Below are 56,978 nucleotides of genomic sequence, written 5' to 3'. Positions count from 1 at the left end.
CCGCGTCCTCGGCGCTGTCGGCCGCCTCGTCCGCTTCCTTCGCCGCCTTGCGTACGCCGTCGAGGTCGCCCGCCTCCGCCGCCTGCCGGGCCCGCCGGGCGGCCGCGCTCGCGTCGCCCGCCGCGTCCGCGACCTCGGAGGCCACCTTGCCGACCTTGCCGAGCTTTCCGGCCTTGCCGACCACCTTGGCCACGTTGTAGCCGGGGATGAAGAGCGAGCCGACGTTCCAGATCACATCGGTGACGGCCCGGGTCTTCTCGCCGTTGTTCCAGCGCTCGCGGACCTCGTCACCGACGAAGACGTCGTCCCCGACCGTGACCACGGTGTTGACGGAGGCCTTGCCCCAGTCCCAGATGGCGCCCAGGTAGTCGCCGTCGCTCCACTTGTCCCCCGCGCCCTGCGAGTCCTTCATCCACTGGTCGCCGAGCTGGCGGCCGTAGTCGGCGAGACCGGCCCATGTCTCGGGCTTGAACAGGTCGATGATCCCGGAGATGTCGCCCCAGATGCCGTCGACCACCAGGCCCTTGAAGACCTGCGTCGTACGGTCCCAGGCGCAGCCGAAGAAGCCCCAGCCGCCGCAGTCCTCCTGTTCGCCGGCCTCCTCGCCGCCGTCGCCGTTCTCGCCGTCCCCTTCTGCGGAGACCGGCAGGTCGTAGGCGGCCTCGGGCTCCTCGTCGTCCTCGGGGAAGGTGTCCTCGCCGGTACCGGGACGGCCGTCGTCGTCGGGGCCTCCGGTGCCGCCGCTGGAGGTGGAGCCGGTGGTGCCTGAAGAACCGGTGGAGCCTGAAGAACCGGTGGAGCCTGAAGAACCGGTGGAGCCTGTGGAACCTGTGGAGGCGGACGTCTCGCCGCCGGTGGTGGTACCGCCGGCCCCGTCCGTACCGCCGGCTCCGTCCGTACCGCCGGTCCCGTCCGTACCGCTGGCTCCGTCCGTACCACCTGTGCCGCCAGGCCCACCCGTACCGCCCGTCGCGTCGCCGCCGGACGCTCCCGTACCGCCCGTGACCGTAGAACCGCCGTCCGTTCCCCCATCGGCACCTTGGGACGAGCCCCCGTCCGCCCCCGCCCCGCCCGACGAATCCCCCGCCTCCACCTCGCCGCTGCCGCCCGAGACCGGGCACGAGCTGCCCGTCAGTGAGCAGATCGCCGACTGGAGCCCCTCCGTGATCCGGCCGCCGAGGCCCCCCACCGTCAGCGCCGCGATCAGCGCGACGACGATCAGGACCAGGCCCAGGTACTCCAGCGCGGACTGCCCCCGGTCCCGGCGCCAGGTGATCAGGTGCGGGAGCGAGAACTTCGGCGGCTCCCCGCGCTCCCGGGGCGGCAGCAGGAACCACGCCCGGCTCTGCGGCCGGCTCAGCAGCACCAGGATCACCACGGGCAGCACCAGCTGCGTGAACCCGTCCGGTGACCCGTCCGCCAGGTTGCCGAGGCCCCCGATGATCAGCCAGACCTGGACGGCGACGATCCCCCACCGGACGAGCCTGCCGCCCGTCCGCAGATGCCAGGCCAGCAGCGCGCAGAGCACGCCGGGCGCGGAGGCGTACAGCAGGATGCCGAGCACCTGCGCGCCCATGGCGTCGGCGGCGATCGCGGAGCCGGAGAGGCCGATCGCGCCGAGGGCCGTCGCGCCGAGCAGGACGAGGAGCAGCACCCGTACCACGACGAGCGGGCCCGGGAGGTCACGGCGCGGGGCGGCGGCCGGAGCCGGGCCTCCCGCTACGGGTATGCCACCGACAGCAGACATACGTGATCCGACCCCCGGCGCCCATGAGTGACGTGACAACCGGTCACCCTAGGGTCGGGCGGCCTCACCGTCGTGGGCCCCAGGACCCAACCCGGGGCCCATAGAGGCGGGTTGGTCCGCGTACGCAAAAAGCTGCCGGGCGCCCCTCGGTGAGGAGGCGCCCGGCAGCCGGGTGCGGAGCGGGACGGGTCAGTCGGTGAGGTTCACCGAGCGGGCCGAGGAGGCGCCGATCTCGTCGGCGATCTCACCGATCACCGTCTGCGGGACGGTCTCGTCGACGGTGAGGACGACCAGCGCCTCGCCGCCCTCCGCCGCCCGCGAGACCTGCATGCCCGCGATGTTCAGGCCGGCCTCGCCGAGGATCTTGCCGACCGCGCCGACCACACCGGGACGGTCCTGGTAGCGCAGGACGACCATGTGGTCGGCGAGGGCCAGGTCCACGTCGTGCTCGCCGATGGCCACGATCTTCTGGAGGTGCTTCGGGCCCGCCAGCGTGCCGGAGACCGCGACCTCCTCGCCGCTGGAGAGCGTGCCGCGCACGGTGACCACGTTGCGGTGGTCGGGCGACTCGGAGCTGGTGGTGAGGCGGACCTCGACCCCGCGCTCCTGGGCGAAGAGCGGGGCGTTGACGTACGACACGGTCTCGTCGACGACGTCCTCGAAGACGCCCTTGAGCGCGGAGAGCTCCAGCACCTTGACGTCGTGCTGGGTGATCTCGCCGTACACCTCGACGTCGAGCCGGGCCGCGACCTCGCCCGCGAGCGCGGTGAAGATCCGGCCGAGCTTCTCGGCGAGCGGCAGGCCGGGGCGTACGTCCTCGGCGATCACGCCACCCTGGACGTTGACCGCGTCCGGGACCAGCTCACCGGCGAGCGCGAGGCGGACCGACTTGGCGACCGCGATGCCCGCCTTCTCCTGCGCCTCGTCGGTGGAGGCGCCGAGGTGCGGGGTGCAGACGACCTGGTCGAACTGGAAGAGCGGGGAGTCCGTGCAGGGCTCCTTCGCGTACACGTCCAGGCCGGCGCCGGCGACGCGGCCCTCCTTGAGTGCGGAGTACAGCGCCTCCTCGTCGACGATCCCGCCGCGCGCGGCGTTGACGATGCGGACCGAGGGCTTCACCTTGTGCAGCGCCTCGTCCCCGATGAGACCGAGGGTCTCGGGGGTCTTCGGCAGGTGCACGGTGATGAAGTCGGCGATCTCCAGGAGCTCGTCCAGGCTGAGGAGCTTGACGCCCATCTGCGCGGCGCGGGCCGGCTGGACGTAGGGGTCGTAGGCGACGATCTTCATGCCGAAGGCCGACATGCGCTGCGCGACCAGGACACCGATGCGGCCGAGGCCGACGACGCCGAGGACCTTCTCGCTGAGCTCGACCCCGGTGTACTTGGAGCGCTTCCACTCGCCGTTCTTGAGGGCGGTGTTGGCCTGCGGGATGTTGCGCGCGGTGGCGACCAGCAGACCGCAGGCCAGCTCGGCGGCGGTGACGATGTTGGAGGTCGGGGCGTTGACGACCATCACGCCGGCCTTGGTGGCCGAGGAGACGTCGACGTTGTCCAGACCGACACCCGCGCGGGCCACCACGCGGAGCTTCTTCGCGGCGGCGATCGCCTCGGCGTCGACCTTGGTGGCGGAACGCACCAGGATGGCGTCGACGTCGGCGATCGCCGGGAGGAGTTCGGTGCGGTCAGCGCCGTTGCAGTGCCGGATCTCGAAATCCGGACCCAGAGCGTCCACCGTGGCGGGCGACAGCTCTTCAGCGATGAGTACGACAGGTTTCGAGCTCACGTGAGTCCTCACAAGTCCAGTGCCGGACGGCCGTCCCGACGGCCGCAGGCGGTGGAGGGGCTAGCCGCGTGGTAGACGCACGACACTGTGGGCCCTGACGCGTGTTTGTGTTGAGAAGTGTAGTGGTGCGGAGGGCTTTCGGCTGCGCCCCGGTGGAAGGATCACCCGCACGAGGGTGGACGCGGTGTGCACCCGTACGGAACGACCCGATCCGGTGGCCCTTCCGGTGGTACGGAGCGGGGCGGGCCACCCGGACCCGCCCCGCTCCCCCGAGACTTACGCCTCTTCGTCGTTCACCCAGCTCATGAGCTTGCGCAGTTCACGGCCCGTGGTCTCCAGCAGGTGGTCGCCGTCGGCCTTCTTGTACTCGTTGTACTTGGGCAGGCCGTTGTGGTACTCGGCCATCCAGTTCTTGGCGAAGGTGCCGTCCTGGATCTCGGTGAGGACCTTCTTCATCTCGGCCTTGGTGGCGTCGGTGATGATCCGCGGGCCGGTGACGTAGTCGCCCCACTCGGCGGTCTCCGAGATGGACCAGCGCATCTTCTCCAGGCCGCCCTCGTACATGAGGTCGACGATGAGCTTCAGCTCGTGCAGGCACTCGAAGTACGCGATCTCGGGCTGGTAGCCCGCCTCGGTCAGCGTCTCGAAACCGGCCTTCACCAGGGCGGCGGTGCCACCGCAGAGGACGGCCTGCTCACCGAAGAGGTCGGTCTCGGTCTCCTCGGTGAAGGTGGTCTTGATGACGCCGGCGCGCGTGCCGCCGATGCCCTTGGCGTACGACAGGGCCAGCTCCAGGCCCTTGCCCGAGGCGTCCTGCTCGACGGCCACGATGCACGGGACGCCGCGGCCCTCCTCGTACTGGCGGCGGACCAGGTGGCCGGGGCCCTTCGGGGCGACCATGCACACGTCGACGTTGGCCGGCGGCTTGATGAAGCCGAAGCGGATGTTCAGGCCGTGGCCGAAGAACAGCGCGTCGCCGTCCTTGAGGTTGTCCTTGACGGACTCCTCGTAGACCTGGGCCTGGATCGGGTCCGGGACGAGGATCATGATGACGTCGGCCTCGGCTGCGGCCTCGGACGGGGTCACCACGCGCAGGCCCTGCTCCTCGGCCTTGGCCTTGGACTTCGAGCCCTCGTGCAGACCGACGCGGACGTCGACGCCGGAGTCGCGGAGCGACAGCGCGTGGGCGTGGCCCTGGCTGCCGTAACCGAGAACCGCGACCTTGCGGCCCTGGATGATGGACAGGTCGGCATCGTCGTCGTAGAACAGCTCGGCCACTGGGTCTTCTCCTTGGTGTGCAGGTGTTGCGTCCCACCGTACGGCGGGGGCGTCGTGTACGTGATCGGGTCTCGCCATACGAGCGGTGCGGGCCGCTCGCGCCGCCGGTCAGGCGGAGCGGTCGAGGGCGCGCAGGGAGCGGTCGGTGATCGAGCGCGCGCCACGCCCTATGGCGATGGTGCCGGACTGGACGAGCTCCTTGATGCCGTACTGCTCCAGCATCTTGAGCATCGCCTCCAGCTTGTCGGCCCCTCCGGTCGCCTCGATCGTGACGGCCTCCGGGGAGACGTCGACGGTCTTGGCGCGGAACAGCTGGACGATCTCGACGATCTGGGAGCGGGTCTCGCTGTCGGCGCGGACCTTCACCAGGACGAGCTCGCGCTGGATCGCGGCGGCGGGCTCGAGTTCGACGATCTTCAGGACGTTGACCAGCTTGTTGAGCTGCTTGGTCACCTGCTCCAGCGGCAGGCCCTCGACATTCACGACGATGGTGATGCGGGAGATGTCGGGGTGTTCGGTGGTACCGACCGCGAGCGAGTCGATGTTGAAGCCGCGTCGGGAGAACAGGGCGGTGATCCGGGCGAGGACACCGGGCTTGTTCTCGACCAGGACGGAGAGCGTGTGCTTTTCGGACATGGGAGTCGTTCTCTCTCTGTCTCTCAGTCGTCTTCGTTGTCGCCGAAGTCGGGGCGGACGCCGCGTGCGGCCTGGACCTCGTCGTTGGAGGTGCCGGCGGCGACCATCGGCCAGACCATGGCGTCCTCGTGGACGATGAAGTCGATCACGACGGGGCGGTCGTTGATGGAGTTGGCCTCTTCGATGACCTTGTCCAGGTCGGCCGGGTCCTCGCAGCGGATGGCGTGGCAGCCCATGGCCTCGGACAGCTTGACGAAGTCCGGGATACGGGTGCCCTTGGCCGGGGCGCCGTCGGTGTCCGCGCCGGAGTGCAGCACGGTGTTGGAGTAGCGCTGGTTGTAGAAGAGGGTCTGCCACTGGCGGACCATCCCGAGGGCGCCGTTGTTGATGACGGCGACCTTGATCGGGATGTTGTTGAGCGCGCAGGTGGCCAGTTCCTGGTTGGTCATCTGGAAGCAGCCGTCGCCGTCGATGGCCCAGACCGTGCGGTCGGGTGCGCCGGCCTTGGCGCCCATCGCGGCCGGGACCGCGTAGCCCATCGTCCCGGCGCCGCCGCTGTTGAGCCAGGTGGCGGGCTGGTCGTAGTCGATGTAGTGGGCGGCCCACATCTGGTGCTGGCCGACGCCGGCGGTGAAGATCGTGCCTTCGGGGGCGAGCTTGCCGATGCGCTGGATGACCTGCTGCGGGGAGAGGCTGCCGTCGTCGGGCAGGTCGTAGCCGAGCGGATAGGTGTCGCGCCAGCGGTTGAGGTCCTTCCACCAGGCGGCGTAGTCGCCGGTGTTGCCGTCGGTGTGCTCGGCCTGGACGGCCTGGACCAGGTCGGCCAGGACCTCGCGGGCGTCGCCCACGATCGGCACGTCGGCGGTGCGGTTCTTGCCGATCTCGGCCGGGTCGATGTCGGCGTGGACGATCTTGGCGTACGGGGCGAAGCTGTCCAGCTTGCCGGTGACGCGGTCGTCGAAGCGGGCGCCGAGGGCGACGATCAGGTCGGCCTTCTGCAGCGCGGTGACGGCGGTGACCGCCCCGTGCATGCCCGGCATGCCCACGTGCAGCGGGTGGGTGTCGGGGAAGGCTCCGAGCGCCATCAGGGTGGTGGTGACGGGCGCTCCGGTCAGCTCCGCGAGGACCTTCAGCTCGGCGGTGGCCCCGGCCTTGATGACGCCGCCGCCGACGTAGAGCACGGGGCGCTTGGCCTGGGTGATCAGCTTGGCTGCTTCGCGGATCTGCTTGGCGTGCGGCTTGGTGACGGGCCGGTAGCCGGGCAGGTCCTGGGCGGGCGGCCAGCTGAAGGTGGTCTGCGCCTGGAGGGCGTCCTTGGCGATGTCGACGAGGACGGGGCCCGGGCGGCCGGTGGAGGCGATGTGGAAGGCCTCGGCGATGGTGTGCGCGATGTCGTCGGCGCGGGTGACCAGGAAGTTGTGCTTGGTGATCGGCATCGTGATGCCGCAGATGTCGGCTTCCTGGAAGGCGTCGGTGCCGATGGCCTTGGAGGCGACCTGGCCGGTGATCGCGACGAGCGGCACGGAGTCCATGTGCGCGTCGGCGATCGGGGTGACCAGGTTGGTGGCGCCGGGGCCCGAGGTGGCCATGCAGACGCCGACCTTGCCCGTGGCCTGCGCGTATCCGGTGGCGGCGTGGCCCGCGCCCTGCTCGTGGCGGACCAGGACGTGACGGACCTTGGTGGAGTCCATCATCGGGTCGTAGGCGGGGAGGATGCAGCCGCCGGGGATGCCGAACACGGTGTCGGCGCCGACTTCCTCGAGAGAGCGGATGAGGGACTGCGCGCCCGTGACGTGCTCAACGGTGACGGACGGCTGTCCGCCGGTACGGGCGCGCGGCTGCGGGTGGTGGGCCCCGGTGGCCTGCTCGGTCATCGGCATTCTCTTCTCGAAGCTGAGGGTTTTCGCGGGTGTTTTGCAGCGTTTTGAGAGGTGTCAGTGCAACAAAAAACCCCTCGTGCCGTGAGGCAAGCGAGGGGAGCGCGCCGGGTGCGGTCCGCAGAGTGTCGTGGAGTGACTCTGCTTCAGCCGACGCGCTTTCCAAGTACGAGAATTCGGGTGCGCATGGCATTGACCCTCTCTCCGGCACGCATGACGTGTCAAGTGGGTGGGACGGGCGTCTCAGCATGTGATCCGGTGAGCAGCGGGATCGAGCCTCCCGCCATCACCGTACGGGGGCCGGGGACGCCCGGCACGGGGAACTGGCCGCGCACCAGGGCGCGGCGCAGCCGGTACTCGTCGAGCGGGCCGGAGAAGGCCATCCCCTGGCCGTGGGTGCAGCCCATGGCGCGCAGCGCGAGGACCTGCTCGGGGACGTCGACGCCGTCGGCGACGGACTGGAGACCGAGGTCACAGGCGATCCGGAGCAGCCCGCTGGTGATCTTGTGCAGCCTGGCCGATTCCACCACGCCCTCGACCAGGTTCCGGTCGAGTTTCAGTACGTCGATGGGGAGGCGGCGGAGCGCGTTGATGGCGGCGAAGCCGCTGCCGAAGCCGTCCAGCGCGATCCGGACGCCGAGGCGGCGCAGGGCCACGAGGCGCTGCTCCAGCTCGTCGAAGGAGATCCGGGGGTCGCTGTCGGCGACCTCGATCATCAGGGCGCCCGAGGGCAGCCCGTGACGGGTCAGCAGCGCTTCGATGGAGCCGAAGGGCAGCGCCTTGTCCAGCAGCCGGGTGGCGGTCAGGCGCACGGAGACGGCGACGGGGTGTCCGGCCCTCGCCCGGTCGGCGGCCTGCTTGACGGCCTCCTCCAGGAGCCAGCGGCCGAGCTCGGCGGTGCGGTCGTCGTCGCCGGTGACCCGGAGGAACTCGGCCGGGGTGAAGAGGATGCCCTGGGCAGAGCGCCAGCGGGCCTGGGCGGCGACGGCGGCCACCGAACCGCTGGCGAGGTGGACGACCGGCTGGTGCAGCAGGGCGAACTCGCCTTCGCGCAGGGCGGTGCGCAGCCGGGTGGCCAGCTCGGAGCGGCGTACGACGTCGGCCTGCATCTGGGGGGCGTACAGCTCGACCCGGTCCTTGCCGCCGGCCTTGGCGCGGTACATCGCGAGGTCCGCGTTGCGCATGAGGTCGGTGGGGGTGATGCCGGGCTCGGCGAAGGCGACGCCGATGGAGGCTGCCACCCGGACCTCGCTGGGCCCGATCCGGTACGGCTGGGAGAGGGTGAGGCGGAGCCGGTCGGCGATCTCGTGGACCTGGTACTCCCGGGCGCCCTGGTCGCGGGTGCCGTCGCCCATGATGAGCGCGGCGAACTCGTCACCGCCGAGGCGGGCCGCGGTGTCGCCGGCCCGGACGGACTCCTGGAGGCGGCGGGCGGCCTGGATGAGCAGCTCGTCGCCGGCCTGGTGGCCGATGGTGTCGTTGACCGCCTTGAAGCCGTCCAGGTCGATGAAGAGCACGGCGGTGCCGGCGTCTCCGGCGCGGCGGCCGGTGAGCGCCTGGCGGACCCGGGAGGTGAACAGCGCCCGGTTGGGCAGGTCGGTGAGCGGGTCGTGCTCGGCGTTGTGCTGCAACTGGGCCTGGAGCCTGACCCGTTCGGTGACGTCCCGGCTGTTGAGCAGCAGCCCGCCCTGGTGCCGGTTGACGGTGGACTCGGCGTGGAGCCAGTCGCCGGTGCCGGAGCGGAAGCGGCACTCGATGCGGGTGGTGGGCTCCTCGTGCGGTGGGGCGGCGAGGAAGCGCCGCACCTCGTGGACGACCCGGCCGAGGTCGTCGGGGTGGATGATCGAGGAGAGCTCGGCGCCGACGAGGTCCTCCGCGTCGCGCCCGTAGACGCCGGCGGCGGCGGGGCTGACGTAGCGCAGGGTGCCGCTGGGGGCGGCGATCATGATGACGTCGCTGGAGCCCTGGACCAGGGAGCGGAAGTGGTTCTCCTTCTGGGCCAGTTCCTGGGTGAGGGAGATGTTGTCCAGCAGCATGATCCCCTGGCGGACGACCAGCGCGAGGACGACCGTGCAGCCGGTGAAGATGACCACCCGGTCCACCCGGCGGCCCTCGACCACGTTGTACAGGATGCCCAACGTGCAGACGGCCGCGGCGAGATACGGGGTCAGCGCGGCCAGCGACCCGGCGATCGGGCGGCTCATGGCGCGCGGCGGGCCCGGACGGTCGGTGCCGGGCACCCGGCTCCGTACGCCCCAGGGCGCGTAGGCGAGGAGCAGCGAGCCGGCGAACCAGCCGGCGTCCAGCAACTGGCCCGAGTGGTAGGTGGAGCGCAGCAGCGGCGAGGTGAACACCGCGTCGCACAGGACGGTCAGCGCCAGAGCGGCGATCGCGGTGTTGACCGCGGAGCGGTTGGCGCCGGAGCGGCGGAAGTGCAGCGCGAGCACCATGGAGACGAGGACGATGTCCAGCAGCGGATAGGCCAGCGAGAGCGCCGCCGGGCCCACGCTGGCCTCCTCCACGCCCGCCATGTGCGCGGCGTGCGCGAGGGCGAGGCTCCAGGCGAGGGTCAGCAGGGATCCGCCGATCAGCCAGGCGTCCAGGGCCAGACAGACCCAGCCGGCCCGGGTGACCGGGCGTTTGGCGAGGACGAGCAGGCCGACGATGGCGGGCGGCGCGAAGCAGAGGAAGAAGGCGTCGGCCGCCGACGGCGTGGGCACGGGGACGCCGAGCACCACCTCGTACCACCCCCAGACGGCGTTGCCGCAGGCCGCCATGAGGGAGGAGAGCGAGAAGAGCAGCCAGGCGGGCCGCAGCCGCCCGGCGCTCACCCGGGCGTAGAGGAAGCAGGAGACGGCGGCGATCAGCGCCGCCGCGGCGAGGCCGAAGTCGCCCATGAAGCGGGCCAGTTCCGGTGAGCCCCAGCCGAAGGCCGCTCCGATCGAGTATCCGGCGCAGACCGTGCCGAGCAGGATCCGGGCCCGGAGCCCCGTGGAGCCGGCGGCGGTCCGTGGCGAGAGCCAGGTCCCCAGCACGCTCACCGGAGGGCTCCCCGCCCCGGCCCCGGCCGCCGGCCCGGGGTGGAATCCGGCCACCTGCGGGCGCCGCGTCCGGGCAGCGGCGATGGCCGCCGCACTCCGCTCCACGGCCTCGGGTCGTCTCTCCATGCCCAGCACATCGCCCGTCGCCCCCTCGCGTTCCGATGCTCCCCCCACGCCGCCCCTGCCACGGCGCAGCCCTCCGGTGCGGACGATACACCAGGTTCGTCACTCAGGGCCATAGCCTCTCTACGCTCCGTGACGAAATGCGAGGTGGGCGGCACTGTGTGCATGCGGAACGCGCCTCGGCGTGACCGCTCCGGGCCGTCCGGGGCGCCTCAGCCGGTGGTGCTGACGACGTTCACCACCGGCTCTCCGGCGGCGAACCGGGTGAGCTGTGCGGCCAGCAGCCGCTTGGCGCGCGGTTCGAACGCCGAGGTGCTGCCGCCGACATGAGGCGTGATCAAGACATTCGGAGCATGCCAGAGAGGATGGCCGGAGGGCAGCGGTTCCGGATCGGTGACATCGAGCGCGGCGCGCAGCCGTCCGGATTCCAGTTCGGTCAACAGGGCCTTGGTGTCCACGACTCCACCGCGGGCCACGTTGACCAGGAGGGCGCCGTCCGGCATCGCCGCGAGGAACTCGGCGTCCACCAGCCCCTGGGTGGAGGGGTTCAGCGGGGTGGAGAGCACGACGACATCGGCGGCGGGCAGCAGGGCCGGGAGGTCGTCGAGTGTGTGTACGGGACCGCGCTCGGTGGTCCGCGCGGAGCGCGCGACGCGTGCGACCCGCGCGCACTCGAAGGGTGCGAGCCGGTCCTCGATGGCCGCGCCGATGGAGCCGTACCCGACGATGAGGACGGACTTGTCGGCGAGCGACGGGTAGAACCCGGACCGCCACACCTCGTTGTCCTGGCCGTGGACGAAACCGGGGATGTCACGCAGGGAGGCCAGGATCAGGGCGAGCGTCAACTCCGCCGTGGACGCCTCATGGACCCCTTTGGCGTTGCAGAGGCGTACGCCGGCGCGCAGGAGGCCGAGACCCGGCTCCACGTGGTCGATGCCCGCCGAGAGCGTCTGCACCACCTGGACGGCGCTCATCGCGCCCATGGGCCGTACGGCGATCTCGGAGCCCTTCATGTAGGGGACCACGTAGTACACACAGTGCGCGGGGTCGCCGGGGTACTCCGGGCCGCCGTCCCAGAAGAGGTAGTTGAGGCCTTCGGGGAGCCCGTCGATCTCGTCGGCCGGGAAGGGCAGCCATACGTCGGCGGTCGTCGCGCCGGCAGTCGTCACAGTCATGGTCAGGAGGCTATGCGACGGGTGTGCGAGTGCTCCAGGACGGCTGATCGAAGTCGTGGCCGGGTCAGAGGTTAGGGTCTCTCGTTTGGATCAGGCCGGATCAGGGAGCGAGGTCCGGTGCGTGCAGCTGCAAGGCGGAGAATTGAGGCAACGCAATGGGGTCTCCCCTGCTCGAGCGAAGCCGAGAGCTTGGGGAAGTTGGTGATTGACGACAACGCCGCAGATGCGCGCACCGGACCCCGCGAGCCCGGCATGATCCAAACGAGAGGCCCTAGTTTGGGGTGCGGTACGGCCCCGTGACCGCGGGAACGAGGGAGGGTTCGGGGAGTTGGAGCGCAGGACTATCGGGGCGTCGGGGCTCGCCGTGGGCGCGGTCGGTCTGGGCTGTATGCCGATGAGCTGGGGGTACAGCGCTTCGCAGCAGCTCGGTGACCGCTCGGTGCGTACGGTGCACGCGGCGCTCGACGCGGGGGTCCGGCTGCTCGACACCGCGGACATGTACGGGCCGTTCACCAACGAGCTGCTGGTGGGCCGGGCGCTGAAGGGGCGGCGGTCGGAGGCGTTCCTCTCCACCAAGTGCGGGCTCCTGGTGGGTGATCAGCACATCGTCGCCAACGGCCGCCCCGGTTACGTACGCCGGGCCTGCGACGCCTCGCTGCGGCGCCTCCAGACCGATGTGATCGACCTCTACCAGCTGCACCGGGCCGATCCGGAGGTGCCGGTGGAGGAGACCTGGGGTGCGATGGCGGAGCTGGTGACGGCGGGCAAGGTCCGTTCGCTGGGGTTGTGCGCGGTCGGGGCGCGCGCGCCGCGCAGGTCGGGCGCCGGGCCGCATGCGGGAACGATCCGGCAGTTGGAGCGGATCCAGCAGGTCTTCCCGGTCAGCGCGGTCGAGGCGGAGCTGTCGGTGTGGTCGCCGGAGGCGCTGGAGGAGCTGCTGCCGTGGTGTGCGGCGCGCGGGGTCGGGGTACTCGCCGCGATGCCGCTCGGCAGCGGCTATCTGACCGGGACGCTCAAGCCGGGCCAGGGTTTCGAGCCCGAGGACCTACGGGCCCGGCATCCCCGGTTCACCGCCGAGATGATGGCGGCGAACCAGCCGGTGGTGGCCGGGCTGCGGCGGATCGCGGAGCGGCGCGGCGCGAGCGTGGCCCAGGTGGCGCTGGCGTGGGTGCTGCGGCAGGGCCCGCACGTGGTGGCGGTGCCGGGGACGAAGCGGGAGCGGTGGGCGGTGGAGAACGCCGAGGCCACGGAGGTGGAGCTGGACGCGGCGGACCTGGCGGAGATCGCCGGGCTGCCCCGGGCGCGCGGGTCCTGGGACTGAGCGGGGCGCCGGGCGGGAGATAGCGGGACAGCGGGAGATAGCGGGACAATGGACCGCACCGGGAACTCCTGGCGCGGTCGCGGTGTAGGAACAGGTAGCAGGCAGTACGGGCAGAGAGTTCAGGCAGCCGTCGAGAGGATCGGTTCAGTGCGCGGTGCTGTGTTCGGGTCAGGTCGGTCCCCCGCAGTGCGCAGGGGGGTGGTGGCCGCGCTGGCGACGGCCTCGCTGGTCCTGTCCGCCGCGTGCTCCACGGGCGGGGAGGAGGGCTCGTCCGGTACGGGGGCGGCCTCGCCGACCGCCGCCTCTCCGGGCTCCGGCTCGCCGTCGCCGGGTCGGTCGGCCGATCTGCCGCCCGCCAAGGGCTCGGCGAAGGTCGTCTCGACCCTGACCGAGGAGCTGAAGTCACCCTGGGGGCTGACCGCGCTGCCGGGCGGTGACCTGCTGGTCGCCTCGCGCGACGAGGGCACGATCCACCGGATCGACGGCGAGAACGGGAAGCAGACCCTGCTCGGCTCGGTGCCCGGGGTCTCTCCGGCGGGCGAGGGCGGCCTGCTGGGCCTCGCGGTTTCCTCGACGTTCGCGGCGGACGGATGGGTGTACGCCTACTTCACCACCACCTCCGACAACCGCATCGTCCGCATGAGTTACGACGAGAAGCGCCCGGCCGGGCAGCAGCTCGGCGCCCCGGACACGATCCTGCGCGGCATCCCCAAGGGGAACATCCACAACGGCGGCCGGATCGCGTTCGGCCCGGACAAGATGCTGTACGCGGGCACCGGCGAGATCGGGGACACCGGGCTCGCGCAGGACAAGGAGTCGCTGGCGGGCAAGATCCTGCGGATGACTCCGGACGGGGAGCCGGTGCACGGCAATCCGGAGGCGGACTCGGTGGTGTATTCGTACGGGCACCGCAATGTGCAGGGGCTCGCCTGGGACGCGCAGAAGCGGCTGTGGGCGGCCGAGTTCGGCCAGAACACCTGGGACGAGCTGAACCTGATCGAGCCCGGCGGCAACTACGGGTGGCCCGAGGTGGAGGGGCAGGAGGGCGAGGACGGGTTCATCGACCCGGTGGCCCAGTGGAAGACCTCCGAGGCCTCGCCGAGCGGTATCGCGTACGCGGAGGGCTCGATCTGGATGGCCGGGCTGCGCGGCGAGCGGCTCTGGCGGATCCCGCTCTCCGGTGACCGGGCGAAGGAACCTTTGGCGGATCCCCAGGCGTTCCTGGAGGAGAAGCACGGCCGGCTGCGCACCGTGGTGAGCGCGGGCGGCGACCGGCTCTGGCTGGTCACCAGCAATACGGACGGCCGGGGAGAGCCGAAGCCGGGAGACGACAGGATCCTGCTGGTCGAAGTGGAGTAGGCGGACACCCGTATTTGCCACCCGCGCACCATGCCGGAGGGAGCACGACCGTGTTCAATTTCTTCGAGGAGCTCTTCGCCCCGGGCCGCAAGCACACGAACGACGAGCGGAAGCGGCTGGAGCTGAGCCGGGTGGACGTGGCCGCCGGCGACCCGGCCCGCGGCCCGATAGACCTCACCTCCGGCAAGGTGACGGTCCGCGCCCCGGAGGCGGAGCCGGCCCCGGACGGGCCGCCCGGGCGCTGACGGTCCGGGCGGCCGCCGCTGCGGGCCCGGACCGCACACGAGGCGCTCCACGGGCTCAGCCCGCCGGTGTGCCCGCGACCGGCAGCGAGAGGAACAGGTCGAAGTACATGCCCGCCGAGATCAGTACGCCGAGGGTGCCGAGCGCGACTCCGGCCAGCGCGACCGCCCGGATCCAGGCGGGTTGCGGCCGTGTGGCGGGGGTGCCGAAGGCCGGGCGGGCCAGGACAAAGGCCCCGACGAGCAGGGCCAGCACCGCGAAGACGCCGTTGACCAGGGCCGTGGCGTGCCAGGCGTCGCCGTAGATCTCGGAGATCTGCTGGGCCGCGTTGGAGCCGCCCGCGGTCTGGATCTGGCCCAGCAAGGTCTCGCGCTCGGCGGCGACCCGGCCGGACCAGGCGCCGGTCAGCGCGACGATGCCGAGTGCGGCGGAGACCACGGCCGTGGCGCCCGCGCCGACGCCGTGGCGGGCCCCGGTGAAGGCGTCGGGCTCCAGGTCGTCGCCCTCGGCTCCGTCGAGAGCCTCGGCCTCGTCGAAGGGGTCCGAGGCCACCGGAGTCCCGTCCGGCCCGGTGGTCGCGGTGGTGTCCTCCGTGACGGCGTCGGCGGTGCTCTTCTCGGGGTCGTCGGCCGGTGCGGCCGTCTTGGAGAGGTCGGTCGTCTTGGAGGGGGTGGTGTTCATGTGCCGCACGCTAGGGGCCCCGGATGAGAGCCCCCTTAACGCCGCCGCTCGGCGACCCGGGTGATCAGGCCACGGCCCTGGGCGGCGGGCCCCAGCCGCATACCGCGGAGCCGTCCCGCTCGTCACGCCGGTCGCCGGCCAGGTCCTCGCCCATCTCCTCACCCATTTCCTGGCCCAGGTCCTCACCCAGGGATACGGCGACCATCGTGCTCCTCCTCCGCCGGCGCGACGCCCTCCCCCGTGACGCGCGCCTCCGGGATCCGCGCATGATCCACCACGGTGTCGGGCGGCTCGATGCTGATCCGGGGCAGCCGGCGGTCCAGCCAGCCCGGCAGCCACCAGTTGGCGCCGCCGAGCATGTGCATCAGGGCGGGCACCAGCAGGGTGCGCAGGACGAAGGCGTCCAGGGCGACGGCGGTGGCCAGCGCGATGCCGAACATCGCGATCACCCGGTCGCCGCTGAGCACGAAGGCGAGGAAGACGGAGATCATGATCACGGCGGCGGAGTTGATCACCCGGCTGGTCTCGGCGAGGCCGACCCGGACCGAGCGCCGGTTGTCGCCGGTCTCCAGCCACTCCTCGTACATCCGGCCGACCAGGAAGACCTGGTAGTCCATGGAGAGGCCGAAGAGGACCGAGACCATGATCACCGGTAGGAACGGTTCGATGGGCCCGGCGCTGCCGAGGCCGAGCAGCTCGCTCCCCCAGCCCCACTGGAAGACGGCGACGACGACCCCGAAGGAGGAGGCGACGGCGGCCACGTTCATGACGGCGGCCTTGACCGGGATGCCGATGGACCGGAAGGCGAGCAGCAGGAGCAGGCAGCCGAGACCGATGACGACCCCGACGAAGAGCGGCAGCTTGCCGACGATGATCTCGGCGAAGTCGTCGTAGCTCGCGGTCACGCCACCGACGTACGTCTCCAGCGAGCTGGTGTCCGTGACCGGCGGCAGCACGTCCTCCCGGATGCGGTCGACCAGCTCGCTGGTCTCCTGCGACTGGGGCGCGGAGTCGGGGACGACGGTGAGGAAGGCGGTGTCGCCGCTGCTGTTGTACGTGACCGGGCTGACCGAGGCGACGCCTTCGGTGGTACGGAGCGTCTCGGGCAGCGAGTCCAGCGCGAGCCGGTCGTCGGCGCCGTCGAGCTGGGCGGCGATGGTGAGCGGGCCGTTGACGCCGGGGCCGAAGCCGTCGGCGATCAGGTCGTACGCCTGGCGGGTGGTGGTCGTGGCCGGGTTGTTGCCCTGGTCGGAGGTGCCGAGGTGGAGGCCGAGGGCCGGCAGGGCGAGGACGGTCATGACGACGGCCGCGATCCCGCCGAGCAGCTTGGGGTGGCGCTCGACGAAGGCGGACCAGCGGGCGGCGAAGCCGGTGGGCAGGTCGGGGCGGGGGCCGTGTTCGGCGAGCCGGCGGCGTTCGCGGCGGCTGAGAGCTCGCATCCCGATGCGGGAGAGGAGGGCCGGCAGCAGGGTGACGGAGGCGGCCACGGTCAGGACGACGGTGAGGGAGGCGGCGATGGCGACGCCGTTGAGGAAGCTGAGCCGCAGGATCAGCATGCCGAGCAGGGCGATGCAGACGGTGGCCCCGGCGAAGACGACAGCGCGTCCGGTGGTCGTGACGGCGTTCTGCGCCGCCTCGTCGACGGACATGCCGCGCCGGAGCCCTCTGCGGTGCCGGGTGACGATGAAGAGCGCGTAGTCGATGCCGACGCCGAGCCCGATGAGCATGCCGAGCATCGGTGCGAAGTCCGCCACGGTCATCACATGGCCGAGCAGGACGATGCCCGCGTAGGCGGTGCCGACGGAGACCAGGGCGGTGGCGATGGGCAGCAGGCTGGCGGCGAGCGAGCCGAAGGCGAGGAAGAGGACCACGGCCGCGACAGCGACGCCGACCGCCTCGGCGATGTGGGCGGAGGGCGCCTCGGTGAGGGCGACGGCGGTGCCGCCGAGCTCCACCTGGAGCCCGTCCGCCTCGGCTTCCTTCGCGGTGTCGACGAGGGCCTGTGCCTGGGAGGCGGGGATCTCGTCGGCGGGGCGGTCGAAGGTGACCGTGGCGTAGGCGGTGCGGCCGTCCTCGCTGATCTGGCCGGTGCCTTCGGCGCCGTACGGGCCGGTGACCGCGCCGACGCCGGGCAGCGCGTCGATCGCGTGCAGCGTGCGGGTCATCGTCTGTTCGACGTCGGCGGCCCGGACCGTGGAGCCGGTGGTGTGCCAGACCACGGTGTCGGTGTCGCCGCCGAGATCGGTGAAGCCGCGCGAGAGGAGGTCGGTGGCCTGGCCGGACTCCGTACCGGGCACCTCGTAGTCGTTGGAGTACGCGGAGCCCGCGAACCCCGCCGCGGCGGCCGTACCGCCGAGGGCGGCGAGCCAGATGAGGACGGCGAGAAGGCGGTGCCTGATGCACCAGCGGGCGATGGCAGCCAACGGACGAGCTCCCTGCGGGTTCGTGGACCTTTACCCGCAGATGACGTGATCTGCCCGCAAACGTCGCATGACCTGGACCGCCACTCTCTCAGCAGAAAGTGATCCTTTGTCCGTTTCGTGGCCATGGTCACAGGAGTTGATCTGTTCCCTACATGCGACACCCCATGCGACATCCCATGCGACACCCCCAGGCGACATCCGCTGACGGCGGGCTCAGCCGGAGACGCTCGCCCGGCCGTTCTCGATGTGCCCCATGAGCCGCCGCCGGAAGCCGTCCTCGCCGTCGGCCGTGACGGCGAGGTCGTACCAGCCGTGCGCGTCGGCCGCGGAGTGCACGACCGTACGGTGGCGGCCCGGCTTGACGGTGACGCGGCGGACCCAGTCGTGCAGGTCGTCCTCGTCGACGTAGCCGAGCGGCCGGACGAGGAAGGTCAGCGGACGGCGGCCGGTGTTGCGCAGGGTGAGGTGCACGTCGCGGTCGCGGGTGTCGATGCGGGTGGTGACCTCGGCGCCGCCCTGGGCCGGTCCGGCGAACTCGCGCCGGAAGCCGTTCGGCCCGGTGACGGTGAAGCGGTACGCCTCCCCCGTCAGCGGGACGGTCCAGCGGCCCGAGCCCCGGACATCCTGGTGGAGCGGGGCCGCGAACTCACCGGCGTACGGATAGAGCGTGAAGTGCGCCGGGGACCGGCCGCTGTTGCCCAGCTCCACCCGCAGGCCACCATCGTCCGCCCGCCTGACCTGCGCGTCCGGCTGGTACGGCAGCGGGCGCGCCGGGCGTACGCCGGGCTCCTGTTCGGGAAGGTGCTGGACCGACGGGGGCCTCGGCTGCCAGCGGCCGCTGAGCGGCGGGATCGGGCCGGGCGCCTGGACGGCGGGCTTCCGGCGCGGCCGGGTGAAGTCGAAGGCGGAGGTGAGGTCGCCGGTGACGCGGCGCCGCCAGTCGCCGATGTTGGGCTCCTTCACGCCGGTCCAGCGCTCCAGGAAGCGGATGACCGAGGTGTGGTCGAAGACCTCGGAGCAGACGTACCCGCCGACGGTCCACGGCGAGACGACGAGCAGCGGCACCCGGATGCCGAGGCCGGTCGGTCGGCCCTCCCACTGTTCCTCGGTCACCTCGGGCGGGGCGACGGGCGGCGGTACGTGGTCGAAGAAGCCGTCGTTCTCGTCGTAGTTGATCAGTACGGCGGTGTGGCGCCAGACGTCCGGGTGCCTGCCGAGCGCGTCCAGGATCTTGTAGACGATGGTGGCGCTGTGCACCGGCGACGAGGTGCTCGGGTGCTCGGAGTCGATGGCCGAGGGCACCAGGTAGGAGACCTCCGGCAGCGTCCCGGCCGCCACGTCCTTGGCGAACTCGTCGGCCAGCGTGCCCGTCGGCACCCGGCGCAGCCCGCGCTCGAACAGGCTCCGCTCCTGTTTCGTGAGGGTCGCGACGCCCTCCTCCAGCAGCCCGAGGAGCCGGGTGCGCTCGGCCTCGGACGCGCCGCGCACCTTGGCGTAGAAGGCTTCCATGTACGTAGGGCCGCCGGTCCTGGCCAGAGCCTTGCGGGCGATGGCCTTGAAGGTGGCGTAGAACTCGATCTGGTTGTCGGTGAAGTTCTCCCACTCCGTGTACGTCCGCCAGCTGCGGCCCGCCTTCTCCAGCCGCTCGGCGTACGTCGACCAGTCGTAGCCGGGATGGCTGCCCTCGTTGTACGCGTCGTTGCCGACGGCCCGTTTCCCGTTCGCCTCGTAGCCGGTCTTCCCGCTCCAGAGGTGGTTGCGGTTGGGGCTGGTGGAGGTGTGGATGGAGGAGTGGTAGGCGTCGCAGACGGTGAAGGTGTCGGCCAGCTCGTAGTGGAGCGGGATGTCCCGGCGGTCGTAGTACGCCATGGTGGCCGCGGTCTTCGCGCTGATCCAGCCGTTCATCCAGCCGCCACCCCAGGCCTTCGCGCCGCCGCTCCAGGAGTGGTCGAGGGCGCCGATGTACTGGAGGTCCTTCTTCTGCTCCTCGGCCGCGCCGCGCACCGGGAACGGCAGCACGGTGGTGCCGGAGGCGCCGGGCTGCTCGAAGACGGTCCCGCCGGTGGGCAGCTCGATGGCGTTACGGTCGCCGAAGCCGCGGACACCGCGCAGGGTGCCGAAGTAGTGGTCGAAGGAACGGTTCTCCTGCATGAGGATCACCACGTGCCTGATGGCCCCGAGCCCGCCGGACCCCGCCGTGTGGGCGGGCTGCGCGGCGATGGCTGCCTGGAGCGACGGCGGCAGGAACGATCCGGCCGCAGCGGCGCCGAGCGCGCCTCCGCCGAGGGCGAAGAGCCGCCGCCGTGACATGTCCGTGGTCAAAGGAGCCTCCCGGGTATCGGTGGGTTACAGCCGGGAAGCTAGTCAGCGCAGGTGGCGGTCGGAAGGACTGCGTACGGCCCGGTGGTGAACGTCCAAGAGGTCGGACGAGAAGTCCAAGCGGCGGCCTATGCCCCGATGAGGTGCAGCGACCCCCAGAGCGCGAGGGTGGACGCGAGCAGCGTCGCCGGTACGGTCGCGAGTCCCAGCCGGGTGAACTGGCCGAGCTCCGGGGCGTCCCCGTGGGCGTGCAGGATGCGGCGCCAGAGGAGAGTGGCGAGCGATCCGACGTAGGTGAGGTTGGGGCCGATGTTCACCCCGATCAGGGCGGCGAGCAGCGGTCCGGGTCCGGCCGCCGCGACGATCGGGAGCAGGGCGAGGATCGCGGGCAGGTTGTTGATCAGGTTGGCCAGCAGCGCGGCGACCAGGGCGACGCCGAGGAGCGCGGGGAGCGTGTCGCCGTCGGGCAGGAGGGCGGCGATGCCGTCGCCGAGGCCGTTGTCGACGACCGCTTTGACGACGACGCCGAGTGCGAGGACGAAGAGGCAGAACAGCGGGTTGGCCGAGCGGACGACGGCGACGGGCGTGGTCTCGCGCTTGACGAGGGCCCGTACGGCGAGCACCGCCGCTCCCGCGAGCGCCGCCCACAGCGGCTCGGCTCCCTCGAACGAGGTGACGACGAATCCGGCCAGGGTCAGCGCCAGTACGACGAGCGTGAAGACGGGTACGGGCGTGCGCTCGGCCTCCGGGTCCGGCGCGTGCGCCCCGGCGGCCAGGTCGGCCTTGAACGCGCGCCGGAACACCACGTACTCCACGGCGATCGCGGCCAGCCACGGCAGCGCCATCAGCGCGGCGAACCGGGTGAAGGAGAGGCCGCTCGCGGTGAACGCCAGGAGGTTGGTCAGGTTGGAGACGGGGAGCAGGAGGGAGGCCGAGTTGGCGAGGTGCGCGCAGGCGTAGACGTACGGGCGTGGCCGCGCGCCGACCCGGGCGGCGGTGGCGAGGACGACCGGGGTGAGCAGGACGACGGTGGCGTCCAGGCTGAGGACGGCGGTGATGAGCGAGGCGACGACGAAGACCCCGCCGAGCAGCGGCCGGGTCTGCCCCCGGCAGGCGCGGGCCACCAGGTCACCGGCGGCCCGGAAGAGCCCTTCGTCGGCGCAGAGCTGGGCCAGTACGAGGATCGCGGCGAGGAACCCGACGACGGGGAGCAGCTCGCCGACCTGTTCCCGGGCCTCGGGCCAGGACACCGCGCCGACGGCCACCACGAGGACGGCGGCGGGCACGGCGACGGTCGCCTCCGGCAGACCCCGGGGGCGTACGACGGCGAAGGCGAGCACGCCCAGGAGCAGGGCGAAGGAGACGAGCTCGGCGGTGACGGTGTTCAGGACGCTCTCTCAGGATGGGTGAAGGGGCGGTGTTCCCGTACGCAGGTGCGTACGGGAACACCGCCCCTTCGGGGACGATGAGGTGGTCAGCCCTCGACGCCGAGCTTCTCCAGGATCAGCTCGCGCACGCGCGCCGCGTCCGCCTGGCCGCGGGTGGCCTTCATGACCGCGCCGACGAGCGCGCCCGCCGCCGCGACCTTGCCGCCGCGGATCTTGTCCGCGATGGCCGCGTCGCCCGCGATGGCCTCGTCCACGGCCGTGGACAGCGCGCCCTCGTCCGAGACGACCTTCAGGCCGCGCTTCTCGACGACGGTGTCCGGGTCGCCCTCGCCCGCGAGGACGCCCTCGATGACCTGGCGTGCCAGCTTGTCGTTGAGGTCGCCCTTGGCCACGAGCGCGGCCACCCGGGCGACCTGCGCCGGGGTGATCGGCAGCTCGTCCAGGCCGCGGCCGGTCTCGTTGGCGTTGCGGGCCAGCTCGCCCATCCACCACTTGCGGGCCTGGTCCGCCGGAGCGCCCGCCTCGATCGTGGCGACGATCAGGTCGACCGCGCCCGCGTTGAGGATGGACTGCATGTCGTGCTCGGAGACGCCCCACTCCTCCTTGAGCCGCGCCCGGCGCAGCCGGGGCAGCTCGGGGAGGCCCTTGCGGAGCTCCTCGACCCAGTCGCGCGCGGGCGCGACGGGGACCAGGTCCGGCTCGGGGAAGTAGCGGTAGTCCTCGGCGTTGTCCTTGATGCGGCCGGCCGTGGTGGAGCCGTCCTCCTCGTGGAAGTGCCGGGTCTCCTGCACGATCGTGCCGCCCGAGGACAGCACGGCGGCGTGGCGCTGGATCTCGAAGCGCGCGGCCCGCTCGACGGAACGCAGCGAGTTCACGTTCTTCGTCTCGGAGCGGGTGCCGAACGTCTCGGTGCCGTTGGGCCGCAGCGACAGGTTGACGTCGCAGCGCATCTGGCCCATCTCCATGCGCGCCTCGGAGACGCCCAGCGCCTTGATCAGCTCGCGCAGCTCGGCGACGTACGCCTTGGCGACCTCCGGCGCACGCGCCCCGGCTCCCTCGATCGGCTTGGTGACGATCTCGATGAGCGGGATGCCGGCCCGGTTGTAGTCGAGCAGGGAGTGGGACGCGCCGTGGATACGGCCGGTGGCACCGCCGACGTGCGTCGACTTGCCGGTGTCCTCCTCCATGTGGGCGCGCTCGATCTGCACCCGGAAGATCTCGCCGTCCTCCAGCTGGACGTCCAGATAGCCGTCGAAGGCGATCGGCTCGTCGTACTGCGAGGTCTGGAAGTTCTTCGGCATGTCCGGATAGAAGTAGTTCTTCCGGGCGAAGCGGCACCACTCGGCGATCTCGCAGTTGAGCGCGAGACCGATCTTGATGGCCGACTCCACGCCGATCTCGTTGACCACCGGCAGCGCGCCGGGCAGTCCGAGGCAGACCGGGCAGGTCTGGGAGTTGGCGTCCTGCTTCAGCTCCGTGGAGCAGCCGCAGAACATCTTCGTCTTCGTGCCGAGCTCGACATGGACTTCGAGGCCCATGACGGGGTCGTAGGACGCGAGCGCGTCCTCGTACGACACCAGGTCAGTGACAGTCACGGTGAAACTTTTCCCTCTCAGCCCAGCAGGACGTCGTCGTCGCCGAGACGCTTCAGTTCGCGATAGAGGATCGCGAGTCCGGTGACGATGGCGGCCGCGGAGACGGCCGCGTCGACGAGCCGCAGCACGTCGTTGTCGTGGCGGGCGAGCTTCGCCTGCTTGGCGACGCTGATCGCGCCGAACGCGGTACTGCCGAGCGCGACGTACAGCCCGGTCTTGGACTTCTTGAAGTTACTGGCCTTCTTTGCCATGGCACTCACAGCGACGGAGCCTCCTCAAGCAGCGGGTGCCCCCACTTTTCCACGAACGCCGCCTCGACGGCGGATCCGACCTTGTAGAGCCGGTCGTCCTTCATGGCGGGGGCGATGATCTGCAGTCCGACCGGCAGGCCGTCCTCCGGGGCCAGGCCGCAGGGGAGCGACATGGCGGAGTTGCCGGCCAGGTTGGTCGGGATGGTGCACAGGTCCGCGAGGTACATCGCCATCGGGTCGTCGGCGCGCTCGCCGATCGGGAAGGCGGTGGTCGGCGTCGTCGGGGAGACGATCACGTCGACCTGCTCGAAGGCCTTCTCGAAGTCCTGGGTGATGAGGGTGCGGACCTTCTGGGCCGAGCCGTAGTACGCGTCGTAGTAGCCGGAGCTCAGCGCGTACGTGCCCAGGATGATGCGGCGCTTGACCTCGTCGCCGAAGCCGGCCTCGCGGGTGAGCGCGGTGACCTCCTCGGCCGACTTCGTACCGTCGTCGCCGACCCGCAGGCCGTAGCGCATGGCGTCGAAGCGGGCCAGGTTGGAGGAGCACTCGGAGGGCGCGATCAGGTAGTACGCGGAGAGCGCCAGATCGAAGGACGGGCAGTCCAGCTCGACGATGTCGGCGCCGAGCGACTTCAGCAGCTCGACCGACTCGTCGAAGCGCTGGAGGACGCCGGCCTGGTAGCCCTCGCCACGGAACTGCTTGACGACGCCGACGCGCATGCCCTGGACGGAGCCGTTGCGGGCGGCCTCGACGACCGGCGGGACCGGGGCGTCGATGGAGGTCGAGTCCAGCGGGTCGTGCCCGGCGATGGCCTCGTGGAGCAGCGCCGCGTCCAGGACCGTACGGGCGCAGGGCCCGCCCTGGTCGAGCGAGGACGAGAAGGCGACCATGCCGTAGCGGGAGACGCCGCCGTAGGTGGGCTTGACGCCGACCGTGCCGGTGACGGCGGCCGGCTGGCGGATCGAGCCGCCGGTGTCCGTGCCGATGGCGAGCGGGGCCTCGTAGGAGGCGAGGGCGGCGGAGGAGCCGCCGCCGGAGCCGCCGGGGATGCGGGTGAGGTCCCAGGGGTTGCCGGTGGGGCCGTAGGCGCTGTTCTCGGTGGAGGACCCCATGGCGAACTCGTCCATGTTGGTCTTGCCGAGGATGACGACGTCGGCGGCGCGCAGCTTCTGCGTCAGCGTGGCGTCGTACGGCGGGACCCAGCCCTCAAGGATCTTGGAACCGACGGTGGTCGGCATGTCCTTGGTGGTGAAGATGTCCTTCAGCGCGAGCGGGACGCCGGCCAGCGGGCCGAGCTTCTCGCCCGCCTCCCGCTTGGCGTCCACGGCACGGGCCTGGGCGAGGGCGCCCTCGCGGTCGATGTGCAGGAAGGCGTGGACCTTCTCGTCGACGGCGTCGATCCGGGCCAGGTGGGCCTCGGTGACCTCGACGGCCGTCAGCTCGCCGGAGGCGATCTTCGCGGCGATCTCGGCCGCGGTGAGCTTGATGATGGTGCTGTGGTCCGTCATGGTGATTAGTCCTCCCCCAGGATCTGCGGCACCTTGAAACGCTGCTGCTCCTGGGCCGGGGCGCCGGAGAGCGCCTGCGCGGGGGTGAGCGACGGACGGACCTCGTCCGCGCGCATGACGTTGGTCAGCGGCAGCGGGTGGGAGGTCGGCGGTACGTCTTGGTCGGCGACCTCGGAGACGCGGGCGACCGCGCCGATGATGTCGTCGAGCTGACCGGCGAAGTGATCGAGCTCTTCGCCCTTCAGCTCCAGACGCGCCAGCCGGGCGAGGTGGGCGACCTCCTCGCGCGTGATGCCAGGCATGCAGCGATCCTCAGGGGTTGGTGTGTGGTTTTGGCTGGGGGTCGGTGGCACATTTCCACCGTCCGTCCGAAGGACGGGCCGCGCGGCGTATGGTGCGTGCGATCGCAAGGCGCCGGAGCGCCCTCGTGGCGGAGCCACGTGGGCGTTTCGGCAACGCGGCGAGCGTGCGTGCCAGGCGTCGCGCGGCAGGTGGAAATGTGCCACCGACCCCCAATCCTATGGGGTCCCCTGAGTCCGGGTACCCCACCCCGATCGGCCCACCCGTTTCGGACCTTTTCGGTGCGAGGTTCCGGCTTTACGGCTACGGGCCCGGGCCGTGCCTCAGGCCGTCGCCGGGCCCGAGACCGTACGTCCGTGAGGGTGCTGCTTGCCGTTCGGCTTGCCGTTCGCCGGGGCGGCCGCCGCCTGGGCCTCCAGCTCGGCCGGGCGGCGCCAGCCGTGCTCGCCGCGCGCCCGGAGCCAGGCCGTCGTCTCCTGCGGCGGCATCGCGGCCGCCACCAGCCAGCCCTGCACCGCGTCGCACCGCAGGTCCCGCAGCCGCTCCCAGGTCTCGTCGTCCTCGACGCCCTCCGCGACGACGACCAGGCCGAGCGAGTGTGCCAGGTCGATCGTGCAGCGGACGATCTCGCCGTCCTCGTGGTCCAGGGCGAGGCGGGCCACGAAGGAGCGGTCGATCTTCAGCTCGCTCACCGGCAGCCGGCGCAGATGGACGAGGGAGGAGTACCCCGTACCGAAGTCGTCCAGGGACATCTTCACGCCGTGCGCCGTCAGCCCGGCCAGGGTGTCGGCGGCCCGCTGCGGGTCCTCCAGCAGCACGTGCTCGGTGATCTCCAGCTGGAGCGCCGAGGCCGGGACGCCGTGCCTCGCGAGCCGGGCGGCGACCCCGCCCGCGAAACCGGGGGTGTGGACGTCGCGCGGCGAGACGTTGACCGCGACCGGCACGAACAGGCCCTGCGCGCGCCACCGGGCGACCTGCGCGAGCACCGTCTCCAGCACGTACTCCGTGAGGTGCGGCATCAGCCCGGAGGACTCCGCGATGGCGATGAACTCGTCCGGAGGGACCCGGCCGCGCTCCGGGTGCACCCAGCGCACCAGCGCCTCCAGGCCGGCGACCTGGCCGTCGAAGCGGACCTTGGGCTGGTAGTGCAGCTCGACGTCGCCCGCGTCCAGCGCCCGGCGCAGATCGCCGAGCAGGCCGAGCCGGTCGGGGGTGTTGCTGTCCCGCTTCGACTCGTACACCTCCACGCCCGTACGGTCGCGCTTGGCCTGGTACATCGCGACGTCCGCGCGGCGCAGCAGCCCCTCGGCGTCCAGCGCGTGGTCCGGATAGACGGCGACCCCGGCGCTGGCCTCCAGCACGAGGACCAGGCCGTCCAGGTCGAGCGGCGAGGACAGTTCGGCGACCAGGTGGCGGGCGACCCGCTGGGCGCTGGTGGTCGAGTCGGCCTGCGGCAGGAGTACGGCGAACTCGTCGCCGCCGAGCCGGGCCGCCTCGGCGCCGGGCGGCAGGGCGAGGCGGAGGCGTTCCGCTATCTGGAGCAGCAGCCGGTCCCCGGCGAGGTGGCCGAGGGTGTCGTTGACGGCGCGGAAGCGGTCCAGGTCGATCAGGACCAGCGCCGACCGGGTGCCGACGCTCTCCGCGTCCTCCAGCGCCGACCAGGTCCGCTCCAGCAGCCACTGGCGGTTGGGCAGGCCGGTCAGCGGGTCGCGCAGCTGCTCCTCGGCGCGGGCGCGGGCGATCCAGAGCGTGGAGTCCAGGGCGATCAGCGGGACCGCGAAGAGCGGCAGGACGACGGGCATGGACATCGCGACGACGCAGATCAGCGGGGCGAGGCCGAGCAGCGCGACGGCGACGAGCCCTTGCCGCAGCAGGGCGGTGCGGGCGATGGTCGGCAGCCCGCCGTTCTGCGGAGCTCCCGCGTACCAGAGCAGGACCCGGGTGACGAGCAGATACGTCGACGCCGTCAGGAGCAGTTCCGGTACGGCGGCGATACCCCAGTCGAGTGGCAGCCAGGGCCGCTCCACGGTCGGCACCACACCGAACGCGGCCAGCACGAGCGCCGCCGCCGCGATGCCGAGGATGTCCACCGCGCCGTGCAGGAGCCCCTGCCACCAGCGGTGTCTGCGGGCGCTTCCGACGAGGACCACGACGACCAGGCTGACCAGTCCGGCGGGCAGCCAGCCGTAGAGCAGCAGGACGGCGAGGGTGAGGGCGGCGCCGGAGCCGGTCCCGCCCCACCAGCGGTCGCGGCCGAGCGCGACCAGGTGGCCGACGATGATCCCGGTGAGGACGGCGATCGACCAGCCCGCGGCACCGTCCGGGAAGAGGGCGTGGCCGTCCTGCACGGTCCGGTAGAAGCCGACCGCCAGCAGTAACGCGGCGATCGCGATGACGGCGGCGCCCACGGGGGTCGTGAGGCCGACGAAACCTTGCAGCCGCGACACCGGGGCGGCGCTCTCGGTCGGTTTCATTCCGTCCCTCTCACAGCCGGCGGTGCCGAAGTCCCTCGGTGGCCCCCGCTCTCTTTCTCCCACGGCCCCGGACGGGCGGCCGCGGACCGGCGGGCGCTACCCCTCAACAGTAGGCCGCGAAAGGCGTCCAGGGGCAGCGCTCCACCGCTCTTGCCGAAGGCGAACCGACGACCCGTCACCATCTGCTATGGGCCGAACGGGTGATGTGGATGAGCCGTTCGAGGTCCGGCCGACCTTTCTTCGCCCCTCTGCCCCGTTTCTTCCCTTCCCGGGGCGCGCCACGCCGGGGCCGCGTCACGGAGTCGTCTCGATACGGCGAACAGGGGATGTCCGGGAGTGGCGTGCGGGTCGCGAGAGGCCTGGGAGCCGGAACGCGCCGCTACTCCGCGGCAGCCTCCGGCTCGGCGGGGGCCGCTTCCGGCTCGGCCGCCGCCGGCTCCGGCACCGGCAGGGCCGCCTCCCGTGCCGCGTCCGGGCCCTGTTCCAGCAGGACGGCGAAGCCGGCCTCGTCCAGCACGGGGACCTTCAGCTGCATGGCCTTGTCGTACTTGGAGCCGGGGTTGTCGCCGACGACCACGAACGCGGTCTTCTTCGACACCGACCCGGTGACCTTCGCTCCGAGGCTCTGCAGCGCCTCCTTCGCGCCGTCCCGGGTGTAGCCGGTGAGGGTGCCGGTGACGACGACGGTGAGGCCTTCGAGCGGGCGGGGGCCCTGCTCCTCGTCGGAGCCCTCGTCGGCCATCCGGACCCCGGCCTCGCGCCATTTCCGGACGATCTCGCGGTGCCAGTCCTCGGCGAACCACTGCTTGACGGAGGCGGCAACGATGGGGCCGACTCCGTCCGCGTCGACCAGCTCCTGCTCGGTGGCCTCGTCGATGCGGTCGATGGAGCGGAACTGGCGGGCCAGCTCCTGGGCGGCGACCGGTCCGACGTGGCGGATGGAGAGCCCGGTGAGGATCCGGGCCAGCGGGGCCTCCTTCGCGGCGGCGATGCCCTCCAGCATGGCCACCGCGTTCTTCTTCGGCTCGCCCTGCTGGTTGGCGAAGACGGTGGCGATCTTCTCCTCGCCGGTCTTCGGGTCGCGCTTGGGCAGTCCGCTGTCCTGGTCGAGGACGTACGCCCGGATCGGCAGCAGCTGCTCGATGGTGAGGTCGAACAGGCCGCTCTCGTCCTTCAGGACCGGCTCGGCGGGCTCCAGGGGCCGGGTGAGGGCGGCGGCGGCCACATAGCCGAAGTGGTCGATGTCCAGGCACTTGCGCCCGGCGAGATAGAAGACGCGCTCGCGCAACTGGGCCGGACAGGTGCGGGCGTTGGGGCAGCGGAGGTCGATGTCGGCCTCCTTCATCGGGCGCAGCTCCGTACCGCACTCGGGGCAGTGCGTCGGCATCTCGAACGGCTTCTCGGTGCCGTCGCGCAGGTCGACGACCGGGCCGAGGATCTCCGGGATGACGTCGCCCGCCTTGCGCAGGACCACGGTGTCGCCGATGAGGACGCCTTTGGCCTTGACCACGTTCTGGTTGTGGAGGGTGGCGAACTCGACCTCGGAACCGGCCACTTCGACCGGCTCGACCTGGGCGTACGGGGTGACGCGACCGGTGCGGCCGACGCCGACGCGGATGTTGACGAGTTTGGTGTTGACCTCTTCCGGGGCGTACTTCCAGGCGATGGCCCAGCGCGGGGCGCGCGAGGTGGAGCCCAGGCGGCCCTGGAGCGGGATCTCGTCGAGCTTGACGACGACGCCGTCGATCTCGTGCTCCACGGAGTGCCGGTGCTCGCCGAAGTGCGCGATGAACTCCCGTACGCCTGCGAGGGAGTCGACGACCTTGTTGTGCTTGGCGGTGGGCAGGCCCCAGGAGTGGAGGAGGTCGTACGCCTGGGAGAGGCGGTCGAGTGTGAGGCCCTCGTGGGCGCCGATGCCGTGGACCACCATGTGGAGCGGGCGGGAGGCGGTGACCTTCGGGTCCTTCTGGCGCAGCGAACCGGCCGCCGCGTTGCGCGGGTTGGCGAACGGCTTGTCGTCGGCGGCCACCAGCCGGGCGTTCAGCTCCTCGAAGCCTTCCATCGGGAAGAAGACCTCGCCGCGGATCTCGACCAGCGCGGGGACGCCGTCGCCCTTCAGGCGGTGCGGGATCTCCGCGATCGTGCGGACGTTGGGCGTGATGTCCTCGCCGGTGCGGCCGTCGCCGCGGGTCGCCGCCCGGGTCAGCCGGCCGTGCTCGTAGGTGAGGTTGACGGCGAGCCCGTCCACCTTGAGCTCGCACAGGAAGTGGTGGTCGGAGGTGCCGGTCTCCTTAGCGACGCGGTCGACCCAGGCGGCCAGCTCCTCGTCGTCGAAGGCGTTGTCCAGGGAGAGCATCCGCTCGGCGTGCTCGACGGAGGTGAACTCCGTACGGTAGGGCCCGGCGACCTTCTGGGTCGGGGAGTCCGGGGTGCGGAGCGGCGGGTGCTCCTCCTCCAGGGCCTCCAGGGAGCGCATCAGCCGGTCGAACTCGGCGTCGCTGACGACCGGCTGGTCCTTCACGTAATACCGGAAGCGGTGCTCCTCGATCTGCTCGGCCAGCAGCGCGTGCTCCTCCCGCGCGTCCGCCGGGACCGAGCTCTCCTGCTCCACCCGCTCTTCGCCCGCCATGGTCCCGTCCTCCTGTTTACCCGTCGTCCCCGTCACTCAGGGTTGTCCGCGAGCGACCTCGCCGCCCGGGCGCTGTGGGCGAGCGCGGTGCGGGCGTAGGCGGGCGACGCGCCCGCGAGACCGCACGACGGGGTGATCGCGACGGACTCGGCGAGAGTCCCCGGATTCAGCCCCAGCCTGCTCCACAGCGTCCTGACTCCCATGACGCTACCGCCCGGGTCTGACAATGCCGTCGTTGCCGCGTCGGTGGAGGGCACCACGCCCAGGAACAGCTGGGTGCCGCCTTCGACCGCTTCCCCGATCGCCTCTTCCTCACGCTCCGTGAGGAGGGAGAAGTCGAACGAGATTCCGGCCGCCCCGGCCCGGCGCAGCAGCGCGAAGGGAACTTCGGGGGCGCAGGAGTGGACGATCGCCGTCCCCTCCTCGCCGGTGGCGGCGAGGACGTCGCGCAGGGCCGACTCGACGATCTGGCGGTCGACGGCCCGGTAGGTGCGGTAGCCGCTGGCGGAGCGGATCCGGCCCAGCAGGACGGCGGTGAGAGAAGGCTCGTCCAGCTGGAGGACCACCTCGGCGCCGGGCATCCGGCGGCGCACCTCGGCGAGGTGCGCGCGGAGCCCCTCGGCCAGCGAACCGGCCAGGTCGCGGCAGGCCCCGGCGTCGCCGAGCATGGCCTCGCCGCCGCGCAGTTCGAGGGCGGCGGCCAGCGTCCACGGGCCGACGGCCTGGACCTTGAGCAGCCCCTCGTACCCCTGGGTGAACTCCTCCAGCGCGTCCAGGTCCTCCCCCAGCCAGGAGCGGGCGCGGCGGGTGTCGCGGCCGGGCCGGTCGCTGATCCGCCAGCCGCTCGGCTCGACGTGCCCGTACATCTCGACGAGCAGGCCGATGGTCCGGCCGATCATGTCCGCGCCGGGGCCGCGCGCCGGCAGCTCCGCCAGGTACGGCATGCCCTGGCCTTCGGCGAAGGAGCCGGTGACGGTCTTCGCCGCCTCCCGCGCGTCTCCCCCGGGCATCGACCCGATCCCGGTCGCCCGGCACTCGCTCCACTTGCTCTTCTCGCTCACACCGGAAGCCTACGGTCCGCCGCGCGCGCCCCGCGTACGCGGGGCGTCAGCGGCCCGGGCGGACGGAGAGCTTCAGCGGCCCGGGCGGACCGTGAGGTCGTTGACCTCGGCGTCGCGCGGCAGGTCGATCGCCATCAGGATCGTGGTGGCCACCGACTCGGGGTCGATCCAGCGCTCCGCGTCGTACTCCTTGCCCTCCTGCTGGTGCACCTTGGCCTGCATGGGGCTGGCGGTGCGCCCGGGGTAGACGGAGGTGACCCGGACCCCGTTGCCGTGCTCCTCGTGGCGCAGCGAGTCGGCGAGCGCCTTGAGGCCGTGCTTGCTCGCGGCGTACGCGCTCCAGCCGGCGTGGGCGTTGAGGCCGGCGCCGGAGTTCACGAAGAGGACGTGGCCCTGGGCGGCGCGGAGCTGCGGGATGAGGAGGCGGGTGATCTCGGCGGGGGCGATGAGGTTGGCGTTGAGCTGGAAGTGCCAGGCCTTGGGGGTCAGTTCGCCGACGGTCCCGAGCTCGACGACGCCCGCGATGTGCAGCAGGGTGTCGATCCGCTCGGGCATGGGCTGCTGGCCGAACGCCCAGGAGAGCCGGTCGGGGTTGCCGAGATCGCCGACGAGGGTCCGCGCGCCCGGGTAGCGGTCGGCGAACTCCTTGGCGCGGCCGGCGTCACGGGCGAGCAGGACGAGGTCGTCGCCGCGCTCCAGGAGACGGCGGGCGACAGCGGCCCCGATGCCGGAACCGGCGCCGGTGATGAGGTGGGTAGGCATGGGGCGATCCTAGGCCGAGGCCTGACCACCGGAGCCCGGCGGACTCCTCCGGTACGTGCGTGATCGCCGGAGCGCGGCGGACTCCTCCGGACCTGCGTGATCACTGCAGCCCGGCGGACTCCTCCAGATACGCCAGCGCGCCCACGCCGTCCTTGGCGAAGAAGACCAGCTCGGTCAGGGGCAGCGGCAGGAACCCCTCGTCCTCCATCCGCTGGAACTGCTCGCGCAGCCCGTCGTAGAAGCCCGCCGTGTTGAGCAGGACGACCGGCTTGGTGTGCTTGCCGTGCTTCTTCAGCTCCAGGATCTCGGTGGCCTCGTCCAGCGTCCCGGTCCCGCCGACCATGATCACGATGGCGTCGGACTTCTCCAGGAGCAGGGCCTTGCGCTCGGCGAGGTCGCGGGCGATCACCATCTCGTCGGCGTTCTCCCGGGCCTTCGCGGCGAGGAAGTCGACCGAGACCCCCACGAGCCGCCCGCCCGCCGCCTGCACACCGTCCGCGACGACCTTCATCAGGCCACTTTCCGAACCGCCCCAGACCAGCGTGTGGCCGCCTCTGCCGAGCAGCTCGGCGAACTCGCGGGCGGGCACGGTGTAGCGGTCGTCGAGGTCGGCGGCGGAGAGGAAGACGCAGATGTTCATGGAGCCACCGTACGACCCGCCTCCGACACTCCCCCGTTCCGGTGAGTCAGGTGCGGATTCCGGCCGACAGGGGGCGGGCGGGGAAGATTCCGGGCCCGTACGCCGCTGAGAGAGGCATGACTTCCAACCGAGGACACCACATCACCGTCGAGCCGGTCACCGTCCACGTCAGGGCGGTCCACGAGGGCCAGGTGCTGGCAGAGAGCCGCCGCCCCCTCGTCCTGCGCGAGACGGGCTGTCCGGACCGCTACTACCTGCCGCCGGAGGACGTCCGTACCGAGCTGCTCACACCGTCCGACACCACCACCCACTGCCCGTTCAAGGGCGACGCCTCCTACTGGTCGCTTCCCGGCGCCGCCGACCTCGTCTGGGCCTACCCGGACCCGAAGCCCGAAGTGGCCGCCGTCAAGGACCACTTCTGCTTCTACGGGACGGAGCCGGTGGCCGACTGACGCGCGGACTGCCTCCGGGAGGTTCTTTCCGCCGGAGCGATGAGTTTCCCGGCCCGCTCCGGTCTCCTCTCGCATGGACAGGATTCTCTCCGCCGACGCCACGCCGATCGCCTGCCGCCGCCGGGGCGAGGGGCCACCGCTGGTGCTGGTCGGCGGGGCGCTGAGCACCGCGGCGACCGACGCGCCGCTGGCCGCGCTGCTGGCGCCGCGCTTCACGGTGGTCACGTACGACCGCCGGGGGCGCGGCGCCAGCGGCAGCGGTGCGGAGGGCGTGCGCCGGGAGATCGAGGACCTGGCCGCCGTAGTGGCGGCGGCCGGGCCCGACGCGCGCGTGTTCGGGATGGCCTCCGGCGGCGCGCTGGCCCTGGAGGCGGTGGCCGCCGGGCTTCCGGTCGAGCTGCTCGCCGTCTACGAGCCGCCCTACACCCCCGGCGCCTCCGGCCTCCGCGCCAAGGCCGCCTGCGCGGACCGGCTGCACCGGCTGCTGGCGGCCGGGGACCGGGGCGGAGCGGTGGAGCTGTTCCTGACCGCGACGGGCGTGGACGCGGCGACGGTGGCCCGGATGCGGCGCGCGCCGCTGTGGCCGGGCCTGGAAGCGCTGGCGCACACGCTGGCGTACGACGACGCGGTGCTGGGCGACGGGGCGGTCCCGGCGGAGCGGTTCGCCGCCGTCACCGCCCGCACGCTGGTGGTCTGCGGCGGCTTCAGCTCGGCCGGCGCGCGCGCCGCCACCCGCACCCTGGCCGAGGCCCTGCCGCGCGCCCGGCACCGCACACTGACGGGCCAGATGCGCGAGGTGGCGCCGCAGGTGCTGGCCCCGGTGCTGGCGGACTTCTTCGCCCGGGACGTGTACGTACGCCAGGCGTCGTGAGCCGTGATCAGGCCCCCGTCGACACCCGCTCGCGGCGGACCGTCGTCGCGATGGTGGCCGAGCCGACGACCCGGCTGCCGTCGTACAGCACGACCGCCTGGCCCGGGGCCACGCCCCGTACCGGCTCGGTGAAGGTGACGTGCAGCTCGGTGCCGTCCACCAGCTCGGCCGTCACCTCGGTCTCGCCGCCGTGGGCGCGCAGCTGGGCGGTGTACGTCCCCGGGCCGGAGGGAGGCGTTCCGCACCAGCGCGGCTTGATCGCGGTCAGGGAGGTGACGTCCAGGGCCTCGACGGGGCCGACGGTGACCGTGTTGTTCACCGGGGAGATGTCCAGCACGTAGCGCGGCTTGCCGTCGGGAGCGGGGTGGCCGATCTTCAGGCCCTTGCGCTGGCCGATGGTGAAGCCGAACGCGCCGTCGTGGGTGCCCAGCTTCGTACCGGACTCGTCCAGGATGTCGCCCTCGGCCGGGCCGCCGAGGCGGTCGGCCAGGAAGCCCTGGGTGTCGCCGTCGGCGATGAAGCAGATGTCGTGGCTGTCGGGCTTCTTGGCGACGGCCAGGCCCCGGCGCTCGGCCTCGGCGCGGATCTCGTCCTTGGTGGTGAGGGTGTCGCCGAGCGGGAACATGGCGTGGGCGAGCTGCTTCTCGTCCAGGACGCCCAGCACATAGCTCTGGTCCTTGGCCATGTCGGAGGCGCGGTGGAGCTCGCGGCTGCCGTCCTCGGCGAGCACGACCGTGGCGTAGTGGCCGGTGCAGACGGCGTCGAAGCCGAGGGCGAGGGCCTTGTCGAGCAGCGCGGCGAACTTGATCTTCTCGTTGCAGCGCAGGCACGGGTTGGGCGTGCGCCCGGCCTCGTACTCCGCGACGAAGTCCTCCACGACGTCCTCGCGGAAACGTTCCGCGAGGTCCCAGACGTAGAACGGGATACCGATGACGTCGGCCGCGCGGCGGGCGTCCCGGGAGTCCTCGATGGTGCAACAGCCGCGCGCCCCGGTCCGGAAGGACTGGGGGTTCGCGGAGAGGGCGAGGTGGACACCGGTCACGTCGTGGCCCGCCTCGGCGGCGCGGGCCGCGGCGACGGCGGAGTCCACGCCGCCCGACATCGCGGCGAGGACACGCAGGGGGCGCTGGGAAGTCTGAGTCATAGCCCCTCCAGGGTACGGGTCGCCGGGAACCGAACGCCCGCGGATATGCGTTGGTGATCACATGGGCAACAACGGGAGCACCAGGGCGTCGGCCAAGCCCTCGGGCGGACGGTCGCGGAAGAAGTCCGCCGACGGCGTCAGCCGGCGTGCGCTGCTGATCGGCGGCGGTGCGGTGGTGGCGGCCGGCACCGTCGCCGTGCTCGCGCGCGACGAGGTGAAGCGGGCCTGGTGGCAGGTGCCCGGCGTGGAGAAGCCCCGCAAGGCCGGTGAGCTGGATTACGCGGGCGCGACCTGGGTCGCGGCCTCCGAGGCGAACTGGCGGCGGGCGGACCGCCCGGACGACTTCCGGATCGACCGCGTGATCATCCATGTCACGCAGGGCAGCTTCGACAGCGCGGTGCGGGTCTTCCAGGACCCGGCCCACCGGGCCGCGACGCACTACATCGTGGGCCAGGACGGACGGGTGGTGCAGATGATCCGCGAGCTGGACGTGGCGTACCAGGCAGGCAACCGGTCGTTCAACGAGCGGGCGATCGGCATCGAGCACGAGGGGTTCGTGGACCGGCCGAAGGACCTCACCAAGGAGATGTACGAGTCGTCGGCGCGGCTGACGGCGTCGATCTGCGCCCGGTACGACATACCCATCGACCGGGAGCACATCATCGGCCATGTGGAGGTGCCGGGCACCGACCACACCGACCCGGGGCCGCACTGGGACTGGGACCGGTATCTGAAGCTGGTGCGGCGGGCGGCGACGGCACCGCCTTCCCCGACCCCGTCCGCCTCGCCGTCGCCTTCCGCCACCCGCGCCGAGTAACAGCCGGTCTCAGCTGAGTCCGGCCGTCCGCGCCCGCTCCACCGCCGGGCCGATCGCCTGGGCCAGCGCCTTCACGTCGTCCTCGGTGGAGGTGTGGCCGAGCGAGAAGCGCAGGGTGCCCCGGGCCAGGTCCGGGTCGGTGCCGGTGGCCAGGAGTACGTGGCTGGGCTGGGCGATCCCGGCGGTGCAGGCGGAGCCGGTGGAGCACTCGATGCCCTGCGCGTCCAGCAGGAGTAGCAGGGAGTCGCCTTCGCAGCCGGGGAAGCTGAAGTGCGCGTTGGCCGGGAGGCGTCCGGCCGGGTCGGGGTCGCCGCCGAGGACGGCGTCCGGGACGGCGTGGCGTACGGCGGCCACCAGGTCGTCCCGCAGCCCGCCCACGCGCCGGGCGAAGTGCTCGCGTCCCTCGGCGGCCAGCCGGCCGGCCACGGCGAAGGAGGCGACGGCGGGCACGTCCAGGGTTCCGGAGCGCACATGCCGCTCCTGGCCGCCGCCGTGCAGAACGGGTACGGGGGTGTGGTCGCGGCCCAGCAGCAGCGCGCCGATGCCGAACGGGCCGCCGATCTTGTGGCCGCTGACCGTCATCGCGGCCAGCCCGGAGGCGGCGAAACCGACCTCCAGCTGGCCGAAGGCCTGCACCGCGTCGGCATGCATCGGGATCCCGAACTCGGCTGCGACCGAAGCCAGTTCCCGTACCGGCATGATCGTGCCGATCTCGTTGTTGGCCCACATCACGGTGATCATCGCGATGTCGTCGGGGTTACGGAGGATCGCCTCGCGCAGGTCCTCGGGGTGGACCCGGCCGTAGCGGTCGACCGGGAGGTGGTCGACGGTGGCGCCCTCGTGCTCGGCGAGCCAGTCGACGGCGTCCAGGACGGCGTGGTGCTCGACGGGGCCGGAGAGGACCCGGGTGCGGCGCGGGTCGGCGTCGCGGCGGGACCAGTAGAGGCCCTTGACGGCGAGGTTGTCGGCCTCCGTGCCGCCGGAGGTGAACACCACCTCGCTGGGGCGTGCGCCGAGGGCGTCGGCGAGGGTTTCTCTGGACTCCTCGACGGTGCGGCGGGCCCTGCGTCCGGCCGCGTGCAGGGAGGACGCGTTGCCGGTGACGGAGAGCTGGGCGGTCATCGCCTCGATCGCTTCGGGAAGCATCGGCGTGGTCGCTGCGTGGTCGAGGTAGGCCATGGTGGGGCCGATTCTACGAGCCCGGAGCGGGACGCACGGCGCCGCACGTCCGGGACCGTCCTCGTCAGCCGCCCAGGCTCCAGGACACCGTGCCGTTGACGGTGACCAGGACGGCCAGGACGACGAGGTCCGCGACACCGAGCGCGAGGCCGAGGTAGGCGCGGCGCGGGCGGCGGGTGCGGCGGGCCAGGGAGAGCAGCGCCATCACGATCGCGGTGGGGCCGAGCAGCAGGTTGAACGCCAGCAGGCCGACGAGGCCGAGGACGAAGGAGCCGACGGCGAGACCGTCCGCCTCGCGGCCGGCGGCCCGGCGCGGGGCGGAAGCCTGGGCCGGGGCTTGGGTGGGGGCTCGGGTGGGAGCCGTCTCCGGTGCGGTCTGGTCGGTGGCGTCGTCCGTACGGCGGGCGCGGTCGGTGAGGGTGAGGGTCATCGTGCGAGCTCCTTCGGATCGGTCCGGGTACGGCGGGCGCGACAGACGCTGGTGCGGGTCAGCGGGTCAGCGGGTCAGCGGGTACGGCGTTCCCGTACGGCGAAGATCAGCAGCCAGCAGCCGATCACCGTCGCGGCGGCCAGGGAGACCGGAAGCGGGAGATGGGCGACCGCTCCGAGGGCGATGCCCAGGAGCAGCAGCGCGGCAACGAGGACGAGCACGGCGGGACCTCTCTGTACGACGACGAAGACGAGAGCCGTTCGGAGTACGAGTGTTCACTGACTTGCCAGCCTAAACCTCCGCCCCCTTCCTTGACTCGGAGAACGGTTGTTTACTGAATGGCATGAGTCACACCGCCGGAGTCCGCCAGACCCAGAAGCTGAAGACCCGCCAGGCCCTGCTCGACGCCGCGCTCCTGCTGCTGGAGCACCAGAGCCTGAGCAGCCTGGGGTTGCGCGAGGTCACCCGGGCCGCCGGGGTCACGCCCACCGCTTTCTACCGGCACTTCGCGGACACCGCCGCGCTCGGTGTGGCCCTGGTGGAGGAGACGCTGGGCAGCCTGCACGGGCTGATCGCCGCGGTGCTCATGGAGACTGGCGACAGCGAGGAGCGGCTGGACCGCAGCGTGGAGGTGATAGCGCGGCACGTCGGCGCGCAGCCCGCGCACTTCCGGTTCATCGCGCGCGAGCAGCACGGCGGGGTGGGCCCGGTGCGCGAGGCCATCGCGGCGCAGCTGTTCCGGTTCGCGGAGGAGGTGGCGTGCGCGCTCAAGGTGGAGCCGGGGTCGGCCGGGTGGAGCAAGGAGGATCTGCTGATGCTGGGCGGGTTCTACGTGGACCACATGGTGATGACCGCGTCGGCGCTCCTGGACGCGGGCCCCGAGCACGAGCGGGCCGTGGTCCGGCAGGCCCGGCGGCGGCTGCGGCTGGTCTCGATCGGCCGCGCGCACTGGCTGGACGAAGCGCCCGCCCGGGACCGGGAACACGACGAGGCGCCCGCCCGGGACTGAACGGCCGGGGCGCCCCCGTACGCGTACGCGAGCCGCTCCCGTACGCGTACGGACGGCACGCCCTGCCCGCGTACGGACTACTCCACGCGCGGCGCCTTCGCCAGCTGGCGGGACTGGGCGACGAGGCGGTCGGCGCTGTCCCAGACCTCCGCGTCCTCCTCCAGGAAGCCGCCGGCGAGGTTGCGGGTGGTGATGGAGACGCGCAGCGGGCCCGGGGCCGGGCGGCAGCGGATGTGGGTGGTGAGCTCGACCGTCGGGGTCCAGCCGGTCAGGCCCAGCTCGAACGAGGTCGGCGGCAGGGCGTCCACGGTGAGCAGCAGCGAGAGCGGGTCCGGGTCGCGGCCGTCGGCGAGGCCGAACCAGCCGCGCATCTCGCCCTTGCCGGACGGCGCGCCGACCGCCCAGCCGACGGTCGCCGGGTCGAGCTTGATGTCGAGCCGGTCCGTGATGGCCGAGCTGCCGGGGATCTTGGGCGCTCCGTCGCTCGGGCCGAGGCAGTGGTCCCGGTCGGGCATGGCGGGCGGCAGGGCGGTGGTGCGTACGTCGTCGGGGAGGGCGTCCAGGTCGCCGTAGGTGGCGAGGACCCGGATGCGCTCGATCTCGCTGCCGTCCTCGGCGTACTGGAAGAGCGAGGCCTGTCCGGTGGAGAGGGTGCGGCCGGTGCGGACGGCCTGGGTCCGGATCACCGCGGGGCCGGGGACGGAGGCGGTGAGGTAGTGCGCGGAGACCGAGAACGGGTCGGAGTGCGGCAGCGCCTCGCCCAGCGCGCGACCGAGCAGCGCTAGCAGGTAGCCGCCGTTGACGGCGTGGATGATGGTCCAGCCCGCGGAGAGTTCCGCGTCGTAGACGCCCTCCTCGCGCAGGGTGACCGCGGTGTCGCGGTCGAACTCACTGTCGCCGATGGTTGCCGGAGCGGTCTGCGCCGCCGCCTCTGTCGCTGCCTGTGCCATGGCATGCACGGTACACGGATGACATTACTGAGCGGTAGCTTTTCGGGCCGCCCAATCCCGGATCTAGACCTCCTCCGCCCGCGCCGATGACCGGTTGTACGCACGCGGCGCACGCCAGTGGAAGCGCAGCGCCAGCAGGCGCAGAGTGAAGGCCGCGATCACCGCCAAGCCGCTGGTCAGAGCGTTGAGGGTGTCGAAGCGGATGCAGAGGACGACCATGGTGGCGCCGACGATCGCGGGCACCGCGTACAGGTCGCGGTCCCAGCGCAGCAGCGAGGGCACCTCGTTGGCCAGCACGTCCCGCAGCACACCGCCGCCGACCGCCGTGGCGAGCCCCAGCGCCGCCGATGCCGTGAGCCCGAGGCCGTACTCGTACGCCTTGACCGTGCCGGTCACGCAGAACAGGCCGAGCCCCGCCGCGTCGAAGACGTTGACGCCGACCTGGATGCGCTCCACGTGGGGGTGGAGGAAGAAGACCAGGCCGGCGGCGAAGAGCGGGGTGATGAAGTAGCCGAGGTCGGTGAAGGCGGCGGGCGGGATCGCGCCGATCATCACATCACGGAACAGCCCTCCGCCCAGCGCCGTCACCTCGGCGAGGACCGCGATGCCGAAGACATCGAAGTTCTTGCGTACGGCGAGCAGCGCGCCCGAGATCGCGAAGACGAAGATCCCGACGAGATCGAGCGCATGCTGGACGGAGGGCGTGAACAGTTCGGTGAGCACCGGGCAATTGTGCCGGTACTGACCACCTCGGACTCGGCGCCCTCCTGGGGCTCAGCCGAACATGTCGAGGTAGTGCTGTGCGTGGGCCGGGTGGCAGTCGCCGAAGTCGGCGGATGCCGGGTCACCGCCGGTCTCCGCGACGACGAGCCGGCCGAGGTAGCAGTCCCGGCCGGGGCCCACTCCGCCTGCCATCGCCGGATCGTCGCCGACGGACTGGGCGAAGGCGAGTGCGGTGGTGCCCTCGTGCACCGGACCGGCACAGCCCACTCCCGGAAGAGTCGGCAGTTCCACGTGACGGCGCGGGCAACCCGGTGCTGTCACAAGGCCGGCCCTGGAGCCGGACACCGACCGTCGCCCACGAACGCTACGTACTGGGAGATCGGCACGTCAGGGACGGTACTGGCCGGGGGCGGCATCCAGGCGAATGAGCGCAGGCTGATCCTCTGACTGCATGTGCGCCCGAGTGCCTCCGTTCTCAACGATTCCCAGGGCGGTGCACAGACGCCGTGCGGGACGGGAAAGGCCGGCGGCGTATTGCCGTGTGATCTCCGCACCGTGGTCGGGGCTCGGGAACCTGGCGGTGACGGCGTAGTGGTGGTTGCGGACCTGGATGGTCGTCACGGGTGCGGCCTGAAGATCTCGGTACCAAGCTGCGCCCGGAGAGGAAACCAGGATCCAGTGACCTCGCTTCGCGTCGTACGCGGCGACCTCCAGCACTGTGTGGTGAAGGTCGCCGCTGACCCGGTCGGTGTGGTGCAGGAGCAGCAGGTGACGGCCGAGAAGCGGCCCGAGGCCCACACGGTAGAGAGCGACAGACAGCCGCGCGAGACGTCGCCTCCGGCCGCGTGGCGGAGAGCCGCGGCGGCCGCTGTGTGGCCTGGTCGTCATCGAGCCGCCTCCTCGGGCCGACAGGGAGAACGATTGCGTAGCGAAAACCGCAGCTATCTTTGGTGCGGGCAATCTTTGCATAGTCTAAAGCTCGGTGGCCGAGTGGAGTGCCCTGCCGGATGTCGTCGATCTGCTGGGAGTGCCGTGATCACCGGAAAGCGAAGAGACGGTGGGGTGATGCTGTCCTGGTTGCCCTTCGTGATGATGGTGGTCGTGGCGGGGATGGACCTCACCGCCGGCCCGGAGGGCGGCTTCCTCCCACTGGTGTCGCTGGGCCCTGCCTTCGCCGGGTTGATCGGTACGTGGCGGCGAACCGCTCTCATCGGCGGCTTGGCGCTGTTGTTGTGCGCCGGTCTGGGAATGTACGACGGCCTCTTCGACACCCGGCGTGGCTACACGGCGATGGCCTCGGTCGCCGGAGTGACACTGGCCGGCGCTTTGGCAGCGAGGTCGCGTACGCGGCGCGAGGCGGAGTTGGCGGGCGTGCGCTCGATCGCCGAGGTGGCTCAGAGCGTGCTGCAGCGTCCTGTGCCTGGCCACGTCGGAGGATTGCGGGTCGCGGTCTCGTACACGTCCGCGGTTGCGGAGTCCCGCATCGGCGGTGACCTGTACGAGGTGGTGGCGTCGCCGTACGGAGTCCGTGTGATCGTCGGGGACGTTCAGGGCAAGGGTCTCGCCGCAGTGGAGACAGCCGCCTCCGTCCTCGGCGTGTTCCGTGAAGCCGCGCACGACGAGCCCCACCTGACCGCGCTCGCCGCCCGGTTGGAGCGCACGGTGGCCCGCGAGGCGGACGGAGAGAAGTTCGTGACCGCCGTCCTTGCCGAGATACACACCGACGAGCAGACTGCTCTCTTTCTGAACTGCGGTCACCCTCCGCCCATGATCGTCCACGCGGAAGGCTCCGTCGACCTCCCTCACCCGCCCACCTACGCACTGCCGCTGGGTCTGGGCATGGACGAAGGGGACCCTCCGCAGGTATACCGGTCCACCTTCGCTCCGGGCGACCGCCTCCTGCTCTACACCGACGGAGTCACCGAAGCACGTAACGCCGACGGCGCCTTCTACCCCCTGCGGGAACGAGCCGGACTGCTGCGCACCGCAGAGGCCGAGGATGGTGTCGAAGCCTTGCGCGAGGACGTCGTGCGCCACGCCGACGGGCCCCTGCACGACGACGCAGCGCTGCTGCTGCTGCACCGCCGGCGGTAGCTGGACAGGAGCGCGGGGCGCACGGCGCCGGGAGCAGGGTAGAAAGGTGGCATGGCCAGGAAAGTAGCTCCGGCGGAGCGCATGGACGATGTGGACGCGGTCACTCAGGCGGTGCTGACGGCTTCCCGTCTGCTGGTGGCCGTGTCGGCACATTCGCTGGCGGAGGTGGAGGAGCGGGTGACCCTCCCCCAGTTCCGGATGCTGGTGGTGCTCTCCTCCCGCGGGGCCACCAAGCTCGTCACGCTGGCGGAGCTCCTGGGTGTGCGGCCGTCGACGGCCATGCGCATGATCGACCGGCTGATCGCCGCGGGGCTCGCGGACCGGCAGACCAACCCTGACAACCGCCGCGAGACTCTGCTTCGGCTCACCGCGGAAGGGCGCCGCACGGTGGAGAACGTCACCGCGCGCCGACGCCGGGAGATCGCTTCGATCGTTCAACGCCTCGCCCCGTACCAGCGGACGGCTCTGATCGAGGCGCTGGCCGACTTCAACGAGGCGGGTGGTGAGCAGCCGGCCCCGTTGCTGCACGCGGGCCCCGGGCTTCACCCGCTGGGCTGGGACGAATAGCCGACGGCAGGCTGACCGGACGTGCGCCTGGCTCACTGGGGTACTCGGCGAAGTGGGGCACGTCACCACCACGGTGCGAGTCGGGAGCGCATCCGGGAAGGCCCGCACTACCTTGATTGTGGTCAGCGGCCGAGATGCTGGGCCCTGTGTTCGGCCCAGCGCTCCATGAGGGACCCCAACTCCTTCTCCAGGAACTGGAAGAACTCCAGCGTGTCGTTGATCCTGCGCCCGTGAGGGGCGTCGAGACCGAAGTGACTCACGCCCTCCCGCAACGTGGCCTGTCAGCCTCTCAGCACGGCGTCGCGTTCGGTCAGAGCGCTGTACCACTGATCACCCCGTACGCGGTAGCGCTCCCGCCGCGAACCCGGCTCCCTCTCACGGCTGACCATATTGACCTGAGCGAGATAGCGAACGGCTCCCGATACGGCTGCCGGGCTGATCTTGAGCCGGTCGCCCAGTTCGGCGGAGGTCAGATCCCCCCGCTCGGAGGAGAGCAACGCCGCGAAGACCCTGGCCGGCATGCGGGCCATGCCGGATTCGACGAGCTGGGCGGCGAAGCGCTCGATGAACCGTGAGGCGGCGGCCTCGGCACCGGCGACGGCCTCCCCTCGGCCGCAGTCCGCACGGCCGTCTCCCCGCCGCCGCTCATTCATGCCCGACTCCAGTTCTTGTGATTCGGCGCCCCGAAATATCCCGAAGCCCCGCGGCAGTCTACCGAGTGATTCATACACTTTCTTAACTTCACACACTTCTGAAGTAAGCGTATGTTCGGCATCATGAAAAAGGCCATCACTGTCGCTGGACTCCACAAGTCGTTCGGCCGGACGCACGCCCTCGACGGCCTGGACCTCTGCGTCGACGTCGGCGAGGTCCACGGCTTCCTCGGCCCCAACGGCGCAGGCAAGTCGACCGCCATCCGTGTCCTGCTCGGGCTGCTGCGCGGTGACTCCGGCTCCGCGCAGCTCCTGGGCAAGGACCCGTGGAAGGACGCCGTCGAACTGCACCGGCGGCTCGCCTACGTACCCGGCGACGTCGAGCTGTGGCCGGGTCTCACCGGTGGGGAAGCCATCGACCTGCTCTCCGGACTGCGCGGCGGCCTCGACCGGCAGCGGCGCGACGAGCTCGTCGAGCGGTTCGACCTGGACCCGACCAAGAAGGGTCGCGCCTACTCCAAGGGCAACCGGCAGAAGGTCGCCATCGTCGCCGCGCTCGCCTCCGACGCCGAACTGCTGCTCCTGGACGAGCCCACGGCGGGCCTCGACCCGCTCATGGAGGTTGTCTTCCAGGACGTCATCCTTCAGGCAAAGGCAGCGGGCAGGACCGTGCTGCTCTCCAGCCACATCCTGGCCCAGGTCGAGAAGCTCTGCGACCGTGTGAGCATCATCCGGCAGGGCCGCAACGTGCAGTCGGGCACGCTGAGCGAGATGCGCCACCTGACACGCACGACAGTTGAGGCCGAGACCGAGCACCCGGCCGCCGGACTCGACACCCTGCCCGGCGTCCACGGGGTCCGGGTGAAGGGACATAGGGTGAGCTTCGCCGTCGACGGAGCACACCTCGACGCCGCCATCCGCAAGCTCGGCGAGTTCGGTATCCGCAGCCTGATCAGCCATCCCCCGACACTGGAGGAGCTGATGCTGCGTCACTACGGTGAGGAGCTCGCCGCCAACGGCAGTCGGGGGCACACCGAAAGGACCGCCGGTTCAGGGGACACGGTCCCCGATGCGATCACCCCGGTCCGCGGCGGCGACGGGGCGGCCCGATGACCACCACCGCGGCAGCCCCCGGGGCCCGCAGCGCAACCGGGCCCGGTCCAGGCGCTTTCGCGGGCACCGCAACCCTCATCCGGTTCGCCCTGCGCCGAGACCGTGTTCGCCTCACGGCGTGGCTGCTCGCGCTCGCCCTGGGCACGCTCGCCACAGCGAGCGAATACACGGCCCTGTACGCCACCGCCGAGAAGCGGGCCGGGGTCGCCGCCACCATGGACAGTCCCGCCGCGCTCGCCATGACCGGTCCGCGCCACTATCTCTCCGACTATGACGTCGGCGCGATGCTCGGCCATCAGCTGCTCGGCTTCATGGCCGTACTGGTCGGCCTGATGAGCGTATTGATCGTCACCCGGCACACACGGAACGAGGAGGAGACCGGCCGGGCCGAGCTGGTGCGCTCCACCGTCGTCGGACACCACGCCCAACTGGCCTCCGCGCTGGCGGTCGCCGCCGTCGCCAACATCGCCCTCGCCGTCCTCGTGGCCCTGGCCCTCGTCTCGACGCGCATCGACGGCATCGGCGTCGGCGAAGCACTGCTGTACGGACTCACACACGCCGCGATCGGCCTGGTCTTCGCCGGCGTCGCCGCCGTCACCGCACAGGTGACCGCCCACACCCGCGGCGCCTCCGGCATGGCACTCGCACTGATCGGTCTCGCCTTCGTGCTGCGCGCCTCCGGCGATGTCGGCAACGACGCCCTGTCCTGGCTCAGCCCGATCGGCTGGATCCAGCGCACCTACGTCTTCGTCGACAACCGCTGGTGGCCCCTGCTGCTCTGCCTGGCGACTGCCGCAGTCACCGCCGCCACCGGCCTCGCGCTGAGCACCCGGCGCGACCTCGGCGCCGGCCTGCGCCCTGCCCGGCTCGGCCGCCGCACCGCGTCCGAAGCACTCACCCGGCCCCTCGGCTTCGCGCTGCGGCTGCACCGCGCGACCCTGCTGGGCTTCGGCACCGGACTGTTCCTGATGGGCGCCATGTACGGATCCATCCTCGGCGACGCCGCCGACATGGTGAAGGACATCGAACAGATCCAGGAAGCGCTGGCGGAGATCGGCGGCAGCTCCGTCGCCGAGTCGTTCGCGTCGATGGTGATGGTCGTCATCGCGGTCGTCGCCGCCGTGTACGTGGTGATGGCCTCCCTGCGGCCGCGAGCCGAGGAAAGCGCCGGCCGCGCCGAACCGCTGCTGGCCACCGGCCTCTCACGCCACCGCTGGCTGGGCAGCCATATCACCGTCGCACTGGCCGGCGGCACGGCACTGCTCCTCGCGGCCGGGCTGGCCTTCGGCCTCGCGGGCGCCGCGTCCACCGGGAACACCGCCCTCGTGGGTGAGCTGCTCGGGGCTGCCGTCGTCTACGCGCCCGCACTATGGGTGACCGCAGGCGTGGCAGTCGCACTGTTCGGCTGGTGCCCCCGCGCCGGGACGGCGGCCTGGGTCGTCCCCGTGTACGCGTTCCTCGTCGGGTACCTCGGCGCGATCCTCCGCTTCCCCGACTGGACGAACAACCTCTCGCCCTTCGGCCACGTCCCCCGCCTTCCGGCCGACCAGATGAGCTGGACTCCGATGCTCATCCTCACCACCGTCGCGGCAGGACTGATCCTGCTGGGACTGACGGGCTTTCACCGTCGTGACCTGGAGACCAAATGAGGCGCTTGGGGAGGTGACCGACACGGCTGCTGCGTCCCCTGCCCGTGGGAAGGCCCCCGGCCCGCCCTCGTCCGCCGATCAGATCTGGGTGAGTTCCGCGGCGCCGAAAGAGACACCGAAGCGGGCGCACCACACACTCACGCTGGTGTAGTCGGACAGTTCTGCATCGGCGGGGAGGGCGTAGTTCTGGTTTCCCTTGTTGCCTTTGAGTTTGCCGAGGCTGACGTACTTGCCGTCATCGAAGACTCCCCAGCCTCCCCTGCCCTCCTTCACCGGCGCGTCGGTCAGCCACACATGGAGGTCGGGTCCGTTGCTGGTGTCGAGGTTCTCCAGTCGCAGCGTGTGCGTCCCGTCCGCCAGACGAACGATCTTCACGACCCCGGTCGTGGTGTGCTCATGGCTGATGAACTTCCCTGCCGCGACGGTCAGCGGGCTGGTGGGCACCACCGGGCTCTCGCCGGGTGATGCCGGTTCCACCGGCAACGGGGCTGCTGGTGAGGGCAGGGACTCCACCACCGTCTCGTCCTGCCACAGCTTCCACGGCTGGAAGAAGTACAGACCCGCGGACACCACGGTGACAGCGGCAACCGCGATGCCTGTCAGTATCAGCTTGCCCGCTCGCCGTATGCGCACCATGAGACCGCCCCCTCGTGTTTCTGCAGTGCGGCCGAGAATAGCCGGGAGGGGGGTGCACGTCACCAGATGTCAGTCTCCACATGCGAGGTTCTGCCACAGTCGCCGAACCGGCCTGTCATCCTCTGCCGGCGGCCGCCCCGTCGGCGCGAGGTCGGGTGTGGGGAGGCGGCCTGGTGGCCACGGCTCGGGCGGGGTGGTGGGGGCCGTCACCCTTCAGCCATCAGGCGCGGACGGCTTTCCCGTGGCGGGCGCGTCGGCATCGGATCGTGGACAGGGACCAGAGCCCCGTCCACGATCCGCAACCGTTCGGCATCCGCCCCGGTCCCGGTGCCGGCACCTCCCCGTCCTCGTACCATCGTCACCGACGTCCCGAACCGGACCGTTCGCGAGCCGGTGGACTTCTCCACCGGCAACGAATCAGCCCACCACAACACCCCACCCGCACAACCTTCAGACCCTCGGGCTGCCCTCCGCCCTATCGGTGCCACCCGCGTCGGCCTGAGCCGGTACGGTCGCGGGCTCCTCCACCTTCGTCGAATCCTCCGAGGACTCGGCATCCTCCTCCGAGACCTCCACCGCCTCGGCCGCGACCGCCTCCGTGGCGACGACCGCCTCGATGCCGGTGGCCAGGGTCTGCTTCACCGTCCCGGCCTCGATCTCGGCCGTGAAGTGGCAGGCCACCTTGTGCCCGTCGCCGGTGTCGAGCAGCGGCGGGCGCTCGGTCGCGCACTTGGTCTCCTGCACCCACGGGCAGCGGGTGTGGAAGCGGCAGCCGGCCGGCGGGTTGGCCGGGGAGGGCAGGTCGCCGTGGAGCAGGATGCGCTCGCGGCGGTCCTCGACCTCCGGGTCCGGCACCGGGACGGCCGACATCAGCGCCTTGGTGTACGGGTGCCGGGGCCCCGCGTACAGCGCGTCGCTCGGCGCCTCCTCGACCAGCCCGCCCAGGTACATGACCCCGATGACGTCCGAGATGTGCCGGACCACGGCGAGGTCGTGCGCGATGACGAGGTAGGTCAGGCCGAGGGACTCCTGGAGCTCCTCCAGCAGGTTGATGACCTGCGCCTGCACCGAGACGTCCAGCGCGGAGACCGGCTCGTCGCAGATGATCACGTCCGGCTCCAGGACCAGCGCACGGGCGATGCCGATGCGCTGGCGCTGACCGCCGGAGAACTCGTGCGGGTAGCGGGACAGCGCGTTGGCCGGGAGGCCGACCTTGGCGAGGATCTCCTTGATCTTCTCCCGGCGCTCCGCCTGGTCCTTGCCGATGTTGTGGGCGGCCATGCCCTCGGCAAGGATCGACTCGATGTTCTGCCGCGGGTTGAGGCTGCCCAGCGGGTCCTGGAAGACCATCTGGAGGCGGCGGCGGAAGGTCCGCATCTTCTCGTCCGGCAGCTGCGCGAGGTCGGTGCCGTCGAAGACGACCGCGCCGTCGGTGATGTCGTTCAGCCGCAGCACCGCGCGGCCGAGCGTCGTCTTGCCGCACCCGGACTCGCCGACCAGGCCGTACGTCTGGCCGGCCTCCACGCTGAGCGAGACGCCGTCGACGGCGTAGACATGGCCCACCGTACGGTCGAAGAAGAGGCCCTTCTTGACCGGGAAGTGGACTTTGACGCCGTCCAGTTCGAGCAGGCTCATGCCGGGACCTCCGCCTTGGGCAGGACCGGGTTGACGCAGCGGACCTGGTGTCCGGCCGCGCGTGGTTCGGTCAGTTCGGGGGTGCCGGTGAGGCACTCCATCGTGTAGTGGTCGCAACGGGGTGCGAAGGCGCAGCCGTCGGCCCAGGCGATCTTGTCGTTGATGGAGCCGCGGATCGGGTGGAGCGGCTCACCGCGCGGTGCGTCCAGGCGCGGGATGGAGCCGAGCAGGCCGTGCGCGTACGGGTGGGTCGGGTGCGCGAACAGCTCGCGGCGGCCCGCCGACTCCACGGCCCGGCCCGCGTAGAGGACGTTGACCTCGTCGCAGAGGCCTGCCACCACACCGAGGTCGTGCGTGATCATCAGCAGGGCGGTGCCCTCCTGGTCGACCAGCTCCTTGAGCAGCTCCAGGATCTGCGCCTGGATGGTCACATCCAGTGCGGTGGTCGGCTCGTCCGCGATCAGCAGGCGGGGCGCGCAGGCCACCGCCATGGCGATCAGCGCACGCTGGCGCATTCCGCCGGAGAGCTGGTGCGGGTACTCCTTGAGCCGCCGGTCCGGGTCGGGGATGCCGACCCGGTCGAGCAGCGACGCCGCTTCCTTGCGGGCCTTCTCGCCCTTGAGGCCGCGGTGGCGCTGGAGGATCTCGGTGACCTGGATGCCGATGGGGACGACCGGGTTCAGCGAGGAGAGCGGGTCCTGGAAGATCATCGCCAGCTGGCTGCCGCGCATGTCGCGGAGCTTGCGCTCGCCGATGGTCAGCAGGTCCCGGCCGTCGAACTCGGCCCGTCCGCCGATCCGTACGCCCTTGCGGGGCAGCAGCCCCATCAGGGCGAGCGAGGTGACGGACTTGCCGCACCCCGACTCGCCCACCAGGCCGACGACCTGGCCCTGGTCGACGTCGAAGGAGACGCCGTCCACGGCGGTGGCGTCCTTGCGGCCGCGCGCGGTGAAGGTGACGCTGAGTTCTTCAACTGAGAGCAGTGGCATGGGACGTCAGCCTCGCAACTTCGGGTCGAGGGCCTCGCGCATGGACTCGCCGAGCAAGGTGAAGCCGAGTGCCGTGATGATGATCCCGATGGCCGGATAGGCGGCCATCATCGGCTCGTTGTCGAAGAAGCGCTGCGCCTGCGAGAGCATCACGCCCCACTCGGGAACGGCCGGGTCCGGGTTGCCGAGCCCCAGGTAGGAGAGGGCCGCCGCCTCGATGATCGCGGTGGCGAGGCTCAGCGTCGCCTGGACGATCACCGGGCTCAGCGAGTTCGGCAGGATCTGGGTCAGCACGATCCGCTTGCGCCGGATGCCGACCGCCTTGGCGGCGAGCACATAGTCCGCGCCGCCCTGCACCAGCATCGAACCGCGCAGCAGGCGGGCGAAGATGGGGATCTGGACGACACCGACGGCGATCATCACGGTGGTCAGCGACTGTCCGAGGACTGCGGCGATGGAGACGGCCAGCAGCAGGGACGGCAGCGACAGCATGATGTCGGTGAAGCGCATCACCACGGTGTCGACGCGCTGGCCGATCTTGCCGCCGAGGGTGGCGGCGGCGCCGGAGAGGATGCCGACCGCGGCGCCGATGATCAGGCCGATGAGCATGGAGACCACACCGACGAGGAGGGTCTGCCGGGCTCCGACGAGCCAGCGCGAGAACATGTCGCGGCCGAGGTGGTCCAGGCCGAACCAGTTCTCGCCGCGCATGCCGACGAACTTGCCCTGGTTCGGGAAGACTTCGCTGCGCCAGTTCTGCGCGGTGGGGCCGTGCGGGGCGAGCATCGGGCCGATGATGGCGACGAGCACGAAGGCGGCGATGATGGCCGCGCCGATGATCGCCATCTTGCTGGAGCGCATCCGGCGGAACGCCTCGCGCCAGAGGCTGGTGCCGGCGACGGACTCGGAGCTCTGGGTGAGCTCGGCGAGACGGTCGATCTTGTTCGCTTTGTTGGTCATGATCGTCACGTCAGTGCACCCGCACTCTCGGGTCGATGATGCTGTACGCGAGGTCGACCAGGAGGTTGATGAGCACGTACACCATCGCGATGAAGAGAATGAACCCGACGAGGACCGGGTAGTCGCGGCCGTCGATCGCGGTACGGATGAACGAGCCGATGCCGCCGAAGTCGAAGACGGACTCGGTGAGCACCGCACCGGAGAGCAGGCTGCCGGTCAGCAGGCCGACCGCGGTGATCACCGGCAGCAGCGCGTTGCGCAGCACATGGCGGCCGCGGACGACGCGCTTGTCCAGGCCCTTGGACTCGGCGGTGCGGATGTAGTCCTCGCCGAGCACCTCCAGGACGCTGGCGCGGGTCATGCGGACGATGACGGCGAGCGGGATCGAGGCCAGCGCGAGGGCGGGCAGGATCAAGTGCATGATCGCGTCCCAGCTCGCGTCGAACTCGCCGGTCAGCAACCCGTCCAGGACCGAGAACCCGGTGATGTCGGTGGCGTTGAGGCCGGTGGTGAGCCTTCCCTGGCTCGGGAACCAGCCCAGCTGGACGGAGAAGATCCCGCGCAGCAGCATGGCCAGGAAGAAGACCGGGATGCAGATGCCGAGCAGCGATCCGGAGACGGACGCGACGTCCAGCCAGCCGCCGCGGTGCTTGGCCGCGAGGTAGCCCATCGGGATGCCCACGACCACGGCGATCAGGATGGCGGCGACGCTGAGCTCCACGGTGGCCGGGAAGCGCAGGGCGAATTCGTCCCACACCGGCTGGCCGGTCTGGGTGGAGGTTCCGAGGTCGAGCTCGAAGATGCGCTTGAGGAAGCGCCAGTACTGGACGTGCACCGGCTCGTCGAGCCCGAGTGCACGGTTGATTCTCGCCACTTCGGCTTCGGTGGCCCGCTCGCCCAGGATCGCTGAGGCGGGTCCGCCGGGCAGTCGGTTCAGCCAGAGGAACAGCAGGACCGACAGGCCGAGCAGGGTGGGAATGAGCTGGAGAAGTCTTCTGACGACGAGTCGCAGCACCCCGCATGCCCCTTTCTCACGTGCGTCGATGCGGGTCCGCCCGGCCACTGGGTTGCTGTGGCCGGGCGGACCCGCTGGTGTGCGATTACTTGAAGGAGACCTCGGCGAAGTTCTCCTGCGTCAGCGGGGAGACCTTCGGCGGGTTGACGTTCTTGGCGAACGCGATCGCCGGCGGGGACGACGAGATCGGCACGCCCGGGACGTACTCCATGATCGCCTCGTTGGCCTTCTTGTAGGCCTCGGTGCGGCCGGCGGTGTCGGTGACCTTGGAGGCCGCGTTCACGGCGTCGAAGACCGTCTTGTCCCGGAAGCCCCACTGCTTGTCGGGCCCGGAGAACCAGGTGCCGATGAAGTTGTAGCCGTCGTTGAAGTCACCGGTCCAGCCGAGCAGGTGCAGGGCGCAGGAGCCGGCCTCGGTGGCGTCCAGGTAGTCCGGGGCCCACTTCATGGCCTTCGGCTTGACGGTGATGCCGGCCTTCTCCAGGTCGGCCTTCATCAGCTCGAACATGTCCTGCGGGGCAGGCATGTACGGGCGGGTGACCTCGGTCGGGTAGCAGAAGTCGATGGAGAGCTTCTCCGCACCGGCCTGCTTGAGGAGGCTCTTCGCCTTGGCGGTGTCGTACGGGTACGTCTTCACCTTGTCGGAGAAGCCGGCGACCGTGTCGGGCATGAACTGGGTCGCCGCCTTGCCGCCCTCGGGCAGCTGGGTGTTGACGAGGTTCTCGCGGTCGATGGCGTGCGTGATCGCCTGACGGACCTCGGGCTTCTTCAGCGCGGGGTTGGCCGACTGGCTCATGCCCACGTAGAAGATGTTGAAGACGTCACGGGTCGGGACCTCGTAACCCTGCTTCTCCAGCGTCGTCACATCGGCGGGGGCGACCAGGTCGTAGCCGTCGATGTCACCCGCCTGGAGCGCCTGGCGGCGGGTCTCCTCGGTGGAGATGGTGCGGAAGACCAGGTTCTTCACCTTGGCCCTGTCGCCCCAGTAGTCGTCGAAGCGCTCCAGGGAGACTTCCTTGTTCCCCTTGTTCCACTTCACGATCTTGTACGGGCCGGTGCCGGCGACCGTGCCGGCCTCCTGGCTGTACTTGGGGTACGTGATCGCGTCGCCCTTGGCGGTCGCGTTCTGCTTCGCGTACTCCTTGAGCGCCTTCGGCGAGTGGATCGCGAGCGCCTGGAGGGAGAATCCGCCCGGCAGGTTCGCCGAGGGCTCGTTCACCTCGATGACGGCCGTGTTCTCGTCCTTGGCGGTGCAGGACTTGTAGTTCGCCTTGGGCGTCTCGGGGTCCTCGTTCTTCGCGAACCCGCCCATGATGGTCTGCCAGTAGTAGGAGACCGCGCTGGACTGGTACGTGCCCTTCCAGTTGAACCAGTAGTCGTAGTTCGCGCAGACCGCGGCGGCGTTGAACGCCTCGCCGTCGTGGAACTTCACGCCCTGGCGCAGGTTGAACGTCCAGACCTTGCCGGCCGCATCGCCTTCCCACTTCTCGGCGAGGCCGCCGACCAGCTTGCTGCCGCCGGGCTCGTGCTCCAGCAGCGCCTCGAACGCCTGGCGGGTGACGCGGAACGTCTCGCCGTCGCTCGCGAGGGCCGGGTCGAGGGAGCCGGGGTCACCGGATCCGGCGAAGACGAAGGTGTCCTTGTCGCCCCCCTTGGCTCCGTCGGCGTCCCGCTCGCTGGAACAGCCCGTGGCGATCAGACCGACAGCGACCGCTGTCGTGATCGCCCGGACAGCCCGGGACTTGAATATGCGCATGGGTCCACCCCTGGTTCGCCATGTGGTGAGGTTTGATGGCCGCACACTACAGACGGGGTACATCGCAAGAGAACAGTCCGGATAGCGGTGATACCTAGTCGAGACCCGGACAGTTGCCAAACCGTCCAGTTCCGGGACATCCCTCCGCGCCCGGTTAACGAGCCGGAAATCCGCGGGTGTTCGGAGCGGACGGTCCCCTGCGACGGGTCGGGGAGGGCGGACGGACCCGCAGGTCAGCGGTGCTGCTGCGGCGGGTATCCGTAGCCGGGGGCGGCGGCGGGCGGCGGGCCTGCCGGGGCGTGCGGCTCACGGTCGTAGAACGGGCGGGTGTTGGCGCGCAGCCACATCGCGACCGGGTCGTACTCGTCGGACATGGCGACGGTGGAGACGGGCAGCCCGTCGGGGACCGCGCCGACCGACTGCCGCATCATCGTCCGCACCGCGTCGACGGACTCCCGCCCGGTGTCGTACAGGTCGAGGCCGATCGCGAGGTACGGGACACCGACGGCCGGGTGCACCCAGGCGCGGCGCAGCGAGCGGACGGCCGGGGTTCGGTGGGCGTTCTGGGTGAGCTGGGCGTAGAACTGCGGGAGCTCCAGGGCGGGCTCGGTCAGCCGGAGCGGTCCGGCGGGGAGCCGGTCCAGGCCGGTGGAGATCCGGCGCAGGTCGAGCCAGGGGATGCCGACGCCGCCGCCGGGCGCGTGCGGGTTGAGCCAGATGCCCCAGCGGTCGGGGAAGAGGGCGCGGGCGATCTCCCGGCCGGAGACCAGCTCGTGGGACCGGCTCCAGCCGCTGGCGGAGAGCTCCTGCGCCGAGGTGACGCACGGGGCGTAACCGAGCCCTTCGACCTCCATGGAGCCGTACTGCGCGTCCGGTGAGCCGGCCGTGCCGTGCCAGAGCAGCATCCAGATGCGGCCGTCGGCGAGGGCCGCGAGCAGCGCCTCGTAGGCGTCGTAACGCCCGGGGCTGACCTGGCGCAGCATGTGCTCGACCTGACCGGCCGCCGCAGTGCCTGACGCACTCACCCTGGGTCCCGCCCCTCATCGTTCCGTCGACGCTCCCGGGCACACGGGAGCGGCCTCGCCATCAAACCAGCTTATGCGCCACTTCTGACACCGACTTGACGCCACGGTCGGCCGGCGCCCGCGATCACCGCGCGGTCGGTGGCTCTCGCGCCGGACGTCCGGTGGCTTCGCCCTGTACGTCCGGTGGCTTTCGCGCCGTACGTCCGGTGGCCTTCGCTCCGAACGTCCGGTGGCTTTCGCGCCGTACGTTCAGTGGCCTTCGCGCCGGTAGAACGGGCGTACTTTCTCGCGCATCCAGTCGCCGACCAGGTCCTGGGCCACGTCCAGCAGGACCAGGTTCACCGGCCAGGGCACCTCGACGCGGCCGAGCGCCCGTCCCAGGGCCTCCATCGGGGCGCTCTGGCCCGCGCCGTCCCAGGTGGCGAACTCGACGCCGACGAAGAGGACCGGGTCGCCGCCCTCGATGCTGGCGAGCGCGCGGCGGGCGGTGGAGACCACGCCGGTGGCCTCGAACTCGGCGGAGACGGCGGTGAGGAAGTCGACCGGGTCGTGCTGCCAGTCCGGTGCGTACAGCTTGACCCGGCCGCCGCCGGCGGGCCCGTCCAGCGCGGTGCGCCCGGCCCGGCAGAGCTCGGCGACGGCGGGCGGCGGCAGCGGGATGCCGACCGCGCCGCCCGGGTTCACCGCGATGCCGACCTGCGGCGGCAGGCCGCGGGCGAAGTCGCGGGCGGGCGCGACGGCGAAGGACATGTGGCTGCCGACGCAGCTGAGGAACTGGCCCTCGGAGCTGAAGACGGGGACGTACGCGGCGCCGTCGATGTCCATCATCGGCAGGTCCAGGTCGGCGCTGGCGGGCGAGCCGCCGTTCGGCAGCGGCACCCAGACCGAGCTGCGGCCGAGCACCTCGACCAGGCGGCCGCCCGCGTCGGGGACGCCGAGGGAGGCGGTCAGGACCTCTTCGAGCTCGTTGGCGGGCCACGCGTGCTGGGGGTGCGCCTGGGCCGGTGCCGGAATGTCCACTGCCTCTGTGCCTCTCTCGGCTGTCGTCGCTGGCGTTGTTCCGGCCAGAACCCTAACCGGAGCGGTCGGCCAGGTCGCCGGCGTCCGTGAAGGTGATCCGCTCCAGCGCGGTCGCAGCCTCCCGGTCCAGCAGCACCGCCGAGGCGCAGCCGACGGGCAGCGCGCCGCGTTCGGTGTCGCGGATCAGCCGGCCCACCGCGTGCCGGTGCCGGGCGAAGGCGTAACCGGAGACGCCCCGGCCGCGCTCGCGCTGGCCCTGGCGGGCGGTCTCCGGGTCCACGTCCAGCAGGAGCAGGTGCAGGGTGCGGCCCCGGCGCGCGGCGTGCCGGGCGAGCCAGTTCCGTACCCAGGTCTGCGTACCGCAGTCGTGGACGACGACCGGGGCGCCGGAGCGCAGCACGGCCCAGAGGCCGAGGTAGTGGGCGGCGCGGACCAGGGGGCGGTAGAGGGCGTACGGGAGTAAGCGGGGCAGGGCGGCGGCCCAGCGGTCGCGGGTGTTCTGCGAGTCGATGGCGTGGCCGGCCACCGCCCGCCGGATCAGGGTGGACTTGCCGCCGCCGGGCAGCCCGGAGACGACCACGATGTCGCCGGGGGTGAAATCGAGGCTGTACGGGGTGTGGTCCGTGCGCCCGCGCAGATCGCGTACCACCGGAGCGGGCTCGGTGAGCAGCTCCTGTACGGATGCGCCGGGCGCCGCGGCCGGCTCCCGTACCAGCGCTCCGGCCTGCTCGGGCAGCTCGCGCGCGGGGGCGCCCGGCTGTGCGGGCATCGCGCCGTGCGCGAGTCCCGCGGTCGGTACCGACCGCTGCAACGTCATCGCCCATCCCCCTGCTGTCGGGCCGGCCACGCCTGATCCTGAAGTGTAAAGAAAGGGCAAGGCTCCACAACCGTCCTCGCCGTTCATCCACCCGTTGTGGACCGGCCTCCCCACGGGGGCGCAATGCGTGCGATGATGACCGCGCCAACTGCATACCGGCCGTTCGAATCCGCGCGGGAGAGTTCCGGCCACAGTGTGAGCCGGGCGCCGAAGGAGCAAGATCCTCCCTTGAATCTCTCAGGCCCCGTACCGCGTGGATGAGGCAGATCTGAAAAGCGGGCCGCTCCGGCGGCTCCACCCAAGGTGCAAGCCGAGCCCTGTGACCAGGGCGCCCCGCTACCCGGGGCATACCCCGTCAGGGGCTATCGGCGAACCTCTCAGGTTCCGATGACAGATGGGGAGGATTTCCGTCCTGACGTCGTCATGCCCTGGAGCCATGCCCATGAGCACTGCCCCCCGTCTCGCCCCCCTCCCGTCGCCCACCACCGCCCTGCCTGATGGTGCTGCGCACCAAAGCCCTATTCAAGCGCTGCACCGCTCGCTCGGCGCCACCATGACCGACTTCGCGGGCTGGGACATGCCGCTGCGGTACGCGAGCGAGCGCGACGAGCACAACGCCGTACGGACCAGGGCCGGGCTCTTCGACCTGTCGCACATGGGCGAGATCACCGTCACCGGACCCGAGGCCGCGGCCTTCCTGAGCTACGCGCTGGTGGGCAACATCGCCACCGTCGGCAACGGCCGGGCCCGCTACACGATGATCGTCCAGGAGGACGGCGGGATCGTGGACGACCTGATCGTCTACCGGCTGGGCGAGACGGAGTACATGGTCGTCGCCAACGCGGGCAACGCGCAGGTCGT

General features: G+C 71.3%; 50 protein-coding genes, 1 pseudogene and 1 riboswitch (2 of these 52 running past the window's edge). Of the genes and pseudogenes, 12 read left to right on the top strand and 39 right to left on the bottom strand.

What is annotated here, in order from left to right; all coding sequences use genetic code 11:
• The 7 genes from ACQP09_RS26645 to ACQP09_RS26615 form a co-directional block, all read right to left on the bottom strand.
• Window positions 1–1,747 carry the 5' portion of a Tox-REase-5 domain-containing protein gene (locus ACQP09_RS26645; protein ID WP_433403980.1) on the bottom strand. It extends 818 nt beyond the left edge of the window, so the window shows 1,747 of its 2,565 coding nt (coding positions 1–1,747); the start codon lies at window positions 1,745–1,747; the stop codon falls past the left edge of the window.
• Window positions 1,748–1,936: 189 nt separating this feature from the next.
• Window positions 1,937–3,529: a phosphoglycerate dehydrogenase gene (gene serA, locus ACQP09_RS26640; protein WP_432150420.1), complete on the bottom strand. Its 1,593-nt coding sequence runs from the start codon at window positions 3,527–3,529 to the stop codon at window positions 1,937–1,939.
• Between the two features lie 276 nt (window positions 3,530–3,805).
• Window positions 3,806–4,807: a ketol-acid reductoisomerase gene (ilvC, locus tag ACQP09_RS26635; RefSeq protein WP_433403977.1), complete on the bottom strand. Its 1,002-nt coding sequence runs from the start codon at window positions 4,805–4,807 to the stop codon at window positions 3,806–3,808.
• Window positions 4,808–4,915: 108 nt separating this feature from the next.
• Complete coding sequence (gene ilvN / locus ACQP09_RS26630; protein WP_003966072.1) at window positions 4,916–5,443, bottom strand: acetolactate synthase small subunit; 528 nt, start codon at window positions 5,441–5,443, stop codon at window positions 4,916–4,918.
• Between the two features lie 23 nt (window positions 5,444–5,466).
• A complete protein-coding gene (locus ACQP09_RS26625) occupies window positions 5,467–7,323 on the bottom strand; it encodes an acetolactate synthase large subunit (RefSeq protein WP_433403974.1) in 1,857 nt (618 codons plus the stop codon).
• Window positions 7,324–7,541: 218 nt separating this feature from the next.
• Window positions 7,542–10,361 (bottom strand): putative bifunctional diguanylate cyclase/phosphodiesterase, encoded by a 2,820-nt coding sequence (locus ACQP09_RS26620; RefSeq protein WP_432150471.1) that lies wholly within the window; start codon window positions 10,359–10,361, stop codon window positions 7,542–7,544.
• Between the two features lie 335 nt (window positions 10,362–10,696).
• On the bottom strand, window positions 10,697–11,659 hold the full coding sequence (locus ACQP09_RS26615; RefSeq protein WP_433403971.1) for a 2-hydroxyacid dehydrogenase: 963 nt from the start codon (window positions 11,657–11,659) through the stop codon (window positions 10,697–10,699).
• A 364-nt stretch (window positions 11,660–12,023) separates the two neighbouring features.
• Between ACQP09_RS26615 and ACQP09_RS26610 the strand changes: the two genes are divergently transcribed.
• From ACQP09_RS26610 to ACQP09_RS26600, 3 genes are all read left to right on the top strand, one after another.
• On the top strand, window positions 12,024–12,980 hold the full coding sequence (locus ACQP09_RS26610; protein ID WP_433406770.1) for an aldo/keto reductase: 957 nt from the start codon (window positions 12,024–12,026) through the stop codon (window positions 12,978–12,980).
• Window positions 12,981–13,127: 147 nt separating this feature from the next.
• Window positions 13,128–14,339 carry a PQQ-dependent sugar dehydrogenase gene (locus ACQP09_RS26605; RefSeq protein WP_432150417.1) on the top strand — a complete coding sequence of 404 codons (1,212 nt, stop codon included), beginning with the start codon at window positions 13,128–13,130 and terminating at the stop codon, window positions 14,337–14,339.
• 50 nt (window positions 14,340–14,389) lie between these two features.
• Window positions 14,390–14,584 (top strand): DUF6191 domain-containing protein, encoded by a 195-nt coding sequence (locus tag ACQP09_RS26600; RefSeq protein WP_432150416.1) that lies wholly within the window; start codon window positions 14,390–14,392, stop codon window positions 14,582–14,584.
• A 55-nt stretch (window positions 14,585–14,639) separates the two neighbouring features.
• On the opposite strand, the gene ACQP09_RS26595 is transcribed toward ACQP09_RS26600, so the two are convergent.
• The 14 genes from ACQP09_RS26595 to ACQP09_RS26530 form a co-directional block, all read right to left on the bottom strand.
• A complete protein-coding gene (locus tag ACQP09_RS26595) occupies window positions 14,640–15,263 on the bottom strand; it encodes a hypothetical protein (RefSeq protein WP_433403969.1) in 624 nt (207 codons plus the stop codon).
• Window positions 15,264–15,327: 64 nt separating this feature from the next.
• On the bottom strand, window positions 15,328–15,468 hold the full coding sequence (locus tag ACQP09_RS26590; RefSeq protein WP_433403966.1) for a hypothetical protein: 141 nt from the start codon (window positions 15,466–15,468) through the stop codon (window positions 15,328–15,330).
• Entirely contained in the window at window positions 15,446–17,686 is a 2,241-nt protein-coding gene (locus tag ACQP09_RS26585) for an MMPL family transporter (protein WP_433403964.1), read from the bottom strand. Before ACQP09_RS26585 ends, ACQP09_RS26590 begins: the two co-directional genes overlap by 23 nt.
• 213 nt (window positions 17,687–17,899) lie before the next feature.
• Entirely contained in the window at window positions 17,900–20,008 is a 2,109-nt protein-coding gene (locus ACQP09_RS26580) for a phosphocholine-specific phospholipase C (protein WP_433403961.1), read from the bottom strand.
• Between the two features lie 125 nt (window positions 20,009–20,133).
• Window positions 20,134–21,393: an SLC13 family permease gene (locus tag ACQP09_RS26575; RefSeq protein WP_433406769.1), complete on the bottom strand. Its 1,260-nt coding sequence runs from the start codon at window positions 21,391–21,393 to the stop codon at window positions 20,134–20,136.
• 86 nt (window positions 21,394–21,479) lie between these two features.
• The gene (gatB, locus tag ACQP09_RS26570; RefSeq protein ID WP_433403958.1) at window positions 21,480–22,988 is read right to left on the bottom strand and encodes an Asp-tRNA(Asn)/Glu-tRNA(Gln) amidotransferase subunit GatB; all 1,509 of its coding nucleotides are present in this window, start codon (window positions 22,986–22,988) and stop codon (window positions 21,480–21,482) included.
• A gap of 17 nt (window positions 22,989–23,005) precedes the next feature.
• Window positions 23,006–23,239 carry a hypothetical protein gene (locus ACQP09_RS26565; RefSeq protein WP_326707662.1) on the bottom strand — a complete coding sequence of 78 codons (234 nt, stop codon included), beginning with the start codon at window positions 23,237–23,239 and terminating at the stop codon, window positions 23,006–23,008.
• A gap of 5 nt (window positions 23,240–23,244) precedes the next feature.
• Window positions 23,245–24,747 (bottom strand): Asp-tRNA(Asn)/Glu-tRNA(Gln) amidotransferase subunit GatA, encoded by a 1,503-nt coding sequence (gene gatA / locus ACQP09_RS26560; RefSeq protein ID WP_317817224.1) that lies wholly within the window; start codon window positions 24,745–24,747, stop codon window positions 23,245–23,247.
• Window positions 24,748–24,752: 5 nt separating this feature from the next.
• Entirely contained in the window at window positions 24,753–25,049 is a 297-nt protein-coding gene (gene gatC, locus ACQP09_RS26555) for an Asp-tRNA(Asn)/Glu-tRNA(Gln) amidotransferase subunit GatC (RefSeq protein WP_003966094.1), read from the bottom strand.
• A 321-nt stretch (window positions 25,050–25,370) separates the two neighbouring features.
• A complete protein-coding gene (locus tag ACQP09_RS26550; RefSeq protein ID WP_433403955.1) occupies window positions 25,371–27,521 on the bottom strand; it encodes a putative bifunctional diguanylate cyclase/phosphodiesterase in 2,151 nt (716 codons plus the stop codon).
• 379 nt (window positions 27,522–27,900) lie between these two features.
• Complete coding sequence (gene ligA / locus ACQP09_RS26545; protein ID WP_433403952.1) at window positions 27,901–30,150, bottom strand: NAD-dependent DNA ligase LigA; 2,250 nt, start codon at window positions 30,148–30,150, stop codon at window positions 27,901–27,903.
• Between the two features lie 32 nt (window positions 30,151–30,182).
• Window positions 30,183–31,211, bottom strand: coding sequence for a methionine synthase (locus ACQP09_RS26540; RefSeq protein WP_433403949.1), 1,029 nt, complete (start codon window positions 31,209–31,211; stop codon window positions 30,183–30,185).
• Between the two features lie 72 nt (window positions 31,212–31,283).
• Complete coding sequence (locus ACQP09_RS26535; protein WP_326703357.1) at window positions 31,284–31,973, bottom strand: SDR family oxidoreductase; 690 nt, start codon at window positions 31,971–31,973, stop codon at window positions 31,284–31,286.
• 100 nt (window positions 31,974–32,073) lie between these two features.
• The gene (locus ACQP09_RS26530) at window positions 32,074–32,613 is read right to left on the bottom strand and encodes a TIGR00730 family Rossman fold protein (RefSeq protein WP_432150406.1); all 540 of its coding nucleotides are present in this window, start codon (window positions 32,611–32,613) and stop codon (window positions 32,074–32,076) included.
• A 116-nt stretch (window positions 32,614–32,729) separates the two neighbouring features.
• On the opposite strand from ACQP09_RS26530, the gene ACQP09_RS26525 reads away from it, so the two are divergent.
• Together ACQP09_RS26525 and ACQP09_RS26520 are read left to right on the top strand one after the other, a co-directional pair.
• Complete coding sequence (locus ACQP09_RS26525) at window positions 32,730–33,065, top strand: DUF427 domain-containing protein (RefSeq protein WP_433403945.1); 336 nt, start codon at window positions 32,730–32,732, stop codon at window positions 33,063–33,065.
• Between the two features lie 73 nt (window positions 33,066–33,138).
• Window positions 33,139–33,936 carry an alpha/beta fold hydrolase gene (locus ACQP09_RS26520; protein WP_433403943.1) on the top strand — a complete coding sequence of 266 codons (798 nt, stop codon included), beginning with the start codon at window positions 33,139–33,141 and terminating at the stop codon, window positions 33,934–33,936.
• 7 nt (window positions 33,937–33,943) lie between these two features.
• On the opposite strand, the gene mnmA is transcribed toward ACQP09_RS26520, so the two are convergent.
• Window positions 33,944–35,080 (bottom strand): tRNA 2-thiouridine(34) synthase MnmA, encoded by a 1,137-nt coding sequence (gene mnmA / locus ACQP09_RS26515; protein WP_433403940.1) that lies wholly within the window; start codon window positions 35,078–35,080, stop codon window positions 33,944–33,946.
• Window positions 35,081–35,141: 61 nt separating this feature from the next.
• Between mnmA and ACQP09_RS26510 the strand changes: the two genes are divergently transcribed.
• Entirely contained in the window at window positions 35,142–35,897 is a 756-nt protein-coding gene (locus ACQP09_RS26510) for an N-acetylmuramoyl-L-alanine amidase (RefSeq protein WP_433403937.1), read from the top strand.
• A 9-nt stretch (window positions 35,898–35,906) separates the two neighbouring features.
• On the opposite strand, the gene ACQP09_RS26505 is transcribed toward ACQP09_RS26510, so the two are convergent.
• The 3 genes from ACQP09_RS26505 to ACQP09_RS26495 all read right to left on the bottom strand — a co-directional run bounded on the left by ACQP09_RS26505 (window position 35,907) and on the right by ACQP09_RS26495 (window position 37,727).
• Window positions 35,907–37,076 (bottom strand): cysteine desulfurase family protein, encoded by a 1,170-nt coding sequence (locus ACQP09_RS26505; RefSeq protein WP_433403935.1) that lies wholly within the window; start codon window positions 37,074–37,076, stop codon window positions 35,907–35,909.
• A 64-nt stretch (window positions 37,077–37,140) separates the two neighbouring features.
• A complete protein-coding gene (locus ACQP09_RS26500) occupies window positions 37,141–37,506 on the bottom strand; it encodes a hypothetical protein (protein WP_433403932.1) in 366 nt (121 codons plus the stop codon).
• A gap of 74 nt (window positions 37,507–37,580) precedes the next feature.
• Window positions 37,581–37,727 carry a hypothetical protein gene (locus ACQP09_RS26495; RefSeq protein WP_404059212.1) on the bottom strand — a complete coding sequence of 49 codons (147 nt, stop codon included), beginning with the start codon at window positions 37,725–37,727 and terminating at the stop codon, window positions 37,581–37,583.
• A gap of 122 nt (window positions 37,728–37,849) precedes the next feature.
• Here ACQP09_RS26495 and ACQP09_RS26490 point away from each other — a divergent pair, with 122 nt between their 5' ends.
• A complete protein-coding gene (locus ACQP09_RS26490; protein ID WP_433403930.1) occupies window positions 37,850–38,515 on the top strand; it encodes a TetR family transcriptional regulator in 666 nt (221 codons plus the stop codon).
• Window positions 38,516–38,592: 77 nt separating this feature from the next.
• On the opposite strand, the gene ACQP09_RS26485 is transcribed toward ACQP09_RS26490, so the two are convergent.
• The 4 genes from ACQP09_RS26485 to ACQP09_RS26470 all read right to left on the bottom strand — a co-directional run bounded on the left by ACQP09_RS26485 (window position 38,593) and on the right by ACQP09_RS26470 (window position 41,076).
• The gene (locus ACQP09_RS26485) at window positions 38,593–39,465 is read right to left on the bottom strand and encodes a thioesterase family protein (protein WP_433403928.1); all 873 of its coding nucleotides are present in this window, start codon (window positions 39,463–39,465) and stop codon (window positions 38,593–38,595) included.
• A 63-nt stretch (window positions 39,466–39,528) separates the two neighbouring features.
• Window positions 39,529–40,188: a trimeric intracellular cation channel family protein gene (locus ACQP09_RS26480; RefSeq protein WP_404059221.1), complete on the bottom strand. Its 660-nt coding sequence runs from the start codon at window positions 40,186–40,188 to the stop codon at window positions 39,529–39,531.
• A gap of 51 nt (window positions 40,189–40,239) precedes the next feature.
• Window positions 40,240–40,455, bottom strand: a complete 216-nt coding sequence (locus ACQP09_RS26475; RefSeq protein WP_433403926.1) for a hypothetical protein — start codon at window positions 40,453–40,455, stop codon at window positions 40,240–40,242.
• A 120-nt stretch (window positions 40,456–40,575) separates the two neighbouring features.
• The gene (locus ACQP09_RS26470) at window positions 40,576–41,076 is read right to left on the bottom strand and encodes a nitroreductase/quinone reductase family protein (RefSeq protein ID WP_433403923.1); all 501 of its coding nucleotides are present in this window, start codon (window positions 41,074–41,076) and stop codon (window positions 40,576–40,578) included.
• Between the two features lie 177 nt (window positions 41,077–41,253).
• On the opposite strand from ACQP09_RS26470, the gene ACQP09_RS26465 reads away from it, so the two are divergent.
• Both ACQP09_RS26465 and ACQP09_RS26460 read left to right on the top strand, forming a co-directional pair.
• Window positions 41,254–42,282: a PP2C family protein-serine/threonine phosphatase gene (locus tag ACQP09_RS26465; RefSeq protein WP_433403920.1), complete on the top strand. Its 1,029-nt coding sequence runs from the start codon at window positions 41,254–41,256 to the stop codon at window positions 42,280–42,282.
• Between the two features lie 51 nt (window positions 42,283–42,333).
• On the top strand, window positions 42,334–42,849 hold the full coding sequence (locus tag ACQP09_RS26460; RefSeq protein ID WP_433403918.1) for a MarR family winged helix-turn-helix transcriptional regulator: 516 nt from the start codon (window positions 42,334–42,336) through the stop codon (window positions 42,847–42,849).
• 122 nt (window positions 42,850–42,971) lie between these two features.
• Here ACQP09_RS26460 and ACQP09_RS26455 read toward each other — a convergent pair.
• Window positions 42,972–43,502, bottom strand: a pseudogene (locus ACQP09_RS26455) (GbsR/MarR family transcriptional regulator).
• 123 nt (window positions 43,503–43,625) lie between these two features.
• Here ACQP09_RS26455 and ACQP09_RS26450 point away from each other — a divergent pair.
• Window positions 43,626–44,615 carry an ABC transporter ATP-binding protein gene (locus tag ACQP09_RS26450; RefSeq protein ID WP_433403915.1) on the top strand — a complete coding sequence of 330 codons (990 nt, stop codon included), beginning with the start codon at window positions 43,626–43,628 and terminating at the stop codon, window positions 44,613–44,615.
• A complete protein-coding gene (locus ACQP09_RS26445; RefSeq protein WP_433403913.1) occupies window positions 44,612–46,264 on the top strand; it encodes an ABC transporter permease in 1,653 nt (550 codons plus the stop codon). Before ACQP09_RS26450 ends, ACQP09_RS26445 begins: the two co-directional genes overlap by 4 nt.
• Before the next feature lie 78 nt (window positions 46,265–46,342).
• Here the strand turns inward: ACQP09_RS26445 and ACQP09_RS26440 are convergent, their stop codons facing one another.
• From ACQP09_RS26440 to ACQP09_RS26400, 9 genes are all read right to left on the bottom strand, one after another.
• Window positions 46,343–46,900, bottom strand: coding sequence for a DM13 domain-containing protein (locus tag ACQP09_RS26440; protein WP_433403910.1), 558 nt, complete (start codon window positions 46,898–46,900; stop codon window positions 46,343–46,345).
• A gap of 450 nt (window positions 46,901–47,350) precedes the next feature.
• Window positions 47,351–48,535: an ABC transporter ATP-binding protein gene (locus ACQP09_RS26435; RefSeq protein ID WP_433403907.1), complete on the bottom strand. Its 1,185-nt coding sequence runs from the start codon at window positions 48,533–48,535 to the stop codon at window positions 47,351–47,353.
• On the bottom strand, window positions 48,532–49,524 hold the full coding sequence (locus tag ACQP09_RS26430) for an ABC transporter ATP-binding protein (protein WP_433403904.1): 993 nt from the start codon (window positions 49,522–49,524) through the stop codon (window positions 48,532–48,534). Before ACQP09_RS26430 ends, ACQP09_RS26435 begins: the two co-directional genes overlap by 4 nt.
• A 6-nt stretch (window positions 49,525–49,530) precedes the next feature.
• Window positions 49,531–50,493: an ABC transporter permease gene (locus tag ACQP09_RS26425; protein WP_433403901.1), complete on the bottom strand. Its 963-nt coding sequence runs from the start codon at window positions 50,491–50,493 to the stop codon at window positions 49,531–49,533.
• 1 nt (window position 50,494) lies between these two features.
• A complete protein-coding gene (locus tag ACQP09_RS26420; RefSeq protein WP_433403898.1) occupies window positions 50,495–51,499 on the bottom strand; it encodes an ABC transporter permease in 1,005 nt (334 codons plus the stop codon).
• Between the two features lie 85 nt (window positions 51,500–51,584).
• Window positions 51,585–53,255 carry an ABC transporter substrate-binding protein gene (locus ACQP09_RS26415; RefSeq protein ID WP_433403895.1) on the bottom strand — a complete coding sequence of 557 codons (1,671 nt, stop codon included), beginning with the start codon at window positions 53,253–53,255 and terminating at the stop codon, window positions 51,585–51,587.
• Between the two features lie 233 nt (window positions 53,256–53,488).
• A complete protein-coding gene (locus ACQP09_RS26410; protein WP_433403893.1) occupies window positions 53,489–54,280 on the bottom strand; it encodes an enhanced serine sensitivity protein SseB C-terminal domain-containing protein in 792 nt (263 codons plus the stop codon).
• A 249-nt stretch (window positions 54,281–54,529) separates the two neighbouring features.
• Window positions 54,530–55,300, bottom strand: a complete 771-nt coding sequence (locus ACQP09_RS26405; protein ID WP_433403890.1) for an enhanced serine sensitivity protein SseB — start codon at window positions 55,298–55,300, stop codon at window positions 54,530–54,532.
• 52 nt (window positions 55,301–55,352) lie between these two features.
• Window positions 55,353–56,117: an AAA family ATPase gene (locus ACQP09_RS26400; RefSeq protein WP_433403889.1), complete on the bottom strand. Its 765-nt coding sequence runs from the start codon at window positions 56,115–56,117 to the stop codon at window positions 55,353–55,355.
• Between the two features lie 164 nt (window positions 56,118–56,281).
• Window positions 56,282–56,379, top strand: a riboswitch (glycine riboswitch).
• A gap of 180 nt (window positions 56,380–56,559) precedes the next feature.
• Between ACQP09_RS26400 and gcvT the strand changes: the two genes are divergently transcribed.
• A protein-coding gene (gene gcvT / locus ACQP09_RS26395; RefSeq protein WP_433403888.1) for a glycine cleavage system aminomethyltransferase GcvT crosses the window boundary here: on the top strand, window positions 56,560–56,978 show its 5' end (the start). Its footprint extends 748 nt past the window's final position; 419 of the gene's 1,167 nt are visible here — the first part of the coding sequence; its start codon is at window positions 56,560–56,562; its stop codon lies beyond the right edge, outside the window.

The sequence above is a fragment of the Streptomyces sp. CA-146814 genome (assembly GCF_050942385.1).
Taxonomy (GTDB): Bacteria; Actinomycetota; Actinomycetes; order Streptomycetales; family Streptomycetaceae; genus Streptomyces.
The sequence above is the reverse complement of the archived record's forward strand: the minus strand, read 5'-3'. Positions and strand labels throughout refer to the sequence as shown.

Coding starts and splice junctions, on each gene's coding strand:
- ACQP09_RS26490 (WP_433403930.1), top strand. CDS start 37,850: ATGAGTCACACCGCCGGAGTCCGCCAGACCCAGAAGCTGAAGACCCGC.
- ACQP09_RS26565 (WP_326707662.1), bottom strand. CDS start 23,239: ATGGCAAAGAAGGCCAGTAACTTCAAGAAGTCCAAGACCGGGCTGTAC.
- ilvN (WP_003966072.1), bottom strand. CDS start 5,443: ATGTCCGAAAAGCACACGCTCTCCGTCCTGGTCGAGAACAAGCCCGGT.
- ACQP09_RS26440 (WP_433403910.1), bottom strand. CDS start 46,900: ATGGTGCGCATACGGCGAGCGGGCAAGCTGATACTGACAGGCATCGCG.
- ACQP09_RS26435 (WP_433403907.1), bottom strand. CDS start 48,535: ATGAGCCTGCTCGAACTGGACGGCGTCAAAGTCCACTTCCCGGTCAAG.
- ACQP09_RS26530 (WP_432150406.1), bottom strand. CDS start 32,613: ATGAACATCTGCGTCTTCCTCTCCGCCGCCGACCTCGACGACCGCTAC.
- ACQP09_RS26520 (WP_433403943.1), top strand. CDS start 33,139: ATGGACAGGATTCTCTCCGCCGACGCCACGCCGATCGCCTGCCGCCGC.
- ACQP09_RS26400 (WP_433403889.1), bottom strand. CDS start 56,117: ATGACGTTGCAGCGGTCGGTACCGACCGCGGGACTCGCGCACGGCGCG.
- ACQP09_RS26525 (WP_433403945.1), top strand. CDS start 32,730: ATGACTTCCAACCGAGGACACCACATCACCGTCGAGCCGGTCACCGTC.
- gatA (WP_317817224.1), bottom strand. CDS start 24,747: ATGACGGACCACAGCACCATCATCAAGCTCACCGCGGCCGAGATCGCC.
- ACQP09_RS26430 (WP_433403904.1), bottom strand. CDS start 49,524: ATGCCACTGCTCTCAGTTGAAGAACTCAGCGTCACCTTCACCGCGCGC.
- ACQP09_RS26450 (WP_433403915.1), top strand. CDS start 43,626: ATGAAAAAGGCCATCACTGTCGCTGGACTCCACAAGTCGTTCGGCCGG.
- ACQP09_RS26550 (WP_433403955.1), bottom strand. CDS start 27,521: ATGAAACCGACCGAGAGCGCCGCCCCGGTGTCGCGGCTGCAAGGTTTC.
- ACQP09_RS26595 (WP_433403969.1), bottom strand. CDS start 15,263: ATGAACACCACCCCCTCCAAGACGACCGACCTCTCCAAGACGGCCGCA.
- ACQP09_RS26415 (WP_433403895.1), bottom strand. CDS start 53,255: ATGCGCATATTCAAGTCCCGGGCTGTCCGGGCGATCACGACAGCGGTC.
- ACQP09_RS26625 (WP_433403974.1), bottom strand. CDS start 7,323: ATGCCGATGACCGAGCAGGCCACCGGGGCCCACCACCCGCAGCCGCGC.
- mnmA (WP_433403940.1), bottom strand. CDS start 35,080: ATGACTCAGACTTCCCAGCGCCCCCTGCGTGTCCTCGCCGCGATGTCG.
- ACQP09_RS26460 (WP_433403918.1), top strand. CDS start 42,334: ATGGCCAGGAAAGTAGCTCCGGCGGAGCGCATGGACGATGTGGACGCG.
- ACQP09_RS26485 (WP_433403928.1), bottom strand. CDS start 39,465: ATGGCACAGGCAGCGACAGAGGCGGCGGCGCAGACCGCTCCGGCAACC.
- ACQP09_RS26615 (WP_433403971.1), bottom strand. CDS start 11,659: ATGACTGTGACGACTGCCGGCGCGACGACCGCCGACGTATGGCTGCCC.
- ACQP09_RS26500 (WP_433403932.1), bottom strand. CDS start 37,506: ATGACCCTCACCCTCACCGACCGCGCCCGCCGTACGGACGACGCCACC.
- ACQP09_RS26465 (WP_433403920.1), top strand. CDS start 41,254: ATGCTGTCCTGGTTGCCCTTCGTGATGATGGTGGTCGTGGCGGGGATG.
- ACQP09_RS26590 (WP_433403966.1), bottom strand. CDS start 15,468: ATGGTCGCCGTATCCCTGGGTGAGGACCTGGGCCAGGAAATGGGTGAG.
- gatC (WP_003966094.1), bottom strand. CDS start 25,049: ATGCCTGGCATCACGCGCGAGGAGGTCGCCCACCTCGCCCGGCTGGCG.
- ACQP09_RS26535 (WP_326703357.1), bottom strand. CDS start 31,973: ATGCCTACCCACCTCATCACCGGCGCCGGTTCCGGCATCGGGGCCGCT.
- ACQP09_RS26445 (WP_433403913.1), top strand. CDS start 44,612: ATGACCACCACCGCGGCAGCCCCCGGGGCCCGCAGCGCAACCGGGCCC.
- ACQP09_RS26505 (WP_433403935.1), bottom strand. CDS start 37,076: ATGGCCTACCTCGACCACGCAGCGACCACGCCGATGCTTCCCGAAGCG.
- ACQP09_RS26510 (WP_433403937.1), top strand. CDS start 35,142: ATGGGCAACAACGGGAGCACCAGGGCGTCGGCCAAGCCCTCGGGCGGA.
- ACQP09_RS26470 (WP_433403923.1), bottom strand. CDS start 41,076: ATGACGACCAGGCCACACAGCGGCCGCCGCGGCTCTCCGCCACGCGGC.
- ligA (WP_433403952.1), bottom strand. CDS start 30,150: ATGGCGGGCGAAGAGCGGGTGGAGCAGGAGAGCTCGGTCCCGGCGGAC.